Origin of the sequence: Nocardioides lijunqiniae, assembly GCF_015024225.1 — a bacterium.
GTDB lineage: Bacteria > Actinomycetota > Actinomycetes > Propionibacteriales > Nocardioidaceae > Nocardioides > Nocardioides lijunqiniae.
Map to the genome: position 1 here is coordinate 1 of NZ_JACJGM010000031.1, position 56,846 is coordinate 56,846.

Annotated in this window: 52 protein-coding genes and 2 pseudogenes; 26 read left to right on the plus strand and 28 right to left on the minus strand. The window is 66.8% G+C overall.

The genetic code is table 11. From position 1 onward, the window contains the following. Positions 1–256: 256 nt before the first annotated feature. The 5 genes from IRQ30_RS17535 to IRQ30_RS23900 all read left to right on the plus strand — a co-directional run bounded on the left by IRQ30_RS17535 (position 257) and on the right by IRQ30_RS23900 (position 7,173). Positions 257–1,234 (plus strand): ATP synthase subunit B family protein, encoded by a 978-nt coding sequence (locus IRQ30_RS17535; protein ID WP_193614266.1) that lies wholly within the window; start codon positions 257–259, stop codon positions 1,232–1,234. A gap of 540 nt (positions 1,235–1,774) precedes the next feature. Next, positions 1,775–2,161, plus strand: a complete 387-nt coding sequence (gene ssb / locus IRQ30_RS17540; protein ID WP_193614267.1) for a single-stranded DNA-binding protein — start codon at positions 1,775–1,777, stop codon at positions 2,159–2,161. Positions 2,162–2,563: 402 nt separating this feature from the next. After that, on the plus strand, positions 2,564–5,575 hold the full coding sequence (locus IRQ30_RS17545; protein ID WP_193614268.1) for a DNRLRE domain-containing protein: 3,012 nt from the start codon (positions 2,564–2,566) through the stop codon (positions 5,573–5,575). Beyond that, complete coding sequence (locus IRQ30_RS17550; RefSeq protein WP_193614269.1) at positions 5,572–6,132, plus strand: hypothetical protein; 561 nt, start codon at positions 5,572–5,574, stop codon at positions 6,130–6,132. The genes IRQ30_RS17545 and IRQ30_RS17550 overlap by 4 nt, the downstream gene beginning before the upstream one ends. Before the next feature lie 915 nt (positions 6,133–7,047). Then, on the plus strand, positions 7,048–7,173 hold the full coding sequence (locus IRQ30_RS23900; RefSeq protein ID WP_264674629.1) for a hypothetical protein: 126 nt from the start codon (positions 7,048–7,050) through the stop codon (positions 7,171–7,173). A 47-nt stretch (positions 7,174–7,220) separates the two neighbouring features. On the opposite strand, the gene IRQ30_RS17555 is transcribed toward IRQ30_RS23900, so the two are convergent. From IRQ30_RS17555 to IRQ30_RS17565, 3 genes are all read right to left on the minus strand, one after another. Beyond that, positions 7,221–7,469, minus strand: coding sequence for a hypothetical protein (locus tag IRQ30_RS17555; protein WP_193614270.1), 249 nt, complete (start codon positions 7,467–7,469; stop codon positions 7,221–7,223). A 58-nt stretch (positions 7,470–7,527) separates the two neighbouring features. Next, complete coding sequence (locus tag IRQ30_RS17560; protein WP_193614271.1) at positions 7,528–7,839, minus strand: hypothetical protein; 312 nt, start codon at positions 7,837–7,839, stop codon at positions 7,528–7,530. 450 nt (positions 7,840–8,289) lie between these two features. Then, positions 8,290–8,664 carry a hypothetical protein gene (locus tag IRQ30_RS17565; protein WP_193614272.1) on the minus strand — a complete coding sequence of 125 codons (375 nt, stop codon included), beginning with the start codon at positions 8,662–8,664 and terminating at the stop codon, positions 8,290–8,292. Between the two features lie 304 nt (positions 8,665–8,968). Here IRQ30_RS17565 and IRQ30_RS17570 point away from each other — a divergent pair, with 304 nt between their 5' ends. Together IRQ30_RS17570 and IRQ30_RS17575 are read left to right on the plus strand one after the other, a co-directional pair. Beyond that, positions 8,969–9,439, plus strand: coding sequence for a plasmid mobilization protein (locus tag IRQ30_RS17570; protein ID WP_193614273.1), 471 nt, complete (start codon positions 8,969–8,971; stop codon positions 9,437–9,439). After that, entirely contained in the window at positions 9,436–11,124 is a 1,689-nt protein-coding gene (locus IRQ30_RS17575; protein ID WP_193614274.1) for a relaxase/mobilization nuclease domain-containing protein, read from the plus strand. Before IRQ30_RS17570 ends, IRQ30_RS17575 begins: the two co-directional genes overlap by 4 nt. A gap of 322 nt (positions 11,125–11,446) precedes the next feature. Here the strand turns inward: IRQ30_RS17575 and IRQ30_RS17580 are convergent, their stop codons facing one another. Next, entirely contained in the window at positions 11,447–11,956 is a 510-nt protein-coding gene (locus IRQ30_RS17580) for a hypothetical protein (protein WP_193614275.1), read from the minus strand. 625 nt (positions 11,957–12,581) lie between these two features. Between IRQ30_RS17580 and IRQ30_RS17585 the strand changes: the two genes are divergently transcribed. Beyond that, entirely contained in the window at positions 12,582–14,669 is a 2,088-nt protein-coding gene (locus tag IRQ30_RS17585) for a DNRLRE domain-containing protein (protein ID WP_193614276.1), read from the plus strand. Between the two features lie 2 nt (positions 14,670–14,671). Continuing rightward, entirely contained in the window at positions 14,672–14,938 is a 267-nt protein-coding gene (locus tag IRQ30_RS17590; protein ID WP_193614277.1) for a hypothetical protein, read from the plus strand. A 256-nt stretch (positions 14,939–15,194) separates the two neighbouring features. On the opposite strand, the gene IRQ30_RS17595 is transcribed toward IRQ30_RS17590, so the two are convergent. From IRQ30_RS17595 to IRQ30_RS17650, 12 genes are read right to left on the minus strand one after another with little or no spacing between them, the layout of a single operon-like run. Further along, positions 15,195–15,959 (minus strand): hypothetical protein, encoded by a 765-nt coding sequence (locus IRQ30_RS17595; RefSeq protein WP_193614278.1) that lies wholly within the window; start codon positions 15,957–15,959, stop codon positions 15,195–15,197. Positions 15,960–16,006: 47 nt separating this feature from the next. Then, complete coding sequence (locus IRQ30_RS17600) at positions 16,007–16,441, minus strand: DUF4913 domain-containing protein (protein WP_193614279.1); 435 nt, start codon at positions 16,439–16,441, stop codon at positions 16,007–16,009. After that, complete coding sequence (locus tag IRQ30_RS17605) at positions 16,438–18,213, minus strand: type IV secretory system conjugative DNA transfer family protein (protein ID WP_193614280.1); 1,776 nt, start codon at positions 18,211–18,213, stop codon at positions 16,438–16,440. Before IRQ30_RS17605 ends, IRQ30_RS17600 begins: the two co-directional genes overlap by 4 nt. Beyond that, the gene (locus IRQ30_RS17610; protein ID WP_193614281.1) at positions 18,197–20,602 is read right to left on the minus strand and encodes a M23 family metallopeptidase; all 2,406 of its coding nucleotides are present in this window, start codon (positions 20,600–20,602) and stop codon (positions 18,197–18,199) included. Before IRQ30_RS17610 ends, IRQ30_RS17605 begins: the two co-directional genes overlap by 17 nt. Before the next feature lie 6 nt (positions 20,603–20,608). After that, a complete protein-coding gene (locus tag IRQ30_RS17615; RefSeq protein WP_193614282.1) occupies positions 20,609–21,148 on the minus strand; it encodes a hypothetical protein in 540 nt (179 codons plus the stop codon). Further along, positions 21,145–22,734 (minus strand): ATP/GTP-binding protein, encoded by a 1,590-nt coding sequence (locus IRQ30_RS17620; RefSeq protein WP_193614283.1) that lies wholly within the window; start codon positions 22,732–22,734, stop codon positions 21,145–21,147. The genes IRQ30_RS17615 and IRQ30_RS17620 overlap by 4 nt, the downstream gene beginning before the upstream one ends. Further along, positions 22,731–24,254, minus strand: a complete 1,524-nt coding sequence (locus tag IRQ30_RS17625) for an SCO6880 family protein (RefSeq protein WP_193614284.1) — start codon at positions 24,252–24,254, stop codon at positions 22,731–22,733. The genes IRQ30_RS17620 and IRQ30_RS17625 overlap by 4 nt, the downstream gene beginning before the upstream one ends. Further along, positions 24,251–26,392 (minus strand): DUF8175 domain-containg protein, encoded by a 2,142-nt coding sequence (locus IRQ30_RS17630; protein ID WP_193614285.1) that lies wholly within the window; start codon positions 26,390–26,392, stop codon positions 24,251–24,253. The genes IRQ30_RS17625 and IRQ30_RS17630 overlap by 4 nt, the downstream gene beginning before the upstream one ends. Positions 26,393–26,441: 49 nt before the next feature. Next, positions 26,442–26,780 (minus strand): TrbC/VirB2 family protein, encoded by a 339-nt coding sequence (locus IRQ30_RS17635; protein ID WP_193614286.1) that lies wholly within the window; start codon positions 26,778–26,780, stop codon positions 26,442–26,444. After that, a complete protein-coding gene (locus IRQ30_RS17640) occupies positions 26,777–27,319 on the minus strand; it encodes a DUF6668 family protein (RefSeq protein WP_193614287.1) in 543 nt (180 codons plus the stop codon). Before IRQ30_RS17640 ends, IRQ30_RS17635 begins: the two co-directional genes overlap by 4 nt. A 50-nt stretch (positions 27,320–27,369) precedes the next feature. Continuing rightward, positions 27,370–28,938 (minus strand): Ig-like domain-containing protein, encoded by a 1,569-nt coding sequence (locus IRQ30_RS17645; protein ID WP_193614288.1) that lies wholly within the window; start codon positions 28,936–28,938, stop codon positions 27,370–27,372. A gap of 20 nt (positions 28,939–28,958) precedes the next feature. Further along, positions 28,959–30,026, minus strand: a complete 1,068-nt coding sequence (locus IRQ30_RS17650; RefSeq protein ID WP_193614289.1) for a hypothetical protein — start codon at positions 30,024–30,026, stop codon at positions 28,959–28,961. A gap of 648 nt (positions 30,027–30,674) precedes the next feature. On the opposite strand from IRQ30_RS17650, the gene IRQ30_RS17655 reads away from it, so the two are divergent. Then, entirely contained in the window at positions 30,675–30,992 is a 318-nt protein-coding gene (locus IRQ30_RS17655) for a hypothetical protein (RefSeq protein WP_193614290.1), read from the plus strand. Positions 30,993–32,003: 1,011 nt separating this feature from the next. On the opposite strand, the gene IRQ30_RS17660 is transcribed toward IRQ30_RS17655, so the two are convergent. Continuing rightward, on the minus strand, positions 32,004–32,522 hold the full coding sequence (locus tag IRQ30_RS17660; protein ID WP_193614291.1) for a DUF4411 family protein: 519 nt from the start codon (positions 32,520–32,522) through the stop codon (positions 32,004–32,006). 8 nt (positions 32,523–32,530) lie between these two features. Continuing rightward, on the minus strand, positions 32,531–33,769 hold the full coding sequence (locus IRQ30_RS17665) for an ImmA/IrrE family metallo-endopeptidase (protein WP_193614292.1): 1,239 nt from the start codon (positions 33,767–33,769) through the stop codon (positions 32,531–32,533). A gap of 5 nt (positions 33,770–33,774) precedes the next feature. Here IRQ30_RS17665 and IRQ30_RS17670 point away from each other — a divergent pair, with 5 nt between their 5' ends. The 5 genes and pseudogenes from IRQ30_RS17670 (at position 33,775) to IRQ30_RS23535 (ending at position 40,899) form a co-directional block, all read left to right on the plus strand. Beyond that, entirely contained in the window at positions 33,775–34,539 is a 765-nt protein-coding gene (locus IRQ30_RS17670; RefSeq protein ID WP_193614293.1) for a hypothetical protein, read from the plus strand. Continuing rightward, positions 34,536–36,038, plus strand: coding sequence for a hypothetical protein (locus IRQ30_RS17675; protein WP_193614294.1), 1,503 nt, complete (start codon positions 34,536–34,538; stop codon positions 36,036–36,038). Before IRQ30_RS17670 ends, IRQ30_RS17675 begins: the two co-directional genes overlap by 4 nt. 159 nt (positions 36,039–36,197) lie before the next feature. Next, positions 36,198–38,774, plus strand: a complete 2,577-nt coding sequence (locus IRQ30_RS17685) for a DEAD/DEAH box helicase (RefSeq protein ID WP_193614296.1) — start codon at positions 36,198–36,200, stop codon at positions 38,772–38,774. A gap of 60 nt (positions 38,775–38,834) precedes the next feature. Beyond that, positions 38,835–39,830, plus strand: a complete 996-nt coding sequence (locus IRQ30_RS17690; protein ID WP_193614297.1) for a hypothetical protein — start codon at positions 38,835–38,837, stop codon at positions 39,828–39,830. A gap of 154 nt (positions 39,831–39,984) precedes the next feature. After that, positions 39,985–40,899 (plus strand): annotated as a pseudogene (locus IRQ30_RS23535) (PIN-like domain-containing protein). Positions 40,900–41,139: 240 nt separating this feature from the next. Here IRQ30_RS23535 and IRQ30_RS17705 read toward each other — a convergent pair. Further along, positions 41,140–41,472 carry a histone-like nucleoid-structuring protein Lsr2 gene (locus IRQ30_RS17705; RefSeq protein ID WP_193614299.1) on the minus strand — a complete coding sequence of 111 codons (333 nt, stop codon included), beginning with the start codon at positions 41,470–41,472 and terminating at the stop codon, positions 41,140–41,142. Positions 41,473–41,923: 451 nt separating this feature from the next. Here IRQ30_RS17705 and IRQ30_RS17710 point away from each other — a divergent pair, with 451 nt between their 5' ends. The 4 genes from IRQ30_RS17710 to IRQ30_RS17725 are packed head-to-tail and all read left to right on the plus strand — an operon-like array spanning position 41,924 to position 43,471. After that, a complete protein-coding gene (locus IRQ30_RS17710; protein ID WP_193614300.1) occupies positions 41,924–42,262 on the plus strand; it encodes a hypothetical protein in 339 nt (112 codons plus the stop codon). A gap of 48 nt (positions 42,263–42,310) precedes the next feature. Beyond that, positions 42,311–42,613, plus strand: a complete 303-nt coding sequence (locus IRQ30_RS17715; RefSeq protein ID WP_193614301.1) for a hypothetical protein — start codon at positions 42,311–42,313, stop codon at positions 42,611–42,613. After that, positions 42,595–43,170: a hypothetical protein gene (locus tag IRQ30_RS17720; protein WP_193614302.1), complete on the plus strand. Its 576-nt coding sequence runs from the start codon at positions 42,595–42,597 to the stop codon at positions 43,168–43,170. The genes IRQ30_RS17715 and IRQ30_RS17720 overlap by 19 nt, the downstream gene beginning before the upstream one ends. A gap of 37 nt (positions 43,171–43,207) precedes the next feature. Next, a complete protein-coding gene (locus IRQ30_RS17725; RefSeq protein WP_193614303.1) occupies positions 43,208–43,471 on the plus strand; it encodes a hypothetical protein in 264 nt (87 codons plus the stop codon). Between the two features lie 59 nt (positions 43,472–43,530). On the opposite strand, the gene IRQ30_RS17730 is transcribed toward IRQ30_RS17725, so the two are convergent. Further along, on the minus strand, positions 43,531–44,100 hold the full coding sequence (locus tag IRQ30_RS17730; RefSeq protein WP_193614304.1) for a glutathione S-transferase family protein: 570 nt from the start codon (positions 44,098–44,100) through the stop codon (positions 43,531–43,533). A gap of 22 nt (positions 44,101–44,122) precedes the next feature. Continuing rightward, positions 44,123–44,443: a hypothetical protein gene (locus IRQ30_RS17735; protein WP_193614305.1), complete on the minus strand. Its 321-nt coding sequence runs from the start codon at positions 44,441–44,443 to the stop codon at positions 44,123–44,125. A 322-nt stretch (positions 44,444–44,765) separates the two neighbouring features. Between IRQ30_RS17735 and IRQ30_RS17740 the strand changes: the two genes are divergently transcribed. After that, positions 44,766–45,458 carry a hypothetical protein gene (locus tag IRQ30_RS17740; RefSeq protein WP_193614306.1) on the plus strand — a complete coding sequence of 231 codons (693 nt, stop codon included), beginning with the start codon at positions 44,766–44,768 and terminating at the stop codon, positions 45,456–45,458. A gap of 699 nt (positions 45,459–46,157) precedes the next feature. Next, positions 46,158–46,820, plus strand: a complete 663-nt coding sequence (locus tag IRQ30_RS17745; protein WP_227467773.1) for a hypothetical protein — start codon at positions 46,158–46,160, stop codon at positions 46,818–46,820. A 97-nt stretch (positions 46,821–46,917) separates the two neighbouring features. Here the strand turns inward: IRQ30_RS17745 and IRQ30_RS17750 are convergent, their stop codons facing one another. The 3 genes and pseudogenes from IRQ30_RS17750 to IRQ30_RS17755 all read right to left on the minus strand — a co-directional run bounded on the left by IRQ30_RS17750 (position 46,918) and on the right by IRQ30_RS17755 (position 48,696). After that, on the minus strand, positions 46,918–47,547 hold the full coding sequence (locus IRQ30_RS17750) for an ImmA/IrrE family metallo-endopeptidase (protein WP_338089774.1): 630 nt from the start codon (positions 47,545–47,547) through the stop codon (positions 46,918–46,920). Positions 47,548–47,838: 291 nt separating this feature from the next. Beyond that, positions 47,839–48,003 (minus strand): annotated as a pseudogene (locus IRQ30_RS24400) (helix-turn-helix domain-containing protein); the annotation flags it as partial. A 45-nt stretch (positions 48,004–48,048) separates the two neighbouring features. Beyond that, complete coding sequence (locus tag IRQ30_RS17755; protein WP_193614308.1) at positions 48,049–48,696, minus strand: hypothetical protein; 648 nt, start codon at positions 48,694–48,696, stop codon at positions 48,049–48,051. Positions 48,697–48,967: 271 nt separating this feature from the next. Here IRQ30_RS17755 and IRQ30_RS17760 point away from each other — a divergent pair, with 271 nt between their 5' ends. Beyond that, a complete protein-coding gene (locus tag IRQ30_RS17760; protein WP_193614309.1) occupies positions 48,968–49,699 on the plus strand; it encodes a hypothetical protein in 732 nt (243 codons plus the stop codon). A 67-nt stretch (positions 49,700–49,766) separates the two neighbouring features. On the opposite strand, the gene IRQ30_RS17765 is transcribed toward IRQ30_RS17760, so the two are convergent. The 4 genes from IRQ30_RS17765 to IRQ30_RS17780 all read right to left on the minus strand — a co-directional run bounded on the left by IRQ30_RS17765 (position 49,767) and on the right by IRQ30_RS17780 (position 51,983). Further along, entirely contained in the window at positions 49,767–50,552 is a 786-nt protein-coding gene (locus IRQ30_RS17765; protein WP_193614310.1) for a hypothetical protein, read from the minus strand. A 6-nt stretch (positions 50,553–50,558) separates the two neighbouring features. Beyond that, positions 50,559–50,759 carry a DUF1508 domain-containing protein gene (locus tag IRQ30_RS17770; RefSeq protein WP_193614311.1) on the minus strand — a complete coding sequence of 67 codons (201 nt, stop codon included), beginning with the start codon at positions 50,757–50,759 and terminating at the stop codon, positions 50,559–50,561. A 182-nt stretch (positions 50,760–50,941) separates the two neighbouring features. Further along, on the minus strand, positions 50,942–51,550 hold the full coding sequence (locus IRQ30_RS17775) for a hypothetical protein (protein WP_227467775.1): 609 nt from the start codon (positions 51,548–51,550) through the stop codon (positions 50,942–50,944). Positions 51,551–51,650: 100 nt separating this feature from the next. Continuing rightward, a complete protein-coding gene (locus IRQ30_RS17780; RefSeq protein ID WP_193614312.1) occupies positions 51,651–51,983 on the minus strand; it encodes a hypothetical protein in 333 nt (110 codons plus the stop codon). A 570-nt stretch (positions 51,984–52,553) separates the two neighbouring features. On the opposite strand from IRQ30_RS17780, the gene IRQ30_RS17785 reads away from it, so the two are divergent. From IRQ30_RS17785 to IRQ30_RS17800, 4 genes are all read left to right on the plus strand, one after another. After that, complete coding sequence (locus tag IRQ30_RS17785) at positions 52,554–52,823, plus strand: hypothetical protein (RefSeq protein WP_193614313.1); 270 nt, start codon at positions 52,554–52,556, stop codon at positions 52,821–52,823. 752 nt (positions 52,824–53,575) lie between these two features. Continuing rightward, positions 53,576–53,773, plus strand: coding sequence for a hypothetical protein (locus tag IRQ30_RS17790; RefSeq protein WP_193614314.1), 198 nt, complete (start codon positions 53,576–53,578; stop codon positions 53,771–53,773). A gap of 75 nt (positions 53,774–53,848) precedes the next feature. Continuing rightward, the gene (locus IRQ30_RS17795) at positions 53,849–54,553 is read left to right on the plus strand and encodes a thermonuclease family protein (RefSeq protein ID WP_193614315.1); all 705 of its coding nucleotides are present in this window, start codon (positions 53,849–53,851) and stop codon (positions 54,551–54,553) included. Positions 54,554–54,867: 314 nt separating this feature from the next. After that, the gene (locus IRQ30_RS17800) at positions 54,868–56,115 is read left to right on the plus strand and encodes an AAA family ATPase (RefSeq protein ID WP_193614316.1); all 1,248 of its coding nucleotides are present in this window, start codon (positions 54,868–54,870) and stop codon (positions 56,113–56,115) included. Positions 56,116–56,846: the final 731 nt, after the last annotated feature.

Sequence of the window (56,846 nt, forward strand, 5' to 3'; positions counted from 1 at the left end):
GGACCTGATCCCAGCATGGGAGGACTACGCCATGGCCGGGCTGGTCGCGGAGGCCGTCGAAAACGCCGTGGACCCCGCGATCTGGGGACCGAACCGGTAGAGGGGGACCGCCGGCCCCACCGGCGGGTGGGGAGGACTCCGGCCCTCCCCACACCCCTCCCGGGTGCGCGCCCTTCCGTGCGGCGACGGGGGGACGCCGCGCCCTGCAAGTCGGTATCTTGCTGCAAAGGCAAAATCCGCACAGGGGGCGCGCAAAGTGACCGATGGGGACGCGGTTGCCAACTACGCCGCGGCTGCGCTGAGCGAGTTGACGGCACAGAAGGCGATGTTGGACTCGATCACACTAAGCCGCGAGTTCTCGCTCGCTCCGATGCGTGAGGCTCAGGCTCAGCGCGAAGCGATGCGTCAGGCCAAGGCGCAGCGCGAAGCGATGCGCGAGGCAATGTTTGCACCGATGCGTGAAGCCAAGGCCCAGCGCGAGGCGATGATGGCCCCCTTCCGCGACGCTCAGACCCAGCGCGAGCTGATGATGGCGCCTATCCGCGAGGCCAAGGCCCAGCGCGAAGCGATGCGCGAGGCAATGTTGGCGCCAATGCGTGAAGCCAAGGCCCAGCGTGACGCGATGCTGAAGACCCTGAGGGCCCACCGCGAGGCGATGCTGGCGCCAATGCGTGAGGCTCAGGCTCAGCGCGAGGCGATGATGGCGCCTTTCCGTGAGGCGAAGGCCCAGCGCGACGCGATGTTGGAGACCCTGAAGGCCCACCGCAAGGAGATGCTGGCGCCAATGCGTCAGGCCCAGGCGCAGCGCGACGCGATGATCGCCCCCGTGCGTGCTGCAGTCGAGGCTCAACGACAAGCCTTTCTGCAAGCCTCCCCTGTTGACCAGGAGGAGTTCGCCCGGACGATGCTGGGTCCGGTCAGCGAGGCTGTGAGTTGGCAACTGGATGCGGTCGCTGCTGTTGCGGCCGATTCTGACCAGACGGCCGACGAGGCCGAGGTGGCAGGCGGCGCGGTCCGGCCCACGGTGGGCAACGACTGGGCCCTCCACGTCTTCGCGGACTACACCGCGGTCATGGTCTTCCTCATGCTCGTGGGCTGGTGGCTTAGCGAGGCGACGCGGCATGGGAACGACCTGGCGGAGGCGAACGGAGCCGAGGTCTTCGCAACACTCTCGGGTTTCCTCACGCTTGCCTGGGCCATCCGCAATCTGATCCTCCGAGCCGGTGACGAGTAGACCGATCTGAAGGGCGAGGCCGCCGCACCGCCAGCTCGCGGCCGCGCGCACGCAGCTGAACATCGCCTACAACTACTGCGACCGCGCCGCGGTCCTCGACGCCACCTCCGGCGCCGAGTGCATCGGCGTCGAGGTCTCCGGCTCGGCCGAGGCCACCGGCATCTCGGCCGAGCCCCCGGCGGGTGGGAAGGGCCCCAACCCTCCCCACCCCACCCGGCACCAGGCACCGGCCCAACCACCCTCAGAAAGGCCCCGGCCGGGCAAGAGCCCCGGCAAGGCGACGGCCCTACGGCCGCCACGGCCCTCGATTTCAACCACTTTGGGTACGCGTTCTTGCTCCCCGACGCCGCCCATCGTGTCTCGGCCGAGACACCGGTCAAGGGCAAGCGCTGTGCCCTGCGGGCACCCCTGACCGGCTTACCCGACCGGATCGGGCGGCAGTTGTCGGGAGCAAGCCACACGACAGGTCCCACCACCTGGTGGGCCATGTGGGCGCCTGACGTCCGAGCCAGATCACCCCCTCACGAAGGAGTACCAGCCATGAGCACCACCACCGTCACGTTCGCCGGCAACCTCACCAGCGACCCCGAGCTCCGGTTCACCCCGTCCGGGACTCCGGTCGCGGAGTTCCGCGTCCTGGTCAACCGCCGGACCAAGGACCGCGAGACCAACGAGTACCACGACGCCGAGCCCACCGGACACAACTGCAAGGTCTGGGGCAAGAAGGCCGAGAACCTGGCCGAGTCCCTCACGTCCGGAGCACGCGTGGTCGTCCACGGACACGTCGAGACCGAGGCCTGGACCGACAAGGACACCCAGGCCAAGCGGACCCGCGACGTCGTGATCGTCGACGAGATCGGCCCCTCGCTGAAGTACGCCACCGCAAAGGTCACCAACAACACCAAGACCACCACGCAGCAGGACTGACCGACCACCAGCGCACGGGGGAGGGGACTGTCCCCTTCCCCCCGCAGGCTGATCTGCGTTTCATGATTCCCGAACGGCGCGAACGGAGTCGACCCTCTGCGACAGACCCGCGGCCGCGACGCGCAGGCCCAGCACTGGCGGCATGAACGGGCCTTGCTGGTCGCCTGCCGGAGGTACCGTCGACCCAACTGCGGCCCTCCTCACACGCACCCGAGTGTGCCAGGGCTGCGCCTGCCGTCCGGCGTTGTACAGCAGTGCCAATATCGACGCGAATCGCCGTTGTCCTGGCCTAGTCCACATCCGAAAACTTGGGAAACACCCGGTACTAGGTCCCAGGGTAGTAAAGACTTCCCGGCAGTTAGGCACTTCTCCAGGGGTGCTGATCGCGCTTAGGGAGTTTTCATGGCTGCGTCACCCTCCGCACGTCGGATGCGAACCATCGTTGGCGCAGGTGTCGCGACGTCGGCGCTGTTGGCAACATTCGCGGCGCAGCCCGTGGCGGCCCAGCTCGCAGGGTCACGCGCTCCGCTGACCCAGAGCGGCGCCACGGCCGGTCTGGACGAGGAGGCCGGGCTCGTTCCTGAGCTCGCCACGGAGACGTCGAACACGTACCGGCAGAGCGACGGCTCGATGAAGCTGGAGGCGTTCACCGAACCCGTGAACTTCCAAGCAGAAGATGACTCCTGGGTCCCGATCGACAACGAACTAGTGGCCGCGCCGGGCGCCGCGTATGAGGCCGAGAACGCCGCAAACAGCTTCGAGGTGAAGATTCCCTCGGACCCCGCTGTGACGCCGGTGAGGTTCACGACTGAGGACGCCTGGGTGACGATGCGGATGCACGGCCTTGACGACGCCCCGCAGATCGAAGGTGAAGAGGCGACCTTCTCCGAGGTGGAAGACGCCGACGAGGTGACCTACCAGGTCAACAACACCGGCCTCAAGGAGGACATCGTTCTTGACGGTCCGCCCACCGAGGGCGAGGGGTCGTTGGTCTACACCTACAGCCTTGACGCCAGCTCCGGCATCACTCCCGTGCTGACTGACTCTGGGTCGATCGAGTTTCGTCGTGCAGACGGCGAGACGGAGGTCGTGATGCCGGCGGGTTTCATGACCGACTCGGCGAGCCCGTCGCCCGGGCTCAGCCACGACGTGGCCTACGAACTCGAGCCGCAGGGTGCTGGGTGGGCACTCACCGTCACGCCCAGCATGGGATGGCTGACCGACCCCGCACGGGTCTACCCCGTGACTATCGACCCCTCGCTGGCCGACAAGGTTGTGGGACGGAACTGCTGGCTTCGCAGCAGCACGCCGAACGAAAGCAACTGCTACACCCCGTTAATGCGAGCAGGTAGGAACGTGGACGGTGTCGCTACTCGCACGGTCTTGCTGTTCGATCTGTCCGCAGTTCCCGCTACCGCCGACGTTTACGGTGCCAACGTGGGCATCACGCAGTCCTCAATGCCGGGGATGATCAACGCGGACTACGCGCTGTACAAGGCCCTTAAGAGCTTCGACAACACGGCCACTTGGAACTCCGCAGGTGCCACAGGCGGCTGGGACGGCGGTAGCCCCGCCGAGGCGACTCCTTACGGCCGGATCCTCCTCTCGCCTAACTCAACTAGTCGCCGCTACTTCGCCGACAACTTCAAGACCCTCATCCAGGACTGGGTAACCAACCCCGGACACCGGACCTCACTCGTCCTCAAGCAGGCCACCCCGGTCGTCAACAACAGCGTCGTGTACTTCCACTCGAACAGATCCACAGCCAGCTCCGCTAACCATCCTGCACTCTCTGTCTATTACACGGTCCCGGCTCCCCCTGCTCCGCCAGTGACCGGCCCGCCCGTGCTGCAGGCCGGTGACGGGACTGTCCATACGGTCACAAACCTCGGCGCAACGCCGGTGACAGCTGCTACGAACCTGGTTGTTGGGCCCAACGCCACAGTTGACGTACCCCTCGCAGGCATTGGCTCCCTGCCATCGGCAGACGATCTGGCCGCCGTTTGGTCGAATGTGCGCGTGGCCAACTGGGGTGGCACTGCCGGTGGCGTCAGCGTCTACAACTCGGACGACGACTCTCCCCCGGCGATCGCGGGCCTCCCGTTCACAGCAACCGACTCGGCTGCCGATGGAGTCGCTAAGAACCTATTCAGTGCCGTCTCAGAAGGCGGCGGTGTCAGAATCCTCAACCACAGCAGCAGTCCAGTGACGGTCACACTGACGGTGCAAGCGTGGTATGCGACGGCGGGCAACACTGTTCCCACCGCGACACTCCCCGCACCGATGGATAGCCCCCTGAAGGCAGAGGGCCAACTGCTCCTCAACGGAGCACCCGTAACGAATGGAGAAGTGCACGTCGAGGCCTGGCCCAACGACACCGTTCTGGACCAGCTACCCGAGGACGGAGAGGTCGAAATGCTTGATCTCGGGACCGTCACCACCGACAGCACTGGGTCCTTCGAGCTGCCTTTGGCAGGCGCTGAAGTACCGCCTGCCTACCGGGATTCTGAGGCGAGAGCGAACATCAGTCTCGAGGCCTCCTCCGCGTCACTCACGATGGAATACAGCCAGACGCTAGATCCGCTCACGGGCGGCCAACAGGGAACGCAGGCGATGAGCGTGACGTCCGACGCCGGCCCTGATGCCCTGGTCCTGGACTTGGGTGCGGGGACGGTAGATGAGGCATCAGACCCAGCCTCCGAGTGGCGCACTGTCGATGATGAGCCGCTCTCGACACCTGAGCAGACGGCCGCGAAGACGGTAACCGTCCGACCTCGTTCTCCCTCGACCCCGGGAGCACTACAGCGCGGAGGCGGATGTCGAATCGCTAAGAAGGAGTTGGGTCCTGGCAAGCCAGAGCGTTTTGTATCCGTCTACAACTGGTCGGGCGCGAAGGCAGATCTCACCCAAGAAACGTCATCCGAGCATGAGATGGGGATCGCGTTCAAAGCGGAGAAGGGTGCGGTTTACACCGCGGATGGGACTAAGAAGGTAAAAACTTCGAGCAAGGGAGAAGCTCTAGGAATCGTCAATAAAACCTTCAGCAATAACGTCCGGTACCGCAAGTACGTCCGGGGGTGTAATTGGCTAGAGCCGAGTGAGTACGCCGTCTGGTACAAGCCCGAGATAATCGGCGCGTACTTTACGAACCCTGAACCGATCCAAGCCAAGAACTGGCGTCACAACTGCATTGACTATGATTTCAAATTCAAGTTCACTAAGCACAAGGGGTCGGGTTACACCAAGAAGGGGGGCATCGATCTGGGTTTTGTCAAATTGAATGCCCAATGGGGCTACGATAAGAAGTCAACCGTCATGATTGATGTTCAGAAGTACTCGGAGATCTGCTCGAGTGAGCAGGGAGAAGAGATCAATCAGGCTCGGGGGATTCAAGCTCGAAAACTTGGGACGTGATGTTCAAGATTTCCGCGTGCGGCGTCATCATCGTTGTCTTGACGCTGAGTCTCGCCGGCTGCGTCAACAACAACGAGGACAACGAAAGCGAATCCGCAGGGTTCCCGCGGGTAGTCGCTGGCAACCACGACCCGATTCGGGGTGGAATGGAGCCTGGAGCCGGTGGAGTTGCCTCCGTCAGGATCGGTTCGGTTTGTCGGGTCGGAGATCAACCGATTGAGCTGACCGAGGTCACTGTTGACGACGTAGAAGGCGACATCGCGCTTACCGACTTTTCTGTCTACGCTGACCCGCCGGGAGGACGTTTGGGAAGTGGGGCCCAACCGTTTCCGATCCGCGAGGTTTCTGGCTATCGAGGCGGCGACGTTGTTTCGGCCCTATGCAAGTCCGACTCGGATGTCTCGGGCGAATCACTCGCGGTTGAGCTGACCCTGAGCTCGGGGCCGCTCGGCGTCGCGAAGGGCTTCACACTCTCCTGGGAGAGCGAGGGTGGCACTTACACGGTCAAGATTCCCTGGACGCAGGAGTTGTGCGTCAGGTACCGAGACTGTCACTGAGGCCTCGTTAGAGGCCAAATCGGCGCACAGACAGAGGACGGGTACAACCGAGCGGAGATCTCGTAGCAATTGGGGTCGCTGGCCCGTCAGATCACCACACGGACAGATCTCAGGCAGCCCATCGCGAGCCGAGCCTGTCGAGGAGCTCGCGCACAGTGTCACCGGCGACGACCTGGCCGGGGATCCGGGTTGGGGTTGGTCAGGTCATCGAACGCGGAAAGCGCCGAGGAGTACGTGAGCGCTTTGACGCGAAGTTTCGGTCATGAATTCATCCTGTCGGCTGTCCCGAGGCCCTGCGTTCAGTAAGGCGCAGGCGTCGGCTCGAGTCCGTCGCATTGACAGGTGCAGCCGCGCCGGATCATCAGCTCAACCTGGTTCTCACAGTCCTCGGCCAGGTGTTCGGGCACCTCGCACATCGCATCGACTCATCGTTGCTCTCCTTGCTGCTGGAGTGCCTATTGATGGTCGGCATGCTTGGGTGGCACCCACGCCGGGGTACGGCACCACATGAGCGTTGGCCGGGCGGCCCGGCCAAATCCTCGGCGATCTCCACCGTGCTCAGCCCCTTACAGTCCGTGACCGCTGGGGCGTCGCACGACCTAGGCTCCGCACGATCCCTCTCCCGCCATCGCCAGCCGCCTTTCCGTCACCAGATGGGTCAGGCGGCGCCGGAGGCGCCGCCGCCCTGGTCCTCACCGTGGGGCGGGAACGAGACATCGACGCACGCACTGTGACCAGTCGAGCCGGAGGCTCGCGAAGGGGTCGCGGCCGTCAGGCCGATGTTGATCGACTTCGGGACGCCGAGGCCCGCGTCGTGAGCTCGCGCTGCTTCCAGCCTGAGGTCTTGGCCGCGGCGTGCGCGCTCTCGGCCCCCTCGGCACCTGAGCTGACCAGGCCGTGGTGAGTGGGCCCCCGGTGAGCACCCCCCGGGAGGCCAAGAGGACCCGCGACGTCGTGATCGTCGACGAGATCGGCCCCTCACTGAAGTACGCCACCGCTGAGGTCGCCGACAACACCAAGACCACCACGCAGCAGGACTGACCGTCGACCACCAGGGCGCGGGGGACTGGGCCCTTCCCCCCGCAGGCTCATTTGCGTTTCGTGATTCGCCGAACGGCGCGAACGGACTCGACCACCTGCCACAGACCCACGGCCGCGACCAGCAGGCCCAGCACCAGCAAGAACACGCGGTTGCCAGTGGCGGTCTCGTCATGTCGCATGAAGAACGCGACGAAGACCATTGTCGCAAAGAAGCAGGCGCGCAGAACACCGGCGAGGCTCTCAAGAACGGCCGCGCGCCCTGGGCGGTTCATGGTCGCCGGTCGCGCATCGACCACCCGATGTAGATCCCGCCGACCGCGGCCGCCAGGTGCGTCACCACCAGCAGGACGTCCACTAGTCACTCGCGGCCAGGTCGATGACTGCCCGCAGTTCTTGGATGATCCCTTCTCCGGTCAGCGTCGGGTCTTCGCGCATCCGAGCGGCGGTAGTGGCAGCGAGGAGTTCCAGCGCAGCATGAAGCAACGGCTGCACGTCAACGCTCGTCGTCTGAGCCTCGTCGTCGATGAGTAGCGACACCGCACCTATGTCCTCGAGCCTTCGCAGGGCAAGACGAATCGCCGGGTCCGGGTTGGGGTTGGTCAGGTCATCGAACGCGGAGAGCGCGTCGAGAAGTACGTGAGCGCTTTGATGCGAAGCTTCGGTCATGGGCTCATCCTGTCGGTTGTCCCGAGGCTCTGCGTCCAGTACGGCGCCGGCGCCGGTTCCGGCCGACCGCGTCCGCAAGTGCAGCTGCGTCGCATCATCGGCTCAGCGCCGTTGTCGCAAGTCTCGGCCAGGTCCTCCTGCACCTTGCACGGATCGCATTGACTCATCGTTGCTCTCCCCTTGCTGCTGGAGTGCTGATCGTTGGTCGCCATGGTCGGGTGGCACCGACGCCGGGGTACGGCACCCACGGGAGCGTTGGCCGGGCGGCCCGGCCAAATCTTCGGTGGTCTCCACCGTGCTCAGCCCCTGACAGTCCGTGACCGCTGGGGCGTTGCACGACCTGGGCTCCGCACGATCCCTCTCCCTCCCTCACCAGCCGACCAGCGTCACCAGCTGACGGTGCAGGTCGACGCCCCCGGCGGTCGTGGAGGCAGACGCAGGGGCGCGGGGTCAGGCGACGCCGGAGGCGCCGCCTGAGTCCTCACCGTGGGGCGGGAATGACACGTCGACGCGAGCACTGGGACCAGTCGAGCCGGAGCCTCGCGAAGGAGCTACGGCCGGCAGGCCGGCGTTTATCGACTTGGGCACGCCGAGGCCCGCGTCTGCGAGCTCGCGTGGCTTCCAGCCGGCGGCCTTGGCCGCGGCGTGCGCGGTCTCGGCCTCCTCGAGGAGCGCGTTGCGGGCGGCGACCCGCTCGGCGATCTCCTGGTCTTCGGTCTCGATCTTGTCAAGCACTTCGGCGAGAGTCCGCACGGCGGTCTCCTTCTCCGCGAGGAGCGCGTCGAGCGCGCTCTTGACCTTCTTGTCGACGTCGCGTTTGGCCATCGGTTGCGTCCTTCCGTCCCGAGAATGTGCCGTCTCCGGCGCAGCCGGTGCCCGATGCGTTCGGCTGTTCTGCGTCGGTGCTGTGGCCTCTGGTTCCGCTGGAGGCGGGGGGCCACGAGAGCGGCCAGCCTACTCTCGGTGAGGCCGCTGCGCTACGTATAGAACGGGAGCAAGCTAAACGGTAAGCCGTGCTTACCGTTGAATGCCGCCACGCCGCATGCCACACTGCGGAGGTCGGCAATGTGGAGACCCCCCCTTTCGGGGGTCGCTGCGCTGGGCTGAAGAGGCGAAGGAGCGAAGGCGCGTGCAGGACGAGGACCGGGACCAGGCCGCCGCGTCGCCGGCGCCCGGGGCCGGGCCGGAGCCCGCGCGACGCGGGGGAGGCCGGCGCCAGCCCCGCCGTGCCGGCGAGCGCCGCGAGTTCCGGCACGAGGTAAAGGTCAACGGCCGAGACGAGGAGGCGCTGATCCTGCGTGCGGCCGCGCGCAACATCTCAGTGTCGCGTCTCCTGGTGGAGTCCGCGCTGGCCGGGGGAGCGGAGGCGGCACGCACCAAGACCGAGTTGGCCGAGGAGTTGATCCGCGCCAACCGTCTGCTGATCCGGCTGGGAACGAACGTGAACCAGATCGCCCGGGCCACGAACGCGACCCTGGAGACGCAGCCCGAAACCATGGCTGCCATGGAGGCGGTCGAGCGGCTGTGTGGTCGGCTGGAGCGGTTCGTCGATGGGCTCGAGCAAGGCGGCCGCCGCACGTCTGAGGTGAGGTCGAGGTGATCTCAAACATCGTCAAGGGCGGCGACATGAAGGGTCTGATGCGCTACCTGACCGGCCCCGGTCGAGCCAACGAGCATGTGCGGCCGCACATCGTGGCCAGTGACGGTTTCCCCTCCCAGGTGTTCGCGGCCGAGCTCCTCGACCGCACCGCGGCCGAGGAGATCGCGGACTACGTCGAGGCGCCGCGTGAGCTGTTCGGAACCACGATCCGAACACAGGTGAGCGAGCAGGACCCCGAGACCGGGGAGCGCGTCGTGCTGGGGATGCGCGATGCCCACGTGTGGCACTGCTCGCTCAGCGTGGCGGCCAAAGAGGGGCCGCTGAGTGAGGAGACCTGGGAGGGCTTCGCATCGGACTTCATGGACAAGATGGGGTTCACCGAGGAGTCCGGGAAGTCACCGTGTCGGTGGGTGGCCATCCACCACGGCGCGTCCAAGAGCGGGAACGACCACATCCACATCGCGGCGTCGATGGTGCGCGAGGACGGCACCAAGTGGGACGGCCGGATGCGTGACTTCACCCGCGCCAGGGACGCGTGCCGCGAGCTCGAGACGAAGTACGGGCTGGCTCACCCGCCGAACTACGAGGCGGGGGTCTCGGTGCGAGGGGAGCAGCCGGCCGAGCAGCGCCAGGCCGCTGAGCTGCAGCTGCCGGCGACCGCACCGAAGCTGCTGGCCGAGCGGCTGCGCGGGGCCGCGGTCGCCTCCTCGAGTGAGGCGGAGTGGGTGCGCCGGGTCCGCGCCGATGGGGTGGTCGTCAAGCCGTTCTACGCGAAGGGCACCACGGATGTGGTCGCCGGCTACCGGGCTGCGCTGAAGCCGGAGAACTACAACGACAAGCTCGTGTTCTACGGGGGCGGGAAGCTGGGCAAGGACCTCTCGCTCCCGCGCCTGCGGGAGCGGTGGGGGAGCCCAGGCGAGCAGGAAACCACGGCCGCTACAGCCGAGTGGCACGCAGCCTTCGCGGGGAGGGCCCCGGCCGCGCCGGGCCAGGAAGGCGCCGGGCTGGACAAGTTCCGACCCGACGCGCAGCTGCGGGCAGCGCAGCGTCTCGGCGAGATGCACGACCGCCTGCAGCAGGTCCCGATCGGGGACCACGGAGCGTGGTCAGATGCCGCCCGAGACGCCTCAGGGGTCCTGTCGGCGTGGGCCAGGTTCGATAAGGAGAACGCTCCGGAGTTCCGGGCCGCGGCGCAGGAGCTATCACGGTCCGCGCAGGTGCCACGCCGGGCCGAGCCGGCCGGGAGCCGGACCAAGGGCGGTGCGAGGGGCGCGGCGCTGATCCTCGCTGCCGCGGCGGCCCCGGGATCGAGCTCGAACAAGTCCAAGGTCGTCGCAGCGATGCTCATGCGTCAGCTGATCAAGACCGCCGAGGCATTGCGTGACAACCACCAGGTCAACGGACGCCTGCGCCAGGCGAGGGCCGTCCAGGTCGACGTCGTCGACCGGCTGCGGCGGGTGTCGTTGGTGGGTTACCAGTCTGAGGAGGCCGACGCGCGCCAGCGCGCGGCCGGGGCCCTGTCGACGGGTGGGCCTGGTCGGCTCAAGGGCGGAGGCGCGACGCCACTCACGCAGCAGCAGCCCGGAGACGGCTCCGGGAGGACCCCGGGCCGCGGCATGCCCCGGCGGCCAAACCGCGACTCGAAGACGGGTCGCGAGGGCCCCGACGGCGGTCCGGAGCGGTGAGCCGCCGAGTCAGTTCAGGGGCGTAGGGGGGTCGCGGTCGTTGTCGACCTCGCCGGCCCGGCGCCGCCAGCGCTGGGGCCAGCTGAAGCGGCCTCGCTGACATCGCATCTGTGCGTAGTAGCCCAGAAGTTCGGGGTCGTGGGTCTCAGCGAATGCGTTGCTGAACATGGTCACTTCGAGGTGATCGCGCCGACGCAGTCGGGCGTTGACAACCCAAGGGGTGACGGCGCCGCCGGTGAGCAGCAGGGGCAGAAGATGGAGCAGGTCGTTAGTAGTCACGGGCCCTCCCGGTCCGTAAGAGTGAGGAGGGCCTCGTGCTGGTTTACGCCGCTCGCAGGTCCTCAAGGTGGTGTTGGTCGAGAACGGAGCGCGGCGGGGCGCACGCGGCGCTCACGAGCGGCTGCACCAGGAGGAGGATCGGGGAGTCCGGGCGGCGGAGTGCGGCGCCGGTCGCGCCGATGGGCGCGGGGGCGCGTCGTCGGTCGAATCGGAGGACCAGTGCGAAGTGGTCGAGGGCGGAGAGGACGAAACGCTCGAACGTCGCTGACGCCAAGCGGCCCCAGCGGAAGCGCTCGGAGGTGTGAAGCTCGGCGCTCGCAACGACTCGGGCGTTCGCCGAGGTCCTGGCGGTTCGGGTGAGGTCAGTGTCGAAGGTGGGGATCGCGCTGACTTCGTGCGCGTGCTGGCGCAAGAACCTGAGGAGATAGGCGAGTGAAGAAATCCCGTTCTTGGCGTCGTTGGCCTTCTGACGATTGACGAAGGAGGCCGGCGCCGGCGAAGGCTGCAGCCGGGCCGCGAGGGCCCAGTCCGCAAGGCGCTGGCTGACGATCATGCTCACGATGGTACGCACCTGGACCGCCAGATTTCGTTCTGCGGCGAAATGCGAGGGGCATCTGTGGACAAAGAGAGACCCCGGCGGTTTTCGGGGTCCGCCGGGGTCTCGAGGAGCGACCGCTACGGCGGGCGTCGCTGGCTGTGCGGATACCGCTCTGGGCCGGTCCTGGTGCCGATCTCGGTGCCCTTGCGGTGCGCTCGGATCTTGCCGGAGTTCTCGTCGACGTGCGCTGCCTGGTGGTGCTGACGGGCTCGCGCGAGGTCGCATGAAGACTCACCGACGGCAGGACCCCGGAGCTCGTGCCCGCCTGTGGGGTGGTTACGCCTCGTTGTAGATCGATCCCTGGCACCCAAGAGAAAGAGGGCTAGGCAACTGTTGGCGGCGGGTTGCCGGCGCCCTCCTTGTGGAGTGCTCGCGGAGACTCCTGGTGACTCTCTCCATTCTCGAGACGAGGGCGGAAGCAACCCCTAAACTCCGGCGAGGTGAAGAGACGTCTTACTTTTCACTGCCCTGCGATCCCCTGAAGGAACCAATGCCCCCGGTACGTCTGATGCCACGGATGACAAGAACTCAAGTCCTAGCGGGGGTCGCGGCCCTGACCCTGACAGCCAGCATGACGGCCATGGTTGACAGTGCCGCTCATGCGACCGACGGAGACGGAGGGTCGACCGAGCCCTCGTCGAGCGTTGCCGGTGAGTGGGAAGCTGCGAGCGCGACCGCGAACGAGAGGTCCCTGCCGGACGGTTCCACCCAGCTCCGTGTCTTCCAGAGTCCGGTGAACTATCAAGATGGCGCCGAGTGGGCACCTATCGACAATGAGTTGGTCGAACCAGCCAACAGCGCCTTCGCCGCCGAGAACAAAGCGGGCGGCTACAGTGGACTGCTTCCCGTAGACGCTGAGAGCACGCCGGTGGTTTTCAAGACCGACGGTGTCTGGGTTCGGATGAAGATGGACGGGTTGGGCGACGCTGAGCCCACTGTCGTGGACGACTCGGCTACCTACCCGGAGGTCGAAGGGGCGGACGAAGTTCGATATACCGCGACCAACACCGGGCTCAAGGAGGACATCATCCTTGATGAGGCGCCTAGCAGTCAGCCGGTTTACACGTACCGAATTTCTGCTTCGCCGGGTCTCGAACTGGAGCAGACGGCCAGCGGCCAGATCAACTTCGTAGACTCCACCGGTCACGCCGCCGTGTCTATCCCCGTTGGAGTAATGAACGACTCCGCGGCAGCGGAGAGCTTCGCGGTGGACTACGAGGTATCGACCAGTGGAAGCGGCTGGATGCTGTCCATCACGCCGTCTCTGAACTGGCTGAGCGACCCTGCTCGGGCATATCCCGTCACTGTTGACCCTTCTCTGGTCATTGCTCCGGCGCGTGACTGCGCGATTGGCACGGGCAACCCGAATACGTCCCACTGCGCTACAGGCAGTCAGGACCTCAAGGCCGGCGTTACAGACGACGGCCGCGTTTCTCGAAGCCTGCTGTCGTTCCCTCTAGGCGCAATTCCGGCCAATTCCTCGATCACAGAGGCGGATCTCTCGCTCTATATGCAGGCGGGTGACGGTGGGCCTGAGGCTCTGTATGAGGTGCGGACAGCGGGCATGGCTTTCACCAACAATGCAACATGGAACAGTTCCGGAACCTCAGCTTGGACTGGCGGAAACCCAGGCACGGTGCAATCCACCGTTGGCCCGCTCACTGGCACCGTGGCGGGTTGGAAGACATTCGAGGGGCTGGAGCCGACAGTTCAAGACTGGATCGATGGGCACGTTCCCAATCACGGACTAGTCCTGAAACAGCGAAGCGAAGTTGTTAAGAACATCTTGACCTTCTACTCAGACTCAGCCAACAACGCTGCCTCGAGACGACCACACCTAGACGTCACATATGAACCGATTGTGGAAGCGACCCTGCCACTTGATGACATCGAGCTCTCGTACCCTGATGTCCTGGGAGTGGCGCAGATAACAGACGCAGCAGACGTCGGGAATCCACTCATCATTACGCCAAACCTTGCGCCAGGAACGCACCTGAGGCAGGAGCCGGACGGGTCAATCATAATCGTTGATTCGCAGGACGCACTTGTTGCGACGGTCATCATCGCGGATGTCATCGCGATGGACGGTCAAACCATTCCCACTCAGAATAGTGTGGTGGGCAACAGTCTGGTGTCCGAAATCCAGCCTAGTTCGCCGGGATCGCTCGAGTATCCATTAACGCAAGCCGCAGCGACGGATATTGTCACTCCCGAACCGCCCTTGCCTGCTGAGCCCTCACTCACTGAGAGCCCCCGCGCCCCCTCGGGGGGAGGGTTCAAGAAGGCGGGTTGCAGGAGGTTCAAGATGACGCAGAAGTGGGGCGCGCCAGTGTCTGCGTACGGCATGGACATAGTTGGACGCTTTTGTTGGAAGAAGGGCACTCAGGCAACATCTCGCATTCGCAGAATTAGTGGGGATAACCTGTGCTGGTCGAACTTCGCGTGGGACTATCAGAACTGCATTGGGCCCAGGTATAGGGACAAGAATCCGTTTGAGGATGGGCACGTTTCAAATGGTTATTTTTCCAACCTGTACTACTTCATGCAGACGAGGGTTTGTGGAGTTGATTTCCTTGATATCGTCTGCACTGGTTGGCAGTGGTCTCGCGTCGGCGTTCGAGCGGAGTACGGTGGCCATATCGAAGTCTTCGGAAGGACAAATTTCTAGTCATGTGGATCAAGAGTATGGGATTCAAGGTGCCCTCCTGGGTGATTGCCGCCGCGATCTGGGCCGTTTCTTTTGGTGTTCTTTGGCTTGCGGGCCTCTTTGAGCAGGAGTCGGATTCAGAACTGAGCACGCTGTCTCCGCCGCCGGAACAGATTGCTATGGCTGCGGTTTTTCTGATTATGCTGTTCTTGCTTACGTGGACCGTGGTTGCGGTAGTGCGCGGTCTGCTGCGCGACCGGCGACGTCACGCGGGTTTAACTCGTCAGTAACTACCGGCCCTAGAAGGGCCCGTCCGCAGCTGGCTGGCACATCGTTGAGCTGCGGGCAACCCTCCTATATGAAGCAGGCTCTCGGGTCGGAGGTGGTCCCGGGCACGGATGGGCCCCACCCTTACGAGTGCCGCGAGGGAAGGCCCAAGAGCTGAGTGAGACGCGTGGTCCGGGCAAGGCGAGACCCCGGCGGTCTTTCGGGGTCCGCCGGGGTCTCGAGGAGCGACCGCTGAGGCGGGCGGTCGCTGGCTGGGGGTTACCGCTCGGGGCCGGTCTTGGTGACGATCTCGACACCCTTGCGGTGTGCGCGGACCCTGGCCGGAGATCTCGCCGACGTGTGCTGCGCGCCCGGGCTGACGGGGTCGGTGCTCGTGTGCGCGGCTGCGGTCTGCAGGGCCGAGCCCGAAAGCTTGTCGGCGGTCAGACGGGCGTCGATGGCCTGAGCAGGGACGCTGGCGGTCCTGAGCCGGTCGCGACGGCTGGTGGCATCGCGCACGTCGCCGGCGACTGCGCCACGGCGGCTGTCCGCCGCACCCTCCACGCCGCGGGCCACGGTCGCGTCTGCGGAGGCTGAGTGGTCCACGGCGCCGGCGTCGCGCTCCGCGACCGTGGTCGCGAGGGTCTGGGCGGCCTCCTCCAGGCTCATCGAGCCGTCGTCGACCGCGGCCCGCAGGTCAGTGCCGGCAACCTCGGAGGCGGCCCCGCTGATGCGCTCGGCGTGGGTCGTCATGCGGTCAGGGTCGATCTCGGCCCACCGTTGGCTCGCCTCCCAGACAGTGGCGGCGTCGGTGGCCGAGGCGGCGCGCATCCACTCGGCGTCAACGACAGCGAAGTGACTCTCGGCGGCCGCGGCCGTGCCAGAGAGACGTCGGATCGCGGCGTCGGCGTCACGTTCGATCTGTGCGGCCTCGCGGGCCTTGGCGTCGCGTGCGGCGCGCAGGGTGACCTCGAGCGCGCGGGCGCTGCCAGCGCCGAGGCTCATCAGTGCTCGGGCGACGTCGTCGGTGGGGTCCTCATCCATGGTCTTCTCCTTCGATTGGTTGGAGCGGTGGTCAGGGGCAGTCGGGCTCAGGCCTCCAGGAGGCCTCGGGGCAGCTCGTCGAGGGGGAGCCGCGGGGGCGGGTCGTGCCGGGTGGGTCCACACGATCGAAAGGGCCCCTCCGCGCTCATCAGGGCCGTCATGGCGGGGTCGGCGTAGTCGCGCCACCAGTCCGCTGGGGAGGTGCCTTCGGTGGCGCGCAGGGCCTCGAAGGCCATCCAGAGGGTCTCAAGACGGGAGACCGCCTCGGGGTGCTCCCACCACTTGGCACACCACCGCACGGGGCCGGTGTTGGCGACCGGGCGGGCGTAGACGAAGACCAGGTAATCGCTCACGAAAACGTAGACGTTCGGGTAGAGCTGCCCGCTGGTGTCCAGCGGCTCTGCGTCGCCGCCCAGCAAGTCCTCCAGGCCCTCCTCCTGGCCCCGGGCGTCGTCATCGACGTCGAGATCTCCGGTGCTCATCGCACGCTCCGGTCTGCCGCGCTCACGGCGAGGTTGGCGTTGATCGCGGCCGCGTGGGGGCCGGCGAACCAGGGCTGGGGCTTGATAAGGACCGCAGGAGCGCCGGAGGCGAACACCACGGCGCGGCCGTTGAGCTCGCGCAGGTCGGCGGGGGAGAGGATCGGCTGCTCCTGCACCGAGTGGGTGCGCGAGGGGCCACCGCGGCCCCCGGAGGTCCGCGAGCGGGTCTGGTGCTCGTAGGTGCCCACGAGCTTGGAGAGCCGGCCCAGGAACCGGTCGTCGTCGACGCCGCCGCCGTAGACTCGGACGTTGGCGGCCGACCAGAGCTTCTCCATGCCCTTCTCGCCCCACACGACCTCACCTTGGGCCCAGTTCTGCAGGATCGTCATCAGGACGATCCCGCGGGACCCGAAGTGGCTGTAGAGCGAGTCGAGGTCGCGGAACCGGCAGATGTTGGCGGCCTCGTCCAGGACGCCGACGAAGGGAACCGGGAGCCGGCCTCCGGGGGAGTCGGTGGCGCGCTCCTCGAGCGCGTCGATGACCGCCATGGTGAGGGCGGCCACGAGCGGGCCGGCCGAGCCCTGGCCCTCCTTGGAGAGCGGGTAGAGCGTGTCGGTCGAGCCGGCGAACTCCGCGGGGTGGAACTGCGGTGTCCAAGGGTCGGCGGGTGCGGTGATCCACTGGCAGTAGCGCTGGTTGCGCAGGAAGCCGAGCCGCGCCCGGGCGGTGCCGTAGACGCCGTCTCGCTGCTTGTCTGCGAGCAGCGACAGCGCGCGCAGCGACTGCTCCTGCTGGACGTAGCCGTGCTCCTCGAGCAGCCGCATCGGGTCGGGCCGCGTGGGGTCCGTGGCCCACTCGTAGACCGTCGTGATGGGCACTTCCCCGGCCGCGGCCGCGAGGAGCAGCAGCCCGATCAGGTTCTCGGCCTCGGGGTCGAAGTAGGCATCGGACTTCGAGCCCTCCGGCTTGGAGGCCATGGCCAGCTGCGCGGCCAGCTTCTCGGCCTTCGCGGGGTCCGCGAGGACCTTCCCGTACGGGTCGCGGGCCGCGCAGCCGAGCGTGCGGTCGTGGGGGGCGATGTAGGTCAGCGGGTTCCACCACCAGGTGGGCTCCGCGTCAGGCGATGATCTAGCGACTCCTTGCGGGTCGAAGACCCACACCCGGCCGAAGGCCTCCCTCGATCGGCGGGTGGCTTCGACGAGGTCGCGCTTGTTGGAGGTCACCAGGAGAGCACCGGGGGCGCTCATGGCGGCCGGGATCGCGTAGGCGGTGGTCTTCATCGTGCGGGGGCCGGCCAGGACCACGACCATGTACTCCCACCCGGAGTACAGGGCGGTCTTGAACCGCACGCTGGTGCCCAGCGGCAGGCCCGGGCGCTTCTCGTCGACGCCGAGCCGTTTGGCCGTGCGCGCAGCGCCGGCCTGGGTGAGCTCGCGAAGGTGTCGGCGGCTGGCCATGTGGCGGGCGGCGGGGTCTGCGTCGGTGCGCGGTCCGCCGCGGCCGGCGAAGAACAGCACTACCAGGAACGCCAGGACGCCGAGCGCCACGGCGCTCACCGTGGCGCCGGTGGTCCAGCTAGTGCGACCTGCGACCACGTCGGCGATGAGCCCGGCGGGGTTGGCCGCCGGCGCGTCAGGGGAGCCGGTGAGGGCGGCTGATAGATGCAGGCTGACCCACAGACCCGCCACGGCGACGAACGCGAGTCCGCCGAGCGCAGCGACGGCAAGGACCTCGTCAGAGGGGCCGCCCGAGCGGTCACTTCTTCGGGGCATGGTGCTTTCCCTTCTCTGGCTGCCGGCGAGGGGTTCGAGCGCCGGCGAGTGTGCGTGGGGCGGGGCGGTTGGCGGGTCGTGTGCGACCCGCCGTGGTGCGGTCGCGACCAGGTGCGGCCGCTGCGGGAGTGCGGGGCGCCGGGGTGCCGGCAAGGACGGCGGTGGCGGTGACTAGGGGGTGATCGGAGATCCGGTTGTGCTTGACCGACCAGTCCTCGTGGTAGCTGTTGAAGGCCACCCCGGCACCCATCACCCAGTCGACACCGGGCTTGGGTGCGGTCCGACACGGACGCACTGACCCGCCGGAGGCCGAGCGCAGCGGGGACTGCTGGACCGTGGGGCAGTAGTAGTCCTCGCGGTCGTTCATGTCCCCGGTCCAGATAACCGGCAGGCCAGTGGCGTGCAGACGGGTCGCGAGCGCGGCCTGCAGCTGGGTCGCGGTGCGGCGGTGGCGGGCGTTGTTGCCGTCGACGTCGGCGGGGTTGTGGAAGCTGCCAACCCACACCTGTTGTCCGGTCTGCAGGCTGCGGAGCAGCACGACCGGCATGGGCTTCTTGTGGCCGCCGAAGTAGGGGATACGGATCGTAAACTTTCGGACGTCGTCCCAGCGGTCGGTGCGCCACGCCACGGCGTTGTCGAGGCCGCTGCTGGGCTTGGGGAACACGCTCCAGATGCCGCGGCTGTAGGCGAGGAACCTCTCGGACTGGTAGGGCTGGAACTCCTGGAAGCCGACGATCTCCAGGCCAGCGGCGTTGAGCCGGGTCAGCGTGTCGCGGGTGCGGGTGTCGGCCTGGGGCCAGCCGGGCTTGTTGCCTCCGGGCTTGGTGTGACTGTGGCCCAGGGCGTTGAAGGTGGCCACCCGCACGCCAGGACCGGTGCCGCCGACGAACTGGCCGACGTTCTCGGCCAGCCACGTCGTGGGGTTGACGTTGTCCTCGCCGTAGATCGACCCGTTCTTGGTGTGGACCTCGAAGTGCAGGTGACACCCGGTGGAGTTGCCCAGGCTGCCCACGGTGCCGATCTGCTGCCCGGCCGCCACGACGTCGCCTTCGGCGACGGTGACGGACTCCATGTGGGCATACCAGGTGGTGAGCGCCCCGGGGCCGAGCGAGACCTTCGTCAGATGCGGGCCGGCCCAGAGCGAGGACTCGATCGAGATCGTGCCGCCGTGCGAGGCCACGACCGGTGTCCCGCAGGCCACCGAGAAGTCGGTGCCGGTGTGCCAGCTGCCCCACCGCGAACCGGTAGAGCGCCAGTTCTTGCGGTCGTACTTCGCACCGTCCTCGACGGGGTAGACGACGGCGCCGCCAGCGACCGCGTCGACGCAGGCCTCGGGGTCGAAGACCGCCGGGCCGAGGTCCCCGATGCCGCCGGCGCCGGGCTTGACGTTGATGTGGACGTGGTCCACGTGGTTCGCGGTCGGTGAGCCCCGATCACCCATGGGCCGCCAGCCCTCGGAGGCTCGGTCGGTGGACCAGATCTGCTGGTACCAGATGATGTAGTCGACGTTGAGGCTCACGGCGTTCTTGCGGGCGTAGGCGGCCAGCGCCTCGCCCTGGCGCTTCCCGGCGGCGTTGATCGGCACCATGAAGTCGGCCGCCAGCCCCGAGGGGTGGCCGTGGGGGTCTCTCGCGGAGACCCGGTAGCCGCCCACGGTCTCGATCTTGAACATGGGCGCGAGCACGTTGACCAGGGCACGCAGCTGCGGCTTGACCGGCCCAAGGTCGAACGGGTCACCGCTCGCGGCCACCGGGGCCACGGTGGCCGGCGGCTGCGCCGGCGCCAGGGCGGCGTAGACCTTGGTGGCGTCGTCCCAGTACCGCTCGTAGTGATAGGGGTCGGCGTTGTTCTGGGTGCGGTGCGCCGCGATTGTCGGGGGCAGCTGCTCCCAGCCCTCGACCTTCATCAGCGCCTTAAAGAAGTTGAGCGACGAGATGCGCGGGTTCATCCGGTCCGCCAGCGAGCCCCACGCGCCGTTGGCGCGCTGCTGGAACAGGCCGCGGGAGTCGGGGCCGGCGCCGTCGCCGTAGTCCAGGACGCGTAGGCCGGACTCGCCCATGGCGGTCATCACGCCGATCATCTGGCCGCGTCGGGAGATCTTGACCTCGGCGCCGGCGTTGATGATCGCTGCGGCGTTGGTCAGCTGCTCACGCTTCCACGGGCCCACCGCGGCCGGCACCGGTCCGGTCACGCTGCCGGCGACGTCGACGACGTCGGAGCCGGGCAGGCAGTTGTCCGCGGCCATCTGTTCGGCCGTGCCGGCGATCAGCGCCACCAGGACGCCGATCGCCATCACCAGCGCCACGGCGCCCGCGATGACGGCGATGAGCAGGGTCTGCGCCTGCGCCTCGCCGCTGTCATCGCGGGTCCGCCGCGCACTGTCGCTCATCGGGCTTCAGTCGGCCGTGACCGGGAAGTGGATACGCATCGCCTGCCACCCGCCGCCCGCCTCGGCCGAGACGCCGCTGCGGGTCAGCTCGACGGTGAAGCGCCCCGCGCTGGTGGGGACCGCGACCAGGGCCCGCATCGGGGTCTCCTCGAGCACGCGGCCGCCCTGGCGGACGGTCAACGGCGGAACCACCGCCGGGTCAGTGGCGGCGTAGGCCTGGCGCCCCGAGGCATCCAGCAACGGCTCCAGCTCGGCCCACCACTGCTCATAGGGCAGGTCCGGGCGCGCCCAGGTCCGCAGCACCACCACGGCTGCCCCCGCAGGCTCTGTGCCGGCGCCGGGCACCACGACACCGTGCTCGTGGTCGTGCTCGTCGGCCGGGACCCCGTCCATGGGCTCGCCTGCCTCCTCGTCGGTGGCCTGCGAGGCCGGGTCCGCGGGTGCCGGGTCGTCGTCGGCCGGGTTGCCGCATCCGGGCGCGGCCGAGACGCTGAGCGCCAGGGCGACCGCGGCGGCGGCCCTCCTGAGGGCCCGAGGGCTGCTCATCCCCGGTCTCCGGACGTGACCCAACGGGCGTTGGTGTCGTGCAGCGCCAGCTCGGTCGGGGTGAGCTTGACCTGGGTCTGGATCCCGGCGCGCTCACCGATCTTGATCAGCACCTTCCCGGCGTCCGGCGGCGGCGCCGGCCGCTCGGAGCCGGTCACCGGGTCACGCAGCGTGCGGGCAACCCAGCCCGGCGGAGTGGACCACGACGCCACGGTGTTGATCTCGGTCTCCGAGAGGCGCTTGATCTCGGAAAGCGCTCGCAGGTCCGCCTTGGCCAGCGCCGCGGTGACCACGATCCCGGAGCGCTCGGCGAAGCCGCGCGCCTTCTGCACGTCCGCTGCGCTGGACATCGACTCCATGTCCTTGAGCGAGTGGGTGACGAAGATGTTGCCCACGCCCTCTGCGCGGTTCAGGCGGGTGATGCCGTCGAGCCGGTCGACCAGGCCGGCGTCCTCCAGGCGCATCGGTCGCCACATCTCATCCATGACAGCCAGGAAGTGCCGCTGCGGTGCCTGCCCGGCGTCCGCGAGCGCGTTGGCCGCCTCGATCGAGGCGAACGCCTCAGACCAGGCCGCGAGCATGACCGCGGCCAGCATCGTCTCCGAGCGCTTCTCCACCACCGAGATGTCGATCGACACCGCCGGCGCGTCGAGGTGCAGACGCTCGGTCGACTGGCCCGAGAACGTGCGGCCCAGCGGTCCCTCGACGACGGCCTGCAGCGAGCGGCGCAGCCCCTTGGTCTCCTTCCGGTACTCCTCGTGGGTCTCGGCCAGGACCATCCGGCGCAGCTCGCCGGTGGGGTTCTCCACCAGCGCGGCCAGGTCGGCGATGGTGGGGGAGTCCCTGCCGGTGCTGCGGTGCTTGTCGTGCAGGAGCCTGATCGCGCCGGCGAGCAGGGAGTGCTCGTAGTCGCGCAGCCGTGAGCGGCGTGCGATCTCGACCAGGGCGGCGACCGCGATCGTGGATCGGTCGATTGCGATGTCGCGCAGCTCGGCGGCTCGCTGGCCACCGACGCGGTTGGCGGCCTCTGCCAGTGCGCCGAGGTCCAGGAGGTTGAGCCGCTGGTGCTCGCCGAAACGGAGGACCTGGCCACCCAGGGCGCGCACCACGTGGGAGTACTCGCCCTTGAGGTCGCCGGCCATCAGCGGCACGACCCCGGCTGCGGCGCAGCCGAGGATCTGGCGGACAGCGAAGCTGCTCTTGCCGAAGCCCGTCAGCCCGAAGATGCTCATCGAGGGAGCCGAGATCAGGCCTGCCTTGAACCAGGAGAACGGGTCACAGCAGACCGTCGACCCGGTCTGAATGTCTTGGCCCACCGGCACGCCCACCACCGGGCGCGAGGAGCCCCCGGCGAACGGCCAGACGCCGCAGACCTGGACCGAGGTGCCCCGGAAGGTCGGCGGGGTCGGCAGGACCTGCCACGAGCCACCGCCCGGGCCGATGTACCCGCGAGGTCCCTGACGGTTGCCGCGCGGGCCACGGCGGCTCGCAGGTGCCGCGTTCGTGGCCTCGATCGGGGGAGCCGGCGTGCCGGTGGCTGCGGCGTGCGCCGCGGCTCTGCGCAGCGCGTCCGCGGTGGTGCTCACATGACCTCCCGCACTCGGTCCGGGATCACGGTGTGCTCCCACGGCACGAAGCCGGCGGGGAGCGTCGTGGCGAATCCGGCGGCCTGCGAGCCGTAGCAGCGGCGCAGACGCAGCGGCACGGTGCCCGCACGGGCGGCCAGCGTCGAGGCGGCCTGGTCGAGACCGTCGGGGGAGGTCACCGTGACGGTGACCAGGAGCGAGAACTGCACCATCACCGCGCCCGCGGCCACCTCCTCACGGGACTGCTCGGTGGCTCGGACCCGCATCTTCTGCAGCGCTGTGGTGCGCTTCTTGCCCTGGCTGGACATGAACATCGAGGCGTTGGCGTCGCTCTCGGAGGCCTTCACCGAGGCCTCCGGGCTCTTGGGTCGGAACACGAGCGCGACCCGTTTGCGGGCGAAGTCGCTGTGCGGCATCAGCAGCGCGGCCGCGGAGAGCTCGGTGATCGCGGCACGCGGAGCCCCGAACATTTCCCACGTGACCGAGACCCCCGAGTCGTGGACGAATCGGTCCCAGAAGTCCTGGTAGGCCACCGGTCCCGCATCCGACCAGTCGATGGCCAGGTCGGGGTGATCCGGGGAGTGGATCGCGGCCTGCTCGAGGAACGGCGCGGCCGCGGGGTCGAAGGCGACCCGCACAATGGCCGGCAGCTCGGCCTTGGTGAGCATCGTGACCGCGCCACCTCCCGCGGAGCCCAGGCGGCCCATTAGCCCGGGTACTCGCCGCGACAGCTCGGAGAGGATGCGGTCCTCGTTGCCCTTGCGGTCCAGGTCCCTGGCGCGGAACGTCAGCTCGACGTAGGTCACGTTCTCGCTCGAGGACGCGGGGTAGGCAGCCACGCACTCGTCCATGACCTGCGCGGCCAGGGCCGGGGCGTTGGGGGAGCGGCGTGCCGCTTCGGCGGCCGCCAGGCGCCCGCCCGGGTCTGGGGCGGTGTCGATGATCGCCTTGCCGCCGATCAGGCCGGGTTCCTGCCCGGCTGCGGTGAGCACGCGCGACCAGCCGGCCACCCACGCGTCCAGTTGCTCCTGGTCCTGCATCCATGGGCCGTCAGCGACGCATTTGGCCACGATCGTGTACATGCCCCCGCGCGAGGGGTTCTTGATGACGACGAAGGGTGCGCCGAAGGCGTCGGTCTTCTCGAGTAGGGAGGTCCGCCCGAGTAGGCCGGGCAGACGGATTGCTGGGTTGCTGTTCCTGGTGAACACGCCACTCCTGAACTGGTGCTCTCGGGCTCGGCGCGCGCGCCGGTAGCCGTATCGACGGACGGTCTTGGTTCCAAGGGGGGTGCCGGTCGCGAGGAATGCCACCGCGACCACGGCGCCGACGACAACGGCGCCGATCGGCCCGGCGATGAGCATCGCCATCATGATCACGACCAGACCCCCGATCAGGACCGCGGTGCCGACCAGGCCGGCGCCTGCAATACCGACGCCCTTCTGCTCGACCCAGTTGCCGTAGGTGCGCGTAGGCGTCCCCTCGGTCCTCTGCCAGGACCTCGTGCTCGTAGTCGTGCTCATCGCTCCTCGTCCCCGTCGAGATCTCCGGTGACGCCCGACGCGGCGCCGCCGCCACCTGCGCGCGTGGCCTGGGAGGCCGCATCCAGGACTCGGGAGGTGTCGACGCCGGAGGCGCCGCTGCCCGAACCACCGGGGGACTCAGCGCCTACCTGGCGCGCCCCGTCGAAGCCTGCAGCGGTCGCGCCCGCGCTCGAGCCCTCGCCGGCGCCAGCCGTGGCCGCTCCGCCCCCAGCGGCGGCCGGCGACGCGCCTCCACCCGCCGCGGCCGGCGCAGCGCCCGCGATCGGGGACGCCCCACCGGCGCTTGCAGTCATGGCCGCTCCCGAGCCACCGGCGCTGCCTGCTCCGGCGAACCCAGCACCGCCTGCGGTGCCTGCGCCCGCGAAGCCCCCTGCGGCGGCGGCGCCGCCCGTCGCCACGACGGCACCGGTGGCCATGGCTGCTCCTACGGCCGCGCCGGCGATGCCGCCGGCACTCGCGCCGCCCATGGACGCAGTCGCGGGCACGATCAGGCGCATCAGCCCCGGCAGGGCCAGGACGCCGAGGATCATCAGCATCATCCCGCCGAGCACCGTGGCCACGTCATCGGTCGTGGAGATCATCTTGATCGCCACGGCGTAGATCAGCGCCGCGACCGGCTTGAAGAGCACGAACGCGATCAGCCAGGACAGCTGCTTCTGGAACGCCTGGCGACCGATCCCGGTGTTCGAGGTGGCCGCCGAGAGCGTGATCCCGAAGACCAGCAGCGGCACCATGGCCGAGCGCACGAACATCAGCGCCAGCTGGATCAACTGCACGATGAGCACGAACAGCCCGAAGGACAACACCACCCACGCCAGGTTCAGCGCACCCATCACCTCTACGAGGTTCAGGTCGAGGTCGACCTGCTTGAAGATCCACTCCGAGAACAAGTCACCGGCCTCCATGGCCACTGTCGTGGCGACGCCCACGATCCCGGACACGATCGTGACCCGCACCAACGCGTCGACGAGTTCGCGCCCGTGCTCGAACTTCCCGGTGATCGCTAGCCTGTAGGCGGCCAGCAGGATGCTGCCGATCATCGCGGCCGCGATCAGCCACTCCATCTGCGTGGTCAACCACACCGCGACCGAATCGGCCCCGATCACATCTGGGTCAGGCAGATCCATCCAAGTCGTGAGCAACGTCTTGAGGGCCCAGTCCGCAGCTTCAGACGCCTGCTGCGCCAAGTCGTCGAGGATGCCTAATGTCACTGCTGACGTTGCCTCTGAAGCCACGTCGGACGCCGCGCCGGTCACCGTCCCGACCGCCGCTCCAGGCACAGCCGTGACCGCGTCACACAGAAACTGCGCGGCCGAACAGGCTCCCGCCGCGGGGGCCCTACTTCCGATGCCGGAAGCAAGGGCCCACCCCGGCGCCACCCGGCCGACGCCCTCCGCGGCGTCTCCGCCGGGGGCCTTCCACTCAACGTAGTCTGCGAGCGACGACAACATCGAAGTCTGAGGCTGACCGTCCGGGGCGAGCACGACCAGCCAGTCACCGTCCCGCCAAACGAGCTCAACGCGTCCCGCTACCAGTTGCCCCGCGTACTGCCCCTCGGTCGCCCGCACAGCGATGCTCACCGTCGCTTGCTTGGGCTCGTATGAGTCCACCCGGAAACCGACGATCTCGGTCGCCACGGGTAGCCCTTCCTCCCCGCTTTCCGCCAGCGCAAGCGCAGCGTCATGCCCCGGTCCCGGTGCCACCCGCTGCTCGATGAGTTGCGCCTGGTCGACGCTGCTCGCGTTCCCGTCTGCGTAGAAGTTCGACGCCGCCAGCACCGCTCCGGCCGCACTCCGTGCGAAGCACTCCTGAACGTTGTTGGATGACTCGCCGGGTCCGAGTTCCGCCGACCGAGGTGCAGCAAGACCGTCGACGATGACCCAGTCGACATTCGAGGGCCCCCCGGCCGGAATCGCCTGGTCCCCATCAGCCAGGCCGCACTTCGACGAGGCAGCGGCCGGGGGATCTTCCTCTCCCTTTCCTTCGTCACCTGTTGGCCACGCGACGAGGGCCACTGCGGCGACCAACGCCGCGACCACGCCCACAGCTGCGATAACGGCCCATCCGCGCCGCCACCACGGGGTTTCGTCGTGGTCGTCCTCGTAGTGCTGGTACATCGGCGTCCCTCTCGCAGGAAGTCGGGTTAGGTCCGAAGCTGGGGCGCCGTCACATCATCCAGAAGACGATGGAGGAGGCGGAGCCAATGAGGACGCACGCGGCCATGACTGCCCCGAGGCGGCCCATGTGGTCCTCGAGCGACCCGCGACGCGAGGCGATCGCCATCAGCGCGGCGCAGATGATGAGCCCTGCGATGCAGGCAAAGATCGCCAGGCCCATCCCCATGCCAAGCAGGCTGTTGAGCTTGCCCTGCAGGTCCCCGGGCAATTCGGGGGTCGGGTCGAAGTCGACGTCGGCGTGAGCCGGCATGGCGCTCACGAGCACTGCGGCCGCCGTGGTGCTCAGTGTCAGCGTCGTCGTGGCGGCGCGGCGGAGGGTCTTGTTCATAGCTTCTGCTCCTTCTGGTGGGGGGTGGTGATGCTGAGTGGTGCGAGTGCTTTGGTGACTGCGGGGTGAGGCGACCCGGGGGTGAGTCGCCATTGGGAGATCCAGGGGATCGTGACCAGGTGCGGCACGGTCCCGGACAGCTCGTGGATGCGGGTGCGGATCGCACGGGGCGGTCGGCCGGGTGCGTCGGCCGAGATGACCAGCCCGATTAGCTGCACGCCGCCTGGCACGGTCCGGACCGTCTCGGCTGCTGCGTCGAGGCCCCGTGCGTCGCTGCGCGCGACGACGAGGACCTGCGGCGGTCCGTCCTGGGTCTCGGTGGTGACCTCGTGCTCTCCGCCGACGACCCCGACACCCGTCGCGGCTGCGAGGGAGCGGGCACCGGCGCCGCCGTGGGCGCCGATCCAGACCACCGAGGCCGACGCCGGGTCGACCCCTGCGGATTCGCCTCCAGTGCCGGTCGTGCTCTGGTTAGGGACGTCTAGCCCGAGCACCGCTTCCGTGCCGGTCGCGGCCTCGTACTCCGCGATCGAGGGCACGTCCCAGGGACTCTTGTGGGCCGTCGAGGTGCCCTCTGCTGCTGGCCAGCTCACTCGACCCTCACCACCGTGTTGGCCGCGCGGCACGACGAGGTGGCCGCGGTGGAGAACGTCCCCGCGGGCAGGACGACGGTCAGCCCGTAGTAGCCGCGGGCGTTGAGCTCGACGGGCTCGGCGCGAACCGTGCCGTTGCCGTTCACGCGTCCCGTCGTGCGCTTGCGCAGCTTCGCGTCAAGGCAGCGCACGTTGTCCCGTGCGACGAAGGGGCCGTAGACCCGCACGGTGGCGTGCCCGGCGTAGGGGAGCCCCGAGGGCAGCCCACGGGTTGTGACGGTGGAGGGGAGCAGTGCTCCCGACTTCAGGGTGTTGCCGGCCTCTTCCTGAACGGCCACGGCGGGCTGGACCTTCACCGCGATGGCGCCGCCACACGCAGCGACCGACTGGTTCACCGAGTCGGCGGCGACCGCGACCGACCAGGTGTAGAACCCGGCCGAGGGTGCCGTGACCGCGGGCATGTTGTAGGTGCCGTTGCCGGTCACGGTCATGCTGCGCGCGACCACCTGCTTGGCCGCACAGGTGGTTCCCGCTGCGGTGGTGAAGGGTCCGAACAGGCGGATCGTGGCGCTGCGGGTGCCAGGCTCTCCGCCCGAGAGAGTGAAGCGCCCGGGTATCGGGCTGGTCCGCATGGCCTGTGCGGGTGACGTGATCTGGACTGTGGGACGGACGTTGATCGTGGCCACAGCGCTCGCGCTGGCTCGTCCCTTGACCCCTGCTCGCGCCACGCGTGAGACCTTTGCCCGCTTGGGCGACCGCAGGTGCAGGCGCCACTCCGGGAGGTCCTTGACGGTGGCCACCACCGCATGCCGGCCCGCGCTGGTGGCGACGAATGTCGCCACCGCCGTTCCGGCCTGGTCGGTGCGCGCCGCCTGCGTCGTCGCCCCGGGGTAGCTCAGGGTTACGGGCGCATCCTTGACCGGGCGCCCGTTGGCGCCCCTGACACGGACCGTCGCACGGACGGTTCCTCCCACCGCGGCGTTGGTCACGCTGACCGCCATCTTCGGAGGCCCGGCCTGGCGGCGGGACTCCTTGAGCATCGCCTTGGCGAACGAGCGCACCTTCGCGGCCTCGCCGGTCTGCTGCACACGTCGCGACGTCACGTCCCCGGAGAGCCGGTAGCGGCCTCCGACGAGAAGGTGGTCCAGGGCGATGTCGACCGCAGCTGACTGCACGTCGTAACGGAAGGTCCCGTACCTCGAGAGGATGTAGGCCGCCCGCACGGTGTCTCGTCGTGAGGCCTGCCTGCCGGCCAGGTTCCCGACCGGCCGCACGGGTCCGTAGGAGGACCGCTTGGCCTTCCTGGCCGGGTCCAGCCGGTAGACGACCTCCTTGTTCAGCTTCCGCGCGCCGATCCAGTGTCCGTCGGCGGTGCGGTTCGCATGGATCGCGAACCCCGACCAGGGCCGATCTGCCCTGCTGGGCTTGGCCGCAGCTGCACCGGCCGCCGAGGCCTGGGCCGTAGGAACCATCGCCGTCACTACCGCGGCCGCGATCGCGGCCGCCATCCCGGTCCGCAGACCCCTTGCCGCACCCATCAGCCTTGCTCCTTGTTGGTTGCTCATCGTCGTCACCTGTTCTCGGCTCAGTTCGGGACCGGGGCGTCCGGGCCGGGGTTGCCCGGGTCGACCGGTGAGTCCGGCCCCCCGCCGCCGTTCCCGTCGTCGCCGCCGTTTCCACCGCCGCCGCCCTCGGACCCGACGCTGGAGCCGCCGTAATCGGGCGTCTCGGGGTAGTACGGCTGCTCGGGCTCCGGTGGGGCTGGGGGAGCGGGCGGGGGTGCCGGTGCTGTCACCCGCACGCGCCCGACCACGGCATCCGCGCCGCTCACGGTGACCCGCCACCGGTAGGTGCCGGCCGGCAGGTCAGTCAGCCTGATCTGTTGCCCGCGCTTGGTCAGGCGAACGGTGCGCTGCAGCGGCTTTCCGCCCTCTTGGCCGGTTCGCACGAGGACCACCCGCGCCCGCGCCGGCAGCTCGTTGGAGGTGACCGTCAGGCGGACCCGTTTCACACTGCCGTCAGCCCGCACGTTCACCACCGGCTTCGGTTCGAGCACCGCACCCGCGATCGCCTGGAGCGGCTCCGGGCGCTCGGGCAGCGGCGTAGTCTTCTCAGTTGGCTCGCCCGCGCTCGACATGTGAGGGTCCTGGCCGCCGACGTCGACGCCACCCATCAGCAGTGCGGTCCCGACCGTCGCAACCACTGCCAAGCTGGCCCCGATGCTGACCAGCGTCACTCCTCGAGGACTCGTCCGCCCAGCCGTTGAGCTGCTCACCGGAGCGCTCGCCGCCTTCGGTGCCGGCTTGACCCGGCCGGCCCGCTTCGGGACCGCCGCCGGCTCTGAGACCTTCGGCCGCTCCGGGGCTACCGCTGCTGGCTCGGTCTCCTGAATGTCGGACACCGACCCGTCCGGGTGCACCAGAAGAGAGGTCTGCCCGGTGGGGTCCTTCGCTAGTGCCCGCACCGGCCGCTGCAGCACCTGGGCAACCCGCGTGGCCGCGGCGTGGACCCCGGCCACGTACAGGTCCGTTCCCTCCGCGATCACGACCGGTTGTCCGTTCATGGTCACCGTCCCGGCGTCGGGGTCGACCTCGATCAGCGCGACCGGGTGAGCTGGCACCTGGCCGGAGTGCTCTGGACGTTCACTACTCACAGCAGCTCCCTTGCAGCACAGCCCGCGTTCGGGTGGTGCTCGTTCTTGGTGTTGCCCACCTCTGTAGGCACCGATGGACCGTGAGAGGCGCGCCCACCGACCGGGCCACTAGCTGGCAGTCCGACCCTTGTTCGCCCTCCCCGGGTAGCAGAGATGACGGGCCGGAAAGCCGGTGGAGTGCAACCCCTGGGACCGTGCGGCCGGGTGAGGAGATAAGCGAGCCCGCGAGCGCCGATCCTGGCGTCACGGCGTGCAGGGCAGGGTTGCGCGGAACCGGCGCGGCCCAGAATCGATAGCCCGGGGAGGAGAACACCAACGAGCACAGCGCCGCCGTCAGACGGCACCAATTCACGGACGCCAGTCCGCGGTCGTTCCACACGCGAGCCCTGCGGAGGCTCGACGGTAAATAGCTCGTACTCGTGCTCTTCACAACTCCCCCGATGGAGTCCTGTAGAACCGCCTGCTCGGTCTCCCAAGAGGGCGGATGACGACTGTAAATCCAGACCCGACGTCCCGTACATGGGTTCGAGCCGGCTAGTTACACGGTTGTTAGCGCTACGCTAGCATTTCGCCAGATTAAATCGGATGACCTAAGGGGAGCTACGTGGTCTGCGCACCTCACCCGAGCCACTGCGGCACAATGCGTGCGTGCCGCGCATCGTTCGTCTCTCCGTGGAGACCCCGATGACGGTGCACGACGCGACGGAGGCGTTCGGATCAGATCTGCGGGTGAACCTGATCCGGCACTACCGGACCAGTCCTGGGCCCCAGCGGTCAGCCGTCGAGGCTTTAGGTGCGAACTCCCAGGCGGTCTCGCACAACACGCGCATTCTGGTCGCGTCTGGGGTGGTAGTCGTCGAGGACAGTGACGACAAACGGTCCCCGGTCTGTCGTGTCGACGAGGTCCGATTGCGTGAGCTGATCGAGGCGCTAGGCACGTTTACCGCCGGTAGCGCGTCGGAGTGAGGCGTTAGCCGTCGTCCACATCCGTCCCGATGGGGATCATCATGTCGCAATGTCCGCTCATTGGCGGTTCCGGTCACTGGCGGAAACGCTCGGTCGCGGCGGAATGGGGCACCTCCAGTGCGCGCTCAGCGGCAAGAGAGTGAGGCGCCGGACGTCAGTTCCGGTCGCCGGTCAGGGCTCCGCAAGCGTTAGATCAATGCTTCGAAGCCTGCCTTGCTCGTCAGCGGCGAGGACCAGCGCGAAGTCTCCTGCGCACGTTCGCCTGCTTGCGATGGGTCTGAGAACAACGAGGCGTCCACGAGGTAGTGGCCCTGTCCTCTCGGGGGCACACGTGACGTCGCGGTACTCACCTGAGTAGACGAGTGAGGCGGCGTTCGTGGCCGCGGTGGTGATGGGACTGAGGAGGTCCACCGGACACGACGAAGCGCCGTAGCCATTCCAGTCGGCCGGACAGATTTTCCAGATCCTTCGCATCGACAGGGCGGCGATGATGTCGTCGATCGATACGACGGGCTGACCGCCAAGCGACATGGAGACCGATTCCCAATGCGGGAACGTGTCCGAGGCGCCGACCGCGTAGGCGACAAATTGCTCGACCAGCCGCGCGAGATCTGTGGCGACCGGATCTTGATCGTCTTGCACTAGGAGCGGCCGCGGGGAGGCGGACCAGGGAGCAGGCAGTCGGGTCGAGGTCGGTCGGGGAGACGAGCTCGGCCGCCGCTCCGACGATAAGTCATCGTCCGAGCCCGCCTCACCCTCGGATGTCGCGGTTCCACAGCCGGTGGCAAGGACGCCAACGAACAGCGTTGTGGCAGCCAGCGCCAAGGCGCCCCGCACGACATTCATGTGCCTGTGACTCCTAGACAGCGCAAAGTGTTGCGCATGATCGCACTCATCGGCAGAAGAGTGCGTCCGGTTCGCGGTGGAATGACTCACTCGCGCGCCGACCGATTGCTAGTCGACCCGGGCTCAGTCTTACCCGCCCGGAAGGTCCGGCTTCACGTTCGTCGATCACGTACCCCGTTCGGCGAACCCCTCGGCCCGTAGGAAGTCATGGAACCCGACGTGCCCGATCGCAAACTCCTGGCAGACGTTCGGGATCTTCGGTCGGGCAGCCCGGTGCTGCTTCTGGGATTCCAGTGAGATCACGGCTAGCCCTCGCGCCTTCGCCAGTGACATGACTTCGAGGTCACCAAGCCGATTCACGTCCAAGCCGTAGGCCGGGTACCGATTGACGGTGTCCTTTGCTGCGATGAGCTGGGCATCGCTGTCGACGTCCTGGAAGACGTACTTATGGTTGTGCAGCCACGCCTTCATGCGTTCGATCCGCTCCCACTTCTTGAGCTCGGTCTCCACCCGTCGAGCCGCTATGACGCGTCCGGCCCTGATCGCGGCCTCGAGGAAGGTCCACTGCGGACCGAACACGTCGACGGGGTACAACTCGGCATCTCCGTCGCCCAGGAAGCTCACGACGACGTTGGTGTCGATCGAGTATTTCGCCTCCGCTTCAAAGAGCGCTTCCTGGACCATCTCCAGCCTCAGTCGCCGGCGACGAGATCATGCACGAAATTGCCGACGTTGTGTTCGCCCACGCCAAGCAGAACGCTGGCGTCCTGTCTGTCGACGAACCCCTCGGTCATGGCATTCACGACCCGGTGCGCGAACATCCGTCCGATCCTGTTGATCGCCACGGTGTAGTAGGTCGGACCGCCGCTTGAGGACTTGCCGCCACCGGTCTTGCGGCGCCCGGCCCGGCGGGCCTCGATCGCGTCGTAGGCGTCCTGAGAAATGATGTGGCGGTCGCGCAGGGCGATCAGCAGTGCCTGCTGCGAAACATGCGCCCGGTTGCTCATCGTCTTAAGCGCGGCATCGGCAGCATCGTCGCCGCCTGCGAAGGCACCGGGCGTCCAGAGACGGTCAAGCAGGTCCCTCGGCAACAAGACGCCCGCGGCGACCTGATTGCAGTAGCGCTCCACATCGCCGTGGTCGAGCAGGTCGCAGATCCCGGTGGAGTGGAGGGTGACGTGGCAGTACTCGTGCAGGGCCGAGAAGATCCGCGGATGTGAGTCGTCCTTGGTGCTCACCACGATGACCGCCTGGTCGTCGAGGACCTTGCTGAAGGCCCGCACCGTCGGGTCCTTCAAGCTGCGCTGGGAGACATAGACGCCGCGGGCGTTGAGCGCGGCGACCCAGAGCCGGAGCGCCGCATACTCGTCCTTCGCCTCGAGCTGCTCGTCGACCGATACGCCGAGGAGCGCACGGATCTCCGTAGCCAGCCGTTCGGCCGGCCAGCCCTCTGGTGGCACTCTCGGCACCTGGTAGCCCTCGCCCGGGAACAGGTCGGCAGCCGCTGCGAGCATCAGATCCGCCATCTGCAGCTCGGCGAGTAGCTCGGGTGAGAGCGAGACGCGCTGGTTGGCATAGGTGCGGTTGTCGCTCCCAGCGTTGGGATACACCTCGGCCTGGTCGATCAGCAGGTAGGACCATGGCCGGCCGAAGACCTTGGCGAGCTTCACCAGGTCGTCGAACTCCACATCCTGGTCGGCGGCCAGCAAGTCGTGCGGCCGGACGACGGTGGTGACCCGCTCGGCCAGTGCGTCGGCGTCCATGTGTCGGTTCGCGAGCAGGCTGCTGACCCGGATAGCACTGACGCGGACCTTCGGCGTGGTCCGACAGTAGGGCTTAGTTCCGGCGGTTACCGGCAAATCGTGGGGCTCGGCGCCCGGACTGATTCCCATCGGCGGAGTGCCGTACTTCTGTCGGTCCTTGATGATCAAATGGCATGGTGACAGCAGACGTTCGGCGAGCGGCGCTCGCATACCTGGGAAGCGGAGCAGATCCTCGCTTCAGTCGGCACTACGCCGTGGCCAATGTCGGGCAGCAGACCGGCTGCTCGGAGACCGAGGTGTGGGAGGCCCTCTGGGGGCTGGTGGGGGAGCGTCTCATCTACCTCGACACCGCAGGCCAGCAGTCGAGCACGGACAACTGGCGCTGGTGTCTCTCGGCCGATGGCCGGAAGGTCATCAAGGGCGGCACCTGGGAGCCCCGCGACCCGGAGGGCTACCTCGCGCGGATCCGACGCGAGGTCCCTGACCTGGATGGGCTGGTCGAGCTCTACCTCGTCGAGGCCTTGCAGTCCTTCAACGGACGTTGCTACCTCGCGACGTCGGTCATGCTCGGCGTCGCTGCTGAGCGCGCCTTCCTCGTGATGGCGGAGTCATACGCCGCCTCATCGGTGGCGGGCGCACCCGCCATTGCGAGAGAGCTCGCGAAGCCGCGCGGCAACTACTTCGCGCTCTGGACAGAGTTCCGCAAGCGCATCGAGCCCATCCGACAGGATTTGCCGAATGGGCTCGCCGATGCCCTCACGCTTGACGCCATCGCCGACCTGATCCGAACGACTCGCAATGAAGTGGGCCATCCGACGGGGCGCCGAATCGACGAAGACACCGCTCGTGTCCACCTCACGATTGCGCCCGTCTACCTGCGCAAGATGCAGTTGCTCTCCGCCCACTTCGCTGGCACGCCCGCGGGAGAGAGCGCATGAGTCAGCTGCCGATCCCGGTCCACGTTGGCTTCGGGCCGCCGGCGTCGTGGGACGACATCGAGGCGCGGCAGAAGGAGGTCGGAGAGGACGCTGCTCCTTCGCTGCAACAGCGCCGCCCTGCACTCGCTCAGCCGGACCTGGATTGGGATGGCTTGGGCTTCGAGCCGCGTTGGGTGGGCTTCGACACCGCTGACTGCGTGGTGGCGCTCCACCCGAGCATCTACTCCGGACAAGGAGCCGACGAGTTCGACCGATTCCGTCAGGGGGCCGCGATTAGGGGCGAGACGGCGCTCGTTATCAGCCCGATCGGCAAGCTCAACGAAGGCGACACCCGAAGCATCTTCGGACCAAGTGACTCGATCTACCTCGGTCAATTCAACTCTCGGATCAGCGGCGTGCCACTCGGCAAGGGCGCGAGTGTCCGCGCCGCCGATCATCTGGGCGACGCCGATGGCTTGCTCGCTCTTCGACTGCTGAGCTGCAACCCCGCCCCGTCTTGGTGGAAGCTGTCACTCGAAGGGATACCTGTCCAGGAGCACGGCGGATCGGCGTATCGCGCGGCACGTGACCAGCCGGCGCACCGCCCAGCACAGGGGAGCCTCGAGCCGATCATCGTGACCGAGCTCGGCGAGCCAGTTGTGGCCGCATGGGTCTCGCCCGACGGCGTTGAGCGGCGCTACGTGGCGCCCTTCCAGACGCCCTGGCCGGTACTGCTGAAGTGGCTGCTTGAGCAGGGGATGCCAGAATTCGTACCCGGCGCAATGCGCCGAGCACGGCGTCAACTTGCAAGCGACACCAGCCTGATGACGCGCCGCGAGCGGGAAGCGCGCTCGGCTCTCGTTGAGCTTGAGACTGACTACGCCACTCGATGGTCCGACCTTGAGCGCGAGCTTGAGGAGTCGCAGAGCGCGGCGTCCGTGGTGAGGGAGGGGCTGCTCTACGGCGCCGGTGGGGTGCTCGTCGACGCAGTACGAGCGGTGCTGGAGTCGGCCGACGTGGCGGTCGTGGATCTCGACGAGGAGCTTGGGGGCACCAAGAACGCCGACCTGTTGTGCAGCTACGGCGGTCGCGTCCGGCTGGTCGAGGTCAAGTCCGCCAGCGGGCCCGCTCCGGAGCGCGCCTACCAGGACCTAGTTCGCCACCTCAGAGAGTGGCACCAGCTACCAGCCAGCACGCCGGTGGACGGTGGCGCGCTGGTGATTAACCACCAGCACCGGCTGGCACCGGGTGAGCGTAGGCAGAAGCCGTACGAGCGCCCGGAGTTCCTCGCTGCGCAGACGGAGCCCGTAATCACCACCCTGGCCCTCTTTGAGGCTTGGCGCGAAGAGGATGCGGACGCGGTCCGCCGGTTGCTATTTCAAGACTTGGCTGGACCTGCGAGGTCTTCCCTAGACGGCTTGGACGGCGACGTCGCGGAGCCTCCGATCAAGAGCGAGGCATCAGTCGACCGCAAGGGCAGATGGTTGCAGCGCCGCCGCACCACTGCACCACCCGACTGAAACTTGTTGGCGCGCTGTCTTGCTTTTGCCATGCTGCACCTCCGCTACAAGACACACGACAAGCGCTTCCAAGCAATGATGTCCGCCCTCGCTCCCAACTGGCGCGAACTGGAGCGCGAGAGCCGGCATTCGACCGAACGACGGACGGGGAACTGATCCATGGGTTTTCACGGCAAGACCAAGAAGGTCCAGCAGCAGTTCGACACGCCGGAGGAGATGTACCTCCGGGGGTCGCTGCCAAGGACGGCCGATGCGGTGAGCGGTCTGTGGATCCATCAGGGCGACGTGCTCCGAGCCTACGCCGAGGAGCATCAGGACACCTCTGACCTGGCGCTTGAGTTGCCGACTGGCACTGGCAAGACGATGCCGGGGTTGCTCATCGCCGAGTGGGTGCGTCGCAAGGCCGAGGGGCCGGTGCTCTATGCGGCGCCGACGCGGCAGCTGGCCGACCAGGTGTTCACCACGGCCAAGAACGAGGGAGTGCCCGCCCGGCTGCTCGTCGGGAGCCACCACAGCTGGAGCCCGACCGACGAGACCGACGTCGAGGGCGGTGAGGCGATCGCGATCACGACGTACAGCTCGATCTTTAACAGCCACCCGAAGCTGCCCGAGCCGCGCCTGATCGTGCTCGACGACGCCCACGCCGGCGAGCAGTTCGTCGGTGAGCACTACGGCATCACGATTCGCCGTCACGAGGCAGGGGCCGCCTACCTGACGGTGTTGAGCGCCCTGCGACCGTTCCTGTCTGGTCTCCAGATTCAGAGGCTCGAGGGTGCGCCGGACCCCGGGGCACACCATCAGGTACGCCTAATCCTGCCTGCGGTCGATCAGGGCGCGCTCTCCCAACTCGACACGGCCCTGTCGGGGCTCGGTGACTCCTTCAGGTTCCAGTTGGCCATGATCCGCGGTGGCCTCGCGTCCTGCTGCGTCTATCTCTCCTACGGCGGTATCCAGATCCGCCCGATGATCCCGCCCACGTTCGAGAATCGGGTGTTTGCTCGGGCCGGCCAACGGGTGTACCTCTCGGCGACTCTCGGATCCGGCGGTGAGCTCGAGCGAGCCTTCGGCCGCACCGAGATCACCCGCATGCCTCTGCCCAGCAAGACTCCACCTCGGTCGGGGCGGCGCCTCTTCGTCTTCCCGGACCTCGTCAAGGGCGGCGATGCGGTCGGCCTCACCAAGAGCATCGTCGGCATCACGCACAAGGCGCTCGTGCTCAGTCAGACCACGACCGCGAATGCCGAGTCCGCGGCGCGCCAGCTCGCCGGCGACGGAGTTCCCGCGTTCGGCAGGGAAGTCGTAGAGCAAGGCCTCGCGACGTTCGCCAAATCGCCGACGGGAGTCCTGGGCCTCGCAAACCGGTACGACGGCATGGATTTGCCTGGCGACGACTGCCGGATCGTCGTACTCGGTGGAAAGCCGGACGCCGTCAGCCTGCAGGAGAAGTTTCTGTCCGAGCGGGCCGAGGCCAGCGCAGCGAATGCCGAGCGCCTGCGAACGAGAATCGTGCAAGGCGCTGGTCGCGCGACGCGCGGACCGAACGACTACGCAGTGGTGGTCGTCATCGGGTCAGACATCACTCGGTACTTCTCGCGCGTCGAGAACCAGACGGCGCTTGAGCCGGAGCTGCAGGCCGAGGTTCAGTTCGGCTGGGACAACAGCAAGGGTCACGAAGCCGCCGACATCTTGGCCAATGTCCGGACCTTCCTCGACCACGATGTCGAGTGGCGCGAGGGCGGTGAGCCCCTCGTTGCTGAGTTCCGCGAGGAGGCCGTGAAGGTTGCGGCGCCCGGTGCCGCCGCGCTCGGCGAGTCCGCTGAGCTGGAGGTCGAGGCATGGGAACTGGCTTTCAACGACGACTGGATCGCCGCCAGCCAAAAACTCGAGGACGCTGCTCGGGCGGTGGGCCAGGGTGGCGACGCCACCCGGGGGTACCGCGGGCTGCTGCTGTACCTGGCCGGCGTCTGGCTCAGCCTTGGCGCCGAGGGTGAGGCGCACCGCGCCCATGCCCGGGAACTCGTTCGCACCGCCGCGAGGGCGTCGACGCGGGGCACGTGGCTGAAGGAGATGAAGGAACTGCCTGATGCGGAGGAAGTGCCCCTCGCGGCCGCCGACGCGGTGGCAATCAACAATATCGTCGCCCGACTCACCGGGAACCTGAAGCCAAACAAGGTCAAGGAGAGGCTCGCGGAAATGCGCGATGCGCTTGGCCAGGAAGAGGCCACGCCCTACGAGGGTGCACTGACCACTCTCGGGCGTTTCCTCGGCGCGGAGGCGGCCAAGCCCGCCGGTCAGGGACGCTGTGACTCAGCCTGGCGCTGGGACTCTGCGATCTGGATGACGGTCGAGGCCAAGTCGGAGGAGCACTCCGACGGCCTATTGCCACTGAAGGACATCCGGCAGGCCAACACGCAGCTCGACCAGCTCGCGACGGATCAGGGCGTGGACCATGCGCCCGCCGGTAGCCCGACGATCATCGTTTCGGATCGCCTGACCGTCTCCCCCGAGCACGCGCCTGTCGCGAACCCGAACGTCTACTTGGCATCGACGGACGTAGTGAGTCAGATCGCCGGCGATGTTGAGGCGGTCTGGGCGGACTTGCTGGCCAGCGCCGCGAAGCACGAGGCCGTCCACGTCCTTCGGCGCCACGTGCAAGAGACGCTGGCAGAGAACGGCTGCCTACCGACGCAGGTCGTCGACCGACTGGCCCAAGAGCGCATTCGGCCAGGCGAATGATCCAGCGTATGGAACTGCCGGCACGGAACATCCAATCAGGTCGCAGAGGGGATCGACGAAGTGTCTGAGATGAACGTGATGCTGAGCACCCTGCACTTGGTATATCCGCCGGTGTCTAGCTACGAGGCTGACGGCGTCAAGGACGACCCCCAGGTTGAGGCGTTGCTTCGCACGAGCGACTTCTACGCCTTGGCGATGAGGTCCGAAGTGCACTTCGACGTCGAAAACATCGAGACGAACGGTGACGTCTGGACCGTGCCTGTCTCGGGCGAGACGACTGACGGTCAGCCAATCGCCGACCACGTGGCTATCGACATCGAGGCCCTTGCCACATCGACGCTCGGTCACATGCCAGAGACGTTCACGGCCGACATCGGTCCGAAGTTCTTACGGTTTTGGCCGGGGGAGCAGGCGGCGGTAGAGGACGGTGGCGTAGAGCCCTTCGAGTGGTTCACGACCGAGAAGCTCCTCCACGACAAGGGGCGCGGCGTCGCCGGGCTCAGTAGGCTAGATCAACACCGCGACTTCGCGACCTACGAGCTGCTGTATGTCGGCATCGCGAAGAAGGCCGACACGTTCAATCGGCTGTTCGAGCGGGCGCACCACGCGCGCCAGAAGATCCTCTCTGGCGAGTGGCCCCGCCGCTCAGGTGCGCGAGTGACCGACGAGCTCATCTTGTTCCCATTCCGCGTCGAGCCGACGATCTTCCGAACGATGGGGCCGGAGGGTGGGCCAACTGACACCTCTGACGACGCCTGGGCTGAGTACAGGAAGCGAGTCGTTGCCGACGCCGAGAAGGCCTTCGTCCATCTGCTCGATCCGCAGTACAACGTCGAAAAGTTCGTCAGCTACCCGAAGGGGATCGATGGGCTATACGGCGGCGATCACCAGCGGTACGGCTACCTGATCGCCGAGAACATCACCTTCACGACTGCCAACGGCACCATGCATGGATCGCTGGATCCAGAGGCTGGCATGTTCGACGACTCGGCGGACTGGATATTGGTCTCAGGGGACGAGGTGCAACTGATCCGCTGGTCGCAGAGCGACACCTGAACCGGACTCACGACCTCGAGAGCGGTCAGTAGGGCGGTACGTCGCCTGCCGGCGCCTGGCCCCAATGGAATTTCCGTCATGGCGAAGCGGTAGCCGCGAGGTGGATTCGGCAGCCGCAATCGCCCTTCGAACCTGGCCGCGGGCGGGTCACTAGATGAAGGACGTTCTGCCCGAGTGGTATCAGCTGGAGGACGAGCAGCGGGCCGGTCTACTAGTCGACGCGATCATAGTTTTCGATACAAACTCGCTCCTTACGCTCTATCGACTGAGCGAGTCGGATCGCTCGCTAGTCATCGACTTACTCGAAGCCTTGAGCGATCGAATCTGGATTCCGCATCAGACGGCGTTCGAGTTTCACAAGAATCGACTTGAGGTAGTCCGGGAACAGTTAGAGGCGTATGAGGAGACTCGCGGCCGCATCGCAACTCTGCGCAAGCAGATCGTCGACTCTGTTCGATCGCATCCTGTCCTGAGTCAGTCCGAGATCAGAACTGAGATCAACGATCGGCTCTTAGCGCTTGAGCGATAGCTGGCAGATCAATTCGAGGAACGCCATCCTGCTGACATTCGCGAGCCTTATCGAACGGACGGTGTGCTCGACGTTGTGACTCGGCTTTTCAACGGGCGCGTGGGTCCGAAGCCAACTGTGGATGACGCGCTGCGCAAAGAGGCGCAGCGTCGAATAGACGACAAAATCCCTCCCGGATATGAGGATGCCAAGAAGCCAGTGCCCGATAGATATGGCGACTACCTTCTTTGGCGTGAAACCCTAGAGTATTGGGGCTCGGCCGGCAGAGGGCACCTCGGTGGGTTGATTCTAGTCAGTGAAGAGCAGAAGCCGGACTGGTGGCTGAAGGATGGTAAAGATCCGAAGAAGCAGCGATTGGTTCAGCCTCGGCCAGAGCTTGTTCGCGAAGCGGCCGATGTGGGCATTTCGCCGTTCTGGATGCTCAGTCTTCGACGTTTCTTCTCGCGAGGCGCAGGTTGGCTCGGTTGGGAAGACACGGAACTCGGTGAATTCTCTGCCATTGGTAGATCCGACGAGGATGAGACCGCAGCAGTCGATTAGCTAGTGGTCGGCGCGAGTTCAGTACTGTGGAGTCGAGCCAGGCGCTTGACACGCTCAGCCGCTTTGCCGCAAGTGTGCAGATCCTCAAGCCGAGATTGACGGCCCTCGCCCTGGTCTGCGGCCATGGCTCTGCCGAGATTCGGCACGGTTGCACGGACCGGTGACGCACAGTCTACTCAGCCATCACGCGTGCTGGCGGAGGACGGCTCGACCTTCATTTCCGCGTTGGAGACGCGACGGTCAGCGCTTCGATTCGAAAGATTCGCGCACTTCGGCGGGGATCCGGCCCCGGTCGGGAACCTCGAAACCGTTAGAGCGAGCCCAGTCGCGGATCTCGGCTGGGCTCGTACCGGACTGCGATCGCTTACCGGTGGTTCCGGTCTTGCGTCCCACTTTGCGTGCTACGGAGATGTGGTCCTGCAAGAGGGCTCGGAAAGCATCCGCGTTCTTAGTGCTTAGATCAATCTCGTACGACGCGCCATCTAGGGCGAAGGAGACCGTCTCACCTTTCCCCGCAGTTATCTCCTTGCCATCGATGTCGTCAATCAACTGGGTGATCACTCGTTGTGCCATGTAGAGAACATAGCGGAACTAGTCGTAGACGACTCACGCGCGATGAGCCTCTGCCGGTTCGCGCGTTCCCCCGTTTTGGTTCAGCGGGGTGCGCGATGTTCTCGCCGCCGCTCAGGCCTACGAGGTCCGCGAGCAGTTCGACGAGCCCGTCGGAGCCCGCACCATCGCCCACCGTGCGCGCGTCGAGCATGGCGCTACCTACGTCGCGCTCAACACGCGCGGGGGCCACTCTCCGCGGGGCCAGCGTTTCGGCGTTCTTGAGACAGCTGAGGCGGAAGTGACTGCTGGCTACTAGCGCATATTTGCTGACGCTTGCGCCAACCGGACCGGCGTGTCGTCCGTGGACCGGGGTGGGCCCGTGGTCGCCTGGAGGTCCCAGCGTGGGGACAAACGCCCCACACCGACTAGGCAACTGCGGGGGACAGTAATGCGGTTCACGGACGAGTTCGGCGTGACACGCCACGACGACGACGACTGGTTCGACCAGGAGTGCACCGCCGACACCCTGCTATATGTTGACCCCTTCCTGGTGTTTGACGACACCGATCCCTTCTGGGCCGAAACCCATACCAAGCTGACCGAGTTCTTCGAGCTCGCTATGAGCTACGTAATCGAGTCTGGCGGAGTAAGGCGCTCGGCCCCCTGGCGCAAAGCCGAGCGGATGCTGACCTTCCCCGAGCCGAAGGAGTTCGCTCTCGGGTTGTCGATGGGTCACCGGGCAGGATCGGGTACAGGCGCCGACTTCGCACGCCGGATGGCGGAAGCCCTCGACATTCTGCACACCCACTAGATCAGCACCGTCAAGTACGTCGAGGCGTTCGCGCTGTTCTGCGACGGGATGGGCGTCGACCGGATCAGCGACTCCTTCTGCAACATCGTGAAGGGCGCGTTCATTGACTACACGCAGGAGGTGGTCGAGCGCCACGCGATCCCGACCGAGAGCGTGGTCGTCAAGCACGCGTCCTGGACCACCAACGTCCGGTGGAACGACCTCCGAATCGACCTCCCGCGCAGCCCGGTCACCAAGGGTGGGGTCCTCTTGGTGCCCGAGCGGTTCTTGAAGGACACCCCCCGTGTCACGGCCGACGGCTTCTGTCTTGGGCTGAGGGCAACGAGGCCGACGTGCTGCGGGACGACTTGAACTACGAGCTGCAGAACAGCCTGAACCAGGGCCAGCGCAAGGCCGCAGGGCGCGCTGTTGCCCGAGCTCGGCCCGACATCGCGCTCAACTATCTTGACGCACTGGAGGACACCGACCTCCAGCCGTACGACGTGGTGGAGGACCCGAAGCTCCTCGTCGGCTGGGCCGAGGCCGGTCGCGAAGCCGCCGTCGCCAACCCTGCAGCCGTGGGCCAGCCGCAGAGCGAGGATGAATTCCTGGCATGGGTGAAGACCCTGGCCGAGGAGTTCCGCGCTGCGGTCGAGGACACCGACCTGTGGAAGGTGCTGTGGAACGAGACCCTTACCCGGAACCGCGAGGAGAAGATCGTCCCGGCGGTGGCGGGCGCGAGGTGGGTGCAGCAGTGCAAGGCCGCCAACGTCGACATCAGCAACGAGCCCAATATGGGTAGGGGTCCGGTCGACTTCAAGTTCTCGGCGGGCTGGACCAAGCGGGCACGGCCACCGTCCCGGCCTCGACCGCATCATCGAGGCGGACTTCTACCGCACGAGCGGGAAGTTCTTCGAGTTCCTGGTTGACAAGGAGGTCGTCCGCAGCCTCAAGCTCGACATCGTCGTGCAGATCAAGCGACTGAGCGACGAGGAGACCGCTGTGGAGCTTGGGGGCGACGCCGACGAGGACGAGAGCCTGGGCGCAGTGCTGGTGACCGGGGAAGTTGACGCGCCCGAAGCCCTGTTGGCGGGCATCGACCAGACCGACCAGCTGGATGCTCTCCTGGCGGCCCCGCCGGGCAGTAAGGAGCTGGACGAGCTCCTGGCCTCGCTGCCGGACGGCAAGGCGCTGGACGAACTCTTGGCGGGCTTCGACCTGCCGGAGTAGTCGGCCGCTTCTAGACGCCAAGGAGGTCGCCTGCAACGAGGGCGGCATCCCTGACCCGTTCAGTCGTGAGCGGCCGGGGGGTCCTTGATAGGACCCGAGGACCAATCCAGCGGAGCAGTCTTCTCGTATGCCGCAGGGTCGCGGAGCCATTGCCTCAGCGCCCCGGTAAGACGTCCTGCGCCGAGTCTGAAATTGGTGCTGCGGGGCTCTGGTATCGACTCAAGCGCGTTGCGAAACGAAACGAGGTCGGTTTCAAGCATCGGGGCGAGTTCTGACGCTCGTGGTTCAACCAAGATGGCGGCGACTACGAGCTCAGCCATCTTGTCGATGAGAACGCCCTCGTCCTCGTCTTCGCGAACTAACGCAGCACTGGTGGCAGCTGCCATCGCACGAGTAGCAAGCTCACGTAGTTCCAGCATGCGTGAATCATCCTGCCCCTGTGCGTTGAGCTCCCGCTCGTGCTGGATGGTGCGTCGCACCGCCCACCACGTGACGGCGCCTGCCAGCAGGCCGCCGAGCAGCGCGCCACCAAAGCCGTCCAAGCCGTACTGCCACCACCAATCGGCATCGCTCGGGTTCAGCGATGGCTCCCGCATAGGTCCCACAGGGCCGATCTCGTCCGTGCGCATCACACCCCCGACCGGCCGAAGATCATGTCCGCAGGCGGTTGACGTCTCGCATCGTGTGCTCGTTGACCCGAGCCACCAAGACGTGCTCCGTCCGTTCCTGCCCTGCGAAGTACACCGTCCGAAGGAACCCCCCGCCCGGCGGCAGGAGGTCTCCGTCATGGAGTTGGTAGGCGACGAGGCCGTTCTCGGCCGAGACAGGGTCCCTGTCATCGACCTCGACCACCAGCAGCACGTGACCCGTGGGCGTTCCGAAGGCGTCCCGCACTACGTAGTCAGCGGGGACCTCCACCACCTGAGCCCACTTGTCCGGATCCAGTCGATGAGTTCGCAGGGTCTGAGCCATGACTCGAGAGCCTGCCTCACGAGCGGCCCAACTTCAGCCGCGCCGCGCCGTGCCTTACCACCCACGCCCGGGGGCCTGGAGGACGAGCTGCTGCCGACGGTCCAGTGCGCGTTGGCACCGTTCACGTCCGAGCAGTGCACGACCGCCGATTCGGTTGCCGTCCGAGGCACATGGCTGAACGCACTCATGTGCCGCGATTCGCGCTCCGATCACGCCCAAAGGAGGTCGTCTCCTAACGGTACCTAACGGCTGAGTTCCACAAAGGCCATGCAATAGCTCGCTGGTCCGCGATGATGCGGTTGTGGCAAGACATCGTCTCCAGTTGCGGACTTGGACCGTGTTCGTCTGTGGACTCGCGGTCTTTGCCGCGGGTGCCGTGGGCCAGTGGGGCATCGGCCGCGTTCTAGACACCGCAACGCGTGCGGCCACCGACGAAGGGCCGCTCGCCGTCGACGCCGGCGGCGCACAGGACGATTGGGTCATCGTTCCAACAGACTCGACATCCGCCCTCCCAAAGGCCCCGGAGCCAGGCAGGTCGCAACTCACCCGCGCAGCTCGAGGAGTCGGCGGCGCACCCGTCGACCCCTCGTACCTCTTCGATACATACGGCCTCGTGGACACACCCGTGATCATCCGAGGTATCTCTGCGCACGACGTCACCTGTGAACGAGCGGCCGGCGACTGGACCGGCGCCAGAATTGCAGGTGGCGGCGCATTCGACGAGCTCCCCGTCCAGATCGAGCTGTCTGCCAACGCCGAAACGGCTGATGGAGTCCCAGAGGTCGTGCCAACGGGCGATGAAGCTGGCATATGGACGTTTCCCCGGCAGGTCTCGGGGTCTGAAGCTGATCGATTCCTTGTCACGCTCAGGGCGCCGGCGAAGAGCATCTGCTCACTTCGCCTACGCGTCGACTACATCAGCCGTGGCGAGGCGGGGACCTTGGTTGTCGAAGACAACGGGCGCCGGTTCCAGGCTGCCGCAGAAGACATAGTCGAGCCAACGATCGAATGGTGACTTTGTCGGTGGGCCGCACCGGCGCCGACCCGTGAGGTTCGCGGGACGACCGTAGCTCTGCTCGACCCGCGCGAAGTGCCGATAACTTACCTTATGTCAAGTAGCCGCTCAGGGGATGTGGCTTTTACTCGGCCCTTAAGGATCCTCTTGCGCGGGGCGACCTGGCGCTCTGCCGGGGCCCGGCTCGTCCTCGTGCGGGAAGCCGGCCACGCCAAGGTTGCTGCGCGGAGTGAACTTCCAGAACGCTTGGCCCCGTCTTCGCCGTCGAGCTAAGAACATTCATGGTGCGCCACTCCGCGTCAGCCAGCGCCAGCTCGAGCTCGACCGCATCCATCAACTCGTCGTCAAAGGTGGGCGCGCGGGCTTCGAGCACCCGCCAGCCCAGCCCCCTTGAAGTTCGGTCTTCGCCCCCGTGCCGACGAGCTGCACCGGCGTAGATGGCGTCCACGGCCTTCGGACGGCTCGCGGCCGAGCTCTCACGGAACCGCGTGGACGACGCCCGCTGCCGGAAGCATGAGCATTAGCCTTGTGATCGCAACACGCAGGTCAGCTTGCTCCAATCGCACCGCCTGCCAACCGCCCGAAACGAACGAAGGGGCCCACCTCGCGGTAGGCCCCTTCTCAGTTCTTTTGTCCGCGGGGGGAGGCCGAAGCCCGCAAGTCCCACGACTCGTGATGCACCTACTGTAGCGTTCGCGGGTGCCAGTCGCAACGCCGCCCGCCGCGCAGCCAGTTATCGGGACGATCTCCGCTGCTCGCTTCCAGACGTACCTCAACGCAGAGGCGGGTGACGCCACGAGGGCCCTGGAGTTGTACGCCTGGAACGCTCGCATCTCCTCCGCTCTGATGCTGCCTGCGCACTTCGCCGAAGTTGCCGCTCGTAACGTCGTCGCCGATGCCCTGAGTGCCGCCTACGGTCCCAACTGGCCGTGGGACCCCACGTTCGAACAGAGCCTGCCGAACCCGCACCACAACACCTACAAACCCCGGCGCGACCTGGCGTCGGCACGCCAGCGTTACTCGACGACGGGGAAGGTCATCGCAGAACTGAAGTTCGTGTTCTGGCAGAAGATGTTCACGCAGCGCCATGACGTGCGCCTGTGGGGTCCGCACATCGTCTCTCTTTTCCCGCACGCCCCAGCTGCGATCACCCCGGCTCAACTGCGAGGACGGGTATACAACGACCTGGAGTCGATTCGTTTGGTCCGCAATCGCATGGCGCACCACGAGCCAATCTTCACTCGACCACTGGCCGACGACCTGTCCAAGATGCTGGACCTCGTCGATATCCGATCCGCAGCAACGGGCACGTGGGTACGCGCGCTAGAGGACGTCACCACCGTCTTAACTCAACGCCCTTAGTCCTCCAGCAATCGCTTAGAAACCTCTGGTGCCCTGCAGCAACGCAACTGTCGGGCCAGCCAGTCGACGCACTCCCCCGTGGTCAGCGAGCGGCCTTCTAGGTGACGACCCGCAGGTTCCCACGTGGTCCACTAGCGCCAGCCGATCCACCGCCGTCGACGGCCGTTGGTGTCAGACCCAGCATGTAGTCCTGAACCTCTTTCACTTCTAGGCCTAGGTCTTCCGCAATGGTCGCCAGGCCGCGTCTGTCGGCGCGCAGCTGCTGCAGCACTTTGGTAAGCAGCTGAGAAGATTCGTGCGGAATCCCGTGCGGCTCGCTTCGTCGGTAACCTCGGCGCGAGAGATCAACGCAGAGCGACCGGTACGCCCATTCCGTCATCAGGCCGAGCTCATTCGCCCGATGCGCCATCGCCATCGCAGCGACGTTCCACCGCTTCTTCGCAACGAGGATGCGAGTCACTGATGCGTTGGACAAGCCCTGCGCGAGCACCCCGGCTCGAGGCATCAGGAACGCTGCCGCGAACTGGTTTGCTTCCTGCTCCGCGTCCTGTCCGTGCGGCGCCTGGTCCTCGGCGTGCAACACCAGGTGCCCAAGCTCGTGCGCGGCGTTGAAGCGACTGCGCTCGGCCGACTTCGTTTGGCTGAGGAAGATGAAGGGCTGGTTGTGCCATTTTAGGCAGTAGGCGTCGAGGTCCTTGTTGTCGTCGGTCAGGGAGTAGATCCGCACGCCGTGAGCCTCTAGGAGATGCACCAGGTTCCCGATCGGGGCCTCTCCTAGCCCCCATCGCGCTCGAAGCTCCTGGGCGGCGGTCTCGGGAGACCGCCCCGTCAGAGTCGGAACGTCTGGAGCTGGACGGTTGAAGCGCTGGTCGATCCATTCATCAATCAGTATTGCTAGGCGACCTGAGCTAAGCCCACGGTCTCGCGTGCGGGCGGTCATTTTGCTCAGGGCGCGGAAGCTGACCGCATCGATCGGGATCTCGTCGAGGTCCCTTCCTGTGAGGAATCGTTCAGCAACTCCGAGCGTCTCGGCAAGCAACGCAATCGTTGCAGGTGTCGGGTCTTGGCGCCCGTTCTCGTACGAGGACAGACTGACGCGGCTGATGCCGGTTTCTGTGGCGAGTGCCGTCAGAGTCCATCCACGTCGTCGTCTGGCCGCCGCTAGTCGAGAGGGGTTGAGCATTGGGGGAAGGCTCTCTTTGGTTGTCGGGGCTTTCGAGCGGCGCTGCTAGCGGGCACTGACCTCGACGGAGTAGTCGCCGGCGCCAGCGTCGGGCGGGTCCTGGACGTCGCCTGTGGGCAGCGGGTCGTTCCGGTCGATCGGGTCCAGGATGATCCGCTCTTCCCACTCCTGGATCAGCCCGCCCTCGATCTTCGTCGGGAGTGACAGCTCCGCGAAGATGGTGTCAGCGGTGACGCGCTGCATCAGGAACCAGATCGACTCAATGGGGCCCTGCGGTTCGGCGATATCGTAGTCCTCCCCCAGGTCGAGAACGAACTGCCCGGCGTTGACCTGGACCGCCATGGCGGTCACGTCGCCCTTCGGGTACTTGGTCGTGGGGCTGCGGCCTTCGGTGTACACACCGGTGTGCTCGTCGCCGGAGCTGGTGACAATCGAAAATTCACCTGAGGGGTGGACGGTCCGGCAGAAGTTCTTGGAGTTGTCGTACCCCCACTCCAACGGAACGACCTCCTCGCGGAGGTACCGGACCGTCTTGAAGTATCGGGTGGAACCCTCGGAAGTGGGCGGTTCGAGGCCCGTCACCATCTTGGTCTCCGCGTCGGCGCGCAGCAGTGTGCGCTGAAGCATCTCGGTGGTAAGTCCAAGCTGCAGCAAGCGTGCGACAGCCTCGTCCTGCAGAGCAACCTCGGTCATCGAACTCGCCTCTCGAGTTGCGGGACGCACGCGCGCCCTTAACGAAAACCTACCACATAAGAGGTTGAAAATCGTTAACCCGGCTTCGTGGAGCGTCGCGAACCGCGTCGAATCGGCGTGTGTGGCGTTGGGGCAGACCTTGCGCGGTTACTCAGGCCTTTCAGCTTGCCCGCATCCCGCCTCTCCTACGTCGGTCAACAGTGGCCCACTCATGGCCTCACCTGAGCAAACCGGCGGGCAGTCTTCACGACAGAGTCCTAGCCTGGGGAACATGAACGCAACCGACGTTGTGCGAAGTGACCTCGCCTGGCTTGCGAAGACTTTCGCCGGCGGTACGCGCGATCGCGACGAACTGCGCCGCGCCTCGCCCGTCCTTAGGCGGCTGGCACTCGACGGCGTCTTGCAGCAGGCCCGTAGGCAGGCGGGAGCCAGCGGCCAACCGACCCTGGATATCTATCCCCTCTCGCAGTTGGTCGACCTCACAGACTTGCGCGGGGTTGAGTTGGTCGTGGCTGCCGGGTGCCGCATCGAGCAGCGGCTCCTCGGACCCTTCGCAACGGGCCCCTCGGTGGCGCCGATGCCGACACCTATGTCTGTGTCGTCACTCCCACTCCCGATGTTTCTGAAGTCCCCGTGCCTAGTAGTCCGAGGCACGGCCGTGACGCGGGCACAGGTGCTGAAGTACGTCGCCAACAAGCTCGGAGGAGTCCACTTCGACCCCGCCCGCGGCCGCCCGGGTGACGAGTACATGGCCCGGGTCGAGGAACTCGATGAGTTCATGATCATCCGTCCGCTTTCGGCCGTTGATTTGTCGCTCTTGGCCGTTCTTCAGGCGTTCGTTGCTTCACCCTCGGTCATGGAACCCTTCGGGCTAGCCCCTGTTGATGTCCAACTCGACGCCCCGCTGAACTCTGGGCACGAGTCTGTGGATATACCTAACCGCGCTTGGCTCCAGCTTGACCTCATGGGAGATCACAGCCCAACTAGCGCACCCTCCACCTGACGCAGGGTCCGCCGACCGGGCATGTACGCGTCTGCGGGGCCGCGCACCGCCGAGAACTTTCGTTATGTCAGGTCGGATCTACGGCGGCCGTGGATGCGCGCTCCTCAAACACTCCCCATCCCGCCTCGAGAATTCCAAGCACGTGCGACAAGACTCCCTCGAGCTCCGCGCTAGAGCCTCGCACCGCTCTCACACTCACTCGCTCGTCCCCCGCAACCACCTGGCCAGGGCGTCGAGAGAGTTCCCATGGGACTGCGTGCGCCACAGCGCCCAGCTCGCGCCAACCCTGCTCGACCTCGGCGACAGCCCCAGGCTGGTCTCCAAACACATGCTCGCCGGCCCACCTAACGACCTGGTGCTGGTTCGGACCTTGGCTGCCCAACTCTTGCGAGAGCCCAACGAGGCGCGCTCTCAGGGCGGCTCGTGCCTCGCTCCCCTCCGGGTCTACGTCGGAGAATGTGTCGAGCCACTTCCTGTGGTTCGTGACTGAATAGCCAAGCACCTGGGCGGCACGAGCCGCCCGCTCCCCCGGTTCCACGGGGTGAAGCACCCAGAGCCCCTGCGCCCCACCCCACAGCGCAGTCCGCATCAACGAATGAATTGGCAGCGCTGCCGGACCGAACTCGAGCAGGTACCTCACAGCCGCGAGCAAGTGGTGCGTCCCGCTACTCAAGCTGAAGTGAGCTAGGTGCCATGCCCGCCAGTTCTCCAGCTCCACGTCCTCGTCCAACTGACTTCCCACGACAGGGGTGATGAACTCACCCCCTGCCCGGACCCAGGCCTCGGCTATGGGCAGCGCGTCAACGAAGCGTTGTCTGGCCTGAGTTTCCGGACTCCTGTGCGCGTCACCCATGGACCCTCACGTCCCGTCAGACTCGTTCTCTCGCTTCACCTTCTCGGCCTCGGCGAACTCGCCACTGATGATCCGATCCGCCATCCCCCTGGCATCCGACTGATTCTCATACCCCTGCCCACCATCCGTCGCCACGATCCGACCGTTCACCTTTAGGTTCCAGGCCCACTTGCCATCCTTGCGCTTGTACACCAGTCGCTTCGCCATGCTTCGGACTTTGCCACGGCGATCACCGCCTCGCCAGGTGTAAGCGCGCGCACACTAGGACTTCCTGACTAACCGCCAACCACTCCCCCGGCCTCGCGCGGCTCGGATCGAGCCGGACATGCGTCTATTCGCCGCCTTCGGGCGCGGTGAACGTCCGCTCATGCCGAGAGTCGGGTGGGTTGCTACAGGCTGTTGATCCACGGGTGGCCGGGATGGGCAACATCGAGCGCCCATCGCAGCCAGCGAACCGAGGCGGTGTCCAGGAGTGGCGCAGAGGCGTCAAAGTCGAGTTGATCCTGTGGCCGCAAGCCACGGGCCTTGTGTAGCAACTGAACCTCGGGCCTCAGGTAGCGGATGCCTTCCTTCGTCCACAGGATGTCGTGGAGGGGCAGCGTGATCCGAGGGTCCCGCTTGAAGGTCCACGACTCCGACGTGGCGTCCATCAAGCTGACGTCGTACTCCCACGGCTCTGCGCCTCCAGCCCTCAACCACAGGTTCTCGCAGGTACGAGGCACTGGGTCATCAGCATCGAGAAGCGCCCGAAACGTACCGGAGTCGGCGATCCAGACGTCCTTGCGACCCGATAGGTGCCGGTACAGGGGTGCGATGTCCGAGCGGCAGATACTCGGGTCGACATCGGAGTGGTCGCGCTTCGCCCCTGTGAACGCTTCAATGGCCCAGCCCCCAGCAATCCACCAGACCGGCCCGAATCCTGTGAGGAGTTCGGCAACGTCTGCCGGAGTTCTCGTGACCCACGGGCCCCAGAGCCTCAGCATCTCGTCGTGGTTCATCACGTGACGAACGCTACTCGCGTATCCGGTGTGGCCTCCTCAGACGAATCCGCCCGATCATGCCGCGATCCGCCTCCTGTCATGCCGATGAGGGTGCGCGTCACCCGGAGGCGGGCGGCATCGGCCAGACGTGTCGTGCGCTGCGCTGCTGCCACTGAGCCAGCGCCTCCCCGGTTAAGGGTTGAGCGATAGTGCTGGACAACTCGACGAACCGCTCTTCCGAGAGTTCCATTGTTTCGTCGTTTACCGACAGAATGCCTTGGAACGTGACCAAGCGCTGGGGCCGGTCAACGGTCACGTCCAGTTCATTGAAGTTAAGGGTCTCCACGAGGGGCTCTCCGTGGGCCAGCACTGTGAGCACGATGGTGCAGACCTCTGCGAGGTCACTGTCGCTGAACACGAGCGCACGAAGCGCGGGCAGACCGTCTTCCACGCCGCAACCGTACGCGCTCGAAGACGCACTCTTCTGCCGCGATGCGCGCGGATCTGCCGATGACAGGGCGTGCCCTAGCCAGCAGACTTACGACTATGGGCAACTTCGTGATCACCATGCCGGCCATCTCCTACGCCCGCGAGCTATGGAGATTTGGCGAGCCAGACCTGGCGAGGCGCGCAGCCGTGATGAGTCCGAGCCAATGCGCAGATGTCGGCCAACGGGCCGGAGACCTCAGTCTCAGCGGAGGAGCCGGGCGGCTCTGGCCCGGCGGCCCGCGGGGTCATGACTCGTGCGTCCTGCTGGCGGTGATCGAGCACCTTGAGGGGCGCCCGCGACCGTGTGCACGGTTGCGCCGCCTGCCCGAGAAGTCGTTACCTGACGAATGGAAACTCAGCGAAGACGAGCTCTGGGCCGAGGCGCAGCCAGTGAAGCGCGAAGTGGTCTCTCGCCTGCATGGACGAGAGTGACCTGATCTGCCGTGATCCGTGCGGACCCGAACGTGCCAGTTCACCGCACTCCGAACGCACGATCTGCCGATGAGCGGCCGGGGGCCGGTACCTTCGGCACGTGGATTCGTACCCCGCGATCGCCTTCGGCATTGACCTTCATCTCACGCCTACGGCGGAAGGTGGCAGGTCCGCGCCGTTGCTCAACCTCGCCGACAAGACGTGGGTCTACCGACCCAACTGGGGTCTGCCGAGCATGACTCCGCTTGACCAGAACGGGGCACTGGTCTTCGCTTTCTCCCGTGATCGGGTCGGCCCAGGTGAGCGCACCCACGCCGTGATCGTGACTTTGTTCCCCGAGATGGTGGATCAGTGGAACTGCTCGGACTAGCCGCGATAGCGTTCGCAGCGACCCGGCCTCGAACCCAACCAACATCCCCTCCACACTAGACCCACGTGATCGCGTCAGGGCCGACGCGCTCAAAGCGTGAGGTTGAACCGGGCGCGGCACTGCCGATGTACGAGGGCACGCGGGTTTGCGGTCACGGCACCGTCCTCTGGCGGGACCACATCACGCTCCCGCTTGTTCAGGCCGACGAGCAACGCTTTCTCAGGTGGTTAGGGGATCCGACCCTGCCGCTACGTCGGGAGTAGCGAGCATCAGCTCATGCCGCAATCACCGCGCATTGGCTGACCCATACCACTGATCTTGATACTCATGGCTTCCAGTAGAAGACGGTGGTCGAGCTCCACGGGGCCTCCCCCTCAAGCGATTCACCGGCGAGATGCTCCGCCACTATCTGCGGTGCCTAGGCGTGCCGATGGAACAGGAACCGCACTGGGCAGGGGCGTTCGTGGCTTGTGATTGAACGTCCAATCATGCCGCGATTCGCGCGCAAGACGCCCCCGTCATGTCGCCGCCCACTCCCCTGCCCTCCCATCCGGCTGGAGTGGGCTCTGGCTGTCATCACAGCTTCGGGTCAGCGGATGGTCAGCGAGGAGCATCTTCGAGGCCTGCTTGAGGGTGTTCGCCTTAGGTGTCAGCCGAGTAGGAACTCCCGTGCCGTAGCGGCGACGGCGCCGGGGTGTACCCGGAACGCCGAGTGGTCGTGGTCGGCGAGCGTAAGGCCCCTTCGACCCCCTTTGGTCGAGGTCCTCGAGGGCGACCAGTGGTGGGACGGCCACATCGAGGCCCAGGAGCAGCGCGAGGGCGTCTGGTGGGCGAAGGTCCGCTACCGCCGCGACGACGGCCAGCACGGCGCATGGTTCCCGCGGACCGGGTACGCCCTGCGACACCGACTGGTCCCGCGGCCGCGACGAGGCCGTCACACCTTCGGGTGAAAATCCCTGATCGTCAGACAGTGTCGCCGGTCACGCCTACCGTCACCGGATCACGACCTCGACCTTGGAGAGCACATGATCCGACGCACCACGGCCTACCTCGCCAGCCTCATCATCGCCCTGGCCGGCGCCCTCGCGCTCGTCTCCGCGCCCACCGCCCAGGCAGCCGACAAGGACTGCGGCGACTTCCCCAACCAGGCAGCCGCCCAGCAGTTCTACATCAACAACGGCGGCCCCGACTCCGACCCACACGGCCTCGACTCCGAGGGCGACGGCGTCGCCTGCGAGTCCCTCCCGTGCCCCTGCTCCGATGACCAGGGCGGCGGCGGAGGCGGCGGGAACGGCAACAACAACCCGCCCAAGGACCCCATCCTGAAGCAGAAGGCCCGCGTGCTGCGCGTCATCGACGGCGACACCGTCAAGGTCAAGCTCATCGGCGGTCCCAAGCGCGACGTCCGGATCCTCGGCATCGACACCCCCGAGGTCCACGGTGGCGTCGAGTGCGGCGGCCGAGTGGCCTCACGTGCCGCGAAGAAGATGCTGCCCCGCGGCACCCGCGTCCTGCTGATCTCTGACCGGTCGCAGCGCCTGAAGGACCGCTACGGCCGGCTTCTGCGCTACATCGAGAAGGGCAAGACCGACGTCGGCCGCAAGCAGCTGCGCCGTGGCAACGCGACCGTCTACGTCGTCGGCAAGCCCTTCAAGCGGGTCAAGACCTACCGCGCCACCCAGGCCTCCGCGAAGGCCAAGAACGTCGGAATCTGGAAGAACTGCCGCTAACCCCCGCGTCCATCCGTGGGCCCCTCCCTGCCTCCCACCAGGGAGGGGCCCGCAACGCTGACGTCGGTGTCGTCACTTTGACGCCAGCAGCTGTATCGATCTTTACGTCCGAGCGTCTGTCTCAACCACGCGAGGAGAACCACGCCAGCACCCGCCAGCTCCACCGCCAGTAGCCCTGATGGTGACAGAGGCCCCGTCATGACACCTTCAGAAGTGAGCGGGAACCACTGATACGTCTGGCGGCGGAAGTACCACGTGGCGATAGGTTCCGATAACGTGCCAACAGTTATCGGAAACTATCGAGGATTGGTGTCATGCTTGCCAGCCCGTATGCCCCCGGGTCGTCCCCCGGGTACCTCGCCGGCCGCGGCCGCGAGCTCGACGACATCCGCAACCGACTGGCGCGCATGAGCGCACTCGGACGCTCCGGGGGCCCCCTCCTCGCCTTCTACGGCTCCCGCGGCCTCGGCAAGACCTCCCTCCTCCGCGAAGCCCAGCGCGACGCCCGCCGCGCCGGCTACCTCACTGTCTGGGTCACCGGCCGAGACGACGTCGACATGGCACCCGACCTGGCCCGCTCCCTGACCGAGGAGGTCCGCCGCGAGTCCTTCGGCGAGCGCGCCAAGGGCCTCCTCCACAAACTGGACAAGGTCCAAGTCGAACTCGGCGTCCCGGGCGCCAAAGTCGGCGTCGAGATGGCCGGCCCCACCGCAGCCCTCAACACCGCCGCCATCGAATCCACCCTCGAGGACGCCGGCCGCTTCGCCCGCCACCACGACCGAGGCGGCCTCGCCGTGTTCGTCGACGAGTTCCAAGAAGCACGCCTCGGCGACCGCCGCTCACTCCTCATCGCCCTGCAGCACTTCGACGGAGCCCCCGACGGGTGCCCCGTCGCGGTCGTCGCCGCCGGCCTGCCCTCCATGCTTGGCGCCGTACCCGAGGCCGCCACTTTCGGCGAGCGCACCAAGTTCGTCGAAGTCGGCCTGCTCAGCGACGTCGCCGTCGCCGAAGCGCTCCGCTTCCCTGCCCAAGAGCTCGGTGTCAGCTGGTCGGACGACGCCATCTTCGAAGCGGTCACCGCCTCACACGGCTACCCCCACCGCGCCCAACTCATCGGAGAAGGCTCCTGGGAGGCGGCCCGGCCCGACGTCGGCGGCCGCATCGAAGTCGGCCACGTCCGCCAAGGCCTCTACGCCGCCGACCAGCAGATGGCCACCCTGTTCCGCTCCCGCGTCGCCAAGGCCACTGGACCCCAGCGCCGCTTCCTGGCCGCCATGGCCGACCTCGGTGACGGGCCCGTCGCGCGCGCTGACCTCGCGGCACGACTCGAGACCTCCACCACCTCCATCAGTCAAGTACGCCAAGAGCTCATCGACCGCGGCCTCATCGAGCCGGCCGGCTATGGCGAGCTGCGATTCACCATTCCCGGGTTCGCGGGCTTTCTCCGCCGGGAAGCTCGACGTGAGACCGGCCAGGCGCCGCCAGCGCTAGATGCCCCTAGCCCCATCCGCTCCCTCCCCCAGCGCCCGGGCGCCGACCCAGGGCCAGACTCTTCCACCTGAGCGCCGCCGAAGGCCCTGCCGGCCACGACATTCGAGCTGACCGCACCGCCACCACCCCGTAGAAGCGAAGGCACTCTCCTGGGACGGCCCATTCCGAGGCCCAGTCCTCTGCGCCACCACTGCGCTCCGAGCCGAAGAGCTGTGTTCGGCCCCCCGCAGACTCCCCCTCATCTGCTGACCCGGCCCACGAACCATGGCTCTCCCCCGGCCACCCATGGCGACCCGACATCTTCACTGCCAGGACGGAGGCGAAGAAGGGTGGGTGGCCAAAACCACGCATCCCGGCGCGGCACAGGACGAAGCAAGGTCGTATACCCATCGCAAACCGGACCAGCACCACCACCCCCAACACGACCTTTGAGGTCCGGGCCACCGTCAGGTCGACCCCGACCCCGTCCTGGTCGACGGGAACGTATGCAGCGATCCCCCGGTCGGGCCGGGATGCGTCGCCTCTTCACGGCACAACAGGCCTCGGCCCGGGCGTTCCCAGCATCGCTGAATGCCGCCCTCGCACCTGCCTGGGACTGCGCCGCATACCCGCCTCGATCGAGCCTACGGACTCCCTGATGGTGAGCGGCTGCCCTCGACGCTTCATGCGTGCGAGCATTCACCGATGAGCTCAAACCTCCGGGGCAGGCTTCCTTGGGTCCTGCTTCTTGTCGGCAGTCTCCTACTGCTGGTCGCCGGGCAAGTAGCTGCCAAGGATTGGCCGAGGGCCAACAACTGCCTCA

Bases quoted from the DNA above. Each gene is read 5' to 3' on its own strand.
- ssb (WP_193614267.1), top strand. From the start codon at position 1,775: ATGAGCACCACCACCGTCACGTTCGCCGGCAACCTCACCAGCGACCCC.
- IRQ30_RS17545 (WP_193614268.1), top strand. From the start codon at position 2,564: ATGGCTGCGTCACCCTCCGCACGTCGGATGCGAACCATCGTTGGCGCA.
- IRQ30_RS17560 (WP_193614271.1), bottom strand. From the start codon at position 7,839: ATGACCGAAGCTTCGCATCAAAGCGCTCACGTACTTCTCGACGCGCTC.
- IRQ30_RS17565 (WP_193614272.1), bottom strand. From the start codon at position 8,664: ATGGCCAAACGCGACGTCGACAAGAAGGTCAAGAGCGCGCTCGACGCG.
- IRQ30_RS17580 (WP_193614275.1), bottom strand. From the start codon at position 11,956: ATGATCGTCAGCCAGCGCCTTGCGGACTGGGCCCTCGCGGCCCGGCTG.
- IRQ30_RS17585 (WP_193614276.1), top strand. From the start codon at position 12,582: ATGGTTGACAGTGCCGCTCATGCGACCGACGGAGACGGAGGGTCGACC.
- IRQ30_RS17590 (WP_193614277.1), top strand. From the start codon at position 14,672: ATGTGGATCAAGAGTATGGGATTCAAGGTGCCCTCCTGGGTGATTGCC.
- IRQ30_RS17595 (WP_193614278.1), bottom strand. From the start codon at position 15,959: ATGGATGAGGACCCCACCGACGACGTCGCCCGAGCACTGATGAGCCTC.
- IRQ30_RS17600 (WP_193614279.1), bottom strand. From the start codon at position 16,441: ATGAGCACCGGAGATCTCGACGTCGATGACGACGCCCGGGGCCAGGAG.
- IRQ30_RS17605 (WP_193614280.1), bottom strand. From the start codon at position 18,213: ATGCCCCGAAGAAGTGACCGCTCGGGCGGCCCCTCTGACGAGGTCCTT.
- IRQ30_RS17610 (WP_193614281.1), bottom strand. From the start codon at position 20,602: ATGAGCGACAGTGCGCGGCGGACCCGCGATGACAGCGGCGAGGCGCAG.
- IRQ30_RS17615 (WP_193614282.1), bottom strand. From the start codon at position 21,148: ATGAGCAGCCCTCGGGCCCTCAGGAGGGCCGCCGCCGCGGTCGCCCTG.
- IRQ30_RS17625 (WP_193614284.1), bottom strand. From the start codon at position 24,254: ATGAGCACGACTACGAGCACGAGGTCCTGGCAGAGGACCGAGGGGACG.
- IRQ30_RS17630 (WP_193614285.1), bottom strand. From the start codon at position 26,392: ATGTACCAGCACTACGAGGACGACCACGACGAAACCCCGTGGTGGCGG.
- IRQ30_RS17635 (WP_193614286.1), bottom strand. From the start codon at position 26,780: ATGAACAAGACCCTCCGCCGCGCCGCCACGACGACGCTGACACTGAGC.
- IRQ30_RS17645 (WP_193614288.1), bottom strand. From the start codon at position 28,938: ATGAGCAACCAACAAGGAGCAAGGCTGATGGGTGCGGCAAGGGGTCTG.
- IRQ30_RS17660 (WP_193614291.1), bottom strand. From the start codon at position 32,522: ATGGTCCAGGAAGCGCTCTTTGAAGCGGAGGCGAAATACTCGATCGAC.
- IRQ30_RS17670 (WP_193614293.1), top strand. From the start codon at position 33,775: ATGGTGACAGCAGACGTTCGGCGAGCGGCGCTCGCATACCTGGGAAGC.
- IRQ30_RS17675 (WP_193614294.1), top strand. From the start codon at position 34,536: ATGAGTCAGCTGCCGATCCCGGTCCACGTTGGCTTCGGGCCGCCGGCG.
- IRQ30_RS17685 (WP_193614296.1), top strand. From the start codon at position 36,198: ATGGGTTTTCACGGCAAGACCAAGAAGGTCCAGCAGCAGTTCGACACG.
- IRQ30_RS17705 (WP_193614299.1), bottom strand. From the start codon at position 41,472: ATGGCACAACGAGTGATCACCCAGTTGATTGACGACATCGATGGCAAG.
- IRQ30_RS17715 (WP_193614301.1), top strand. From the start codon at position 42,311: ATGGGCGTCGACCGGATCAGCGACTCCTTCTGCAACATCGTGAAGGGC.
- IRQ30_RS17730 (WP_193614304.1), bottom strand. From the start codon at position 44,100: ATGCGCACGGACGAGATCGGCCCTGTGGGACCTATGCGGGAGCCATCG.
- IRQ30_RS17735 (WP_193614305.1), bottom strand. From the start codon at position 44,443: ATGGCTCAGACCCTGCGAACTCATCGACTGGATCCGGACAAGTGGGCT.
- IRQ30_RS17755 (WP_193614308.1), bottom strand. From the start codon at position 48,696: ATGACCGAGGTTGCTCTGCAGGACGAGGCTGTCGCACGCTTGCTGCAG.
- IRQ30_RS17760 (WP_193614309.1), top strand. From the start codon at position 48,968: ATGAACGCAACCGACGTTGTGCGAAGTGACCTCGCCTGGCTTGCGAAG.
- IRQ30_RS17765 (WP_193614310.1), bottom strand. From the start codon at position 50,552: ATGGGTGACGCGCACAGGAGTCCGGAAACTCAGGCCAGACAACGCTTC.
- IRQ30_RS17770 (WP_193614311.1), bottom strand. From the start codon at position 50,759: ATGGCGAAGCGACTGGTGTACAAGCGCAAGGATGGCAAGTGGGCCTGG.
- IRQ30_RS17775 (WP_227467775.1), bottom strand. From the start codon at position 51,550: ATGAACCACGACGAGATGCTGAGGCTCTGGGGCCCGTGGGTCACGAGA.
- IRQ30_RS17795 (WP_193614315.1), top strand. From the start codon at position 53,849: ATGATCCGACGCACCACGGCCTACCTCGCCAGCCTCATCATCGCCCTG.
- IRQ30_RS17800 (WP_193614316.1), top strand. From the start codon at position 54,868: ATGCTTGCCAGCCCGTATGCCCCCGGGTCGTCCCCCGGGTACCTCGCC.